Below are 53,702 nucleotides of genomic sequence, written 5' to 3'. Positions count from 1 at the left end.
CCCATGACGGCCGCGCGGCGCGCGGCACTGGTGCGTCGCGTCCGGCTGCTGGTCGCCGCGACGATCGGCTACAACGTCGTCGAGGCGATCGTGGCGGTCACCGCCGGGACGGTCGCGTCATCGACCGCACTGATCGGGTTCGGCCTCGACTCGGTGATCGAGGTGTCGTCGGCCGCCGCGGTCGCCTGGCAGTTCTCCGCCGCCGACCACGAGCGACGCGAGAGGGTCACCCTCCGGATCATCGCGGTCTCGTTCTTCCTGCTGGCCGCGTACGTGGGGGTCGAGTCGGCGGTCTCGCTCGTCGGCGGCGAACGCGCCGAACACTCCACGATCGGGATCGTCCTGGCCGCGGTGTCGCTCGCGGTCATGCCCAGCCTGTCGTACGCACAACGCCGCGCCGGTCGTGCGCTCGGTTCGGCGACCGCCGTGGCCGATTCGAAACAGACCCTGCTGTGCACCTATCTGTCGGCTGTGCTGCTGATCGGTCTGGTGGCCAACTCGGTGCTCGGCTGGTGGTGGGCCGATCCGGCGGCCGCCCTGGTCATCGCGGGGATCGCGATCCGCGAGGGCGTTCAGACCTGGCGCGGCGACACCTGCTGCCCGCACTAAACGGCTTTCGTGTGGACGCGGCCGTGGGCGTCGGCGCAGTGCTGGGCGTCCGGTTGCCGGCCGACGGTCAGCAGATCGCCCCTGGCGTGGTCGACCTGCAACGTGGTGTGGCTGATCTGGTGCTGGTGCAACAGGTTCTCCAGCTGGCCGCGTACGGCGTGACAGTCGCGGCCGGGATCGACGAGAACGTGCGCCGACAAGGCCGGCTGGCCGGAGGTGATCGCCCAGACGTGCAGGTCGTGGACCTCGACGACGCCGGGTACGCCGACCAGCTGGTCGCCGATGGCCTCCGGCTGCAGACCGGCCGGCGCGGCCTCCAGGAGGACCCGCCCGGAGTCGCGCAACAGCCCCAGTCCGGCCTTGAGCATCAGCGCCACGACGACGAGAGTCGCGATGCCGTCGGCGCGGTCGAAACCGGTGAACACCATGATCAGGCCGGCGATCGCGGTCGCGACGAAGGCGTACAAGTCGTTGAGGATGTGCTGGAAGGCGCCCTCGACGTTGAGGCTGGTGCGGTTGGCCTTGCTGATCGCCCACGCGGCGGCGATGTTGACCGCGACGCCGGTGAGGGCGGTGACCACGACGAGCCAGCCGTGGACCTCTGGCGGGTCGAGAAGCCGGCGGACCGACTCGTAGCCCAGCCACCCGGCCAGCAGGACCAGCGACAAACCGTTGGCCTGCGCTGAGAGGATCTCGGCGCGTTTGAGCCCGTAGGTGTAGTGGCCGCGGGCCGGGCGGGCGGCGAGCCGGATCGCGATCAACGCGAGCACGATCGACGCGGCGTCGGTGAGCATGTGTGCGGCGTCGGAGATCAGCGCGAGGGACTGCGCGATGACGCCGATGACGACCTCGACCGCCATGAAGCCGCCGATCAGCGCCAAGGCCACCGACAGCCAGCGGCGATCGGCGTCGGCGGACAGGTCGTGGCTGTGGCTGTGGCCGTGTTCATCGTGGGTCGACACGATGCGGAATGGTACATGCGAACGTGAATTCAGCCAATGTTGAATATGAATGTCGTGTTCCGCGTGCCGGTTGCCCCAGATCACGCCGCGCGGGGTGAACGATCCGGTGCTCCAGGTACGCCCGGTAAGCTGCCCCCGCCCGCGACCTGATCTCGATTGCGAAAGGTGCCCGGAATGCGCGATCGCCTCGCCGGCCGGTTCCGCCGGTCACTGCTACGGATGCTGTTCGTGGTGGTGGCCACCGCTGGACTGGTGTGGCCGGCGTCGGCAGCAGAGGCGCACGAGGTGGCCGGGGCCGGCGCCACCAACTTCCGGACGACCCTGTCGGCGCTGACGCCCGGGGTCGCCGGAGTGAGCCTCTCGGTGGTGGAGAACGGATCGCGGCTCCAAGCGGTCAACACCACCGGCCAGGACCTGATCGTGCAGGGCTACACCGGTGAGCCGTACGCGAAGATCGGCCCCGGCGGCGTTTTCCTCAACGACAACTCGCCGGCGACCTACCTCAACACCGACCGGTACGCCACCACGGTGGTGCCCGCCGGAGTGGACGGCAAGGGCGCACCCCGCTGGCGCAAGGTCTCCAGCGAGCACGTGTACCGATGGCACGACCATCGCATCCACTGGATGCTCAAGACGTTGCCCGCACCGGTCGCGGCCGACCCAGCCGCCGAACACCGGGTCAGCGAGTGGAAAGTCGTGCTCGACTACGGCGGGCAGACACTAGCCGCGACCGGGACCCTGGACTGGATTCCGGGACCATCCCCGACACCGTGGCTGCTGCTGGCGCTCGCGATCGCGGCAGTGGTCGCGATCGGCGGAGTGCTGCCACGCGCCGGATACCGGCTGCTCGCCACCGGAACCGGGCTCATGCTGGCCGCCGACCTGCTGCACTCGGCCGGTGTCGCCGCCGTCGAGACCGGCAGCCTCGCCCAACGGCTCGGTGCTCTGCTCGGCGCGGACGCCACCGCCCTGGTCGTGTGGCCGTTCGGGATCCTCGCCGCCTGGCGGCTGGCCTACCGGTCCCGGTTCGCCGCCGTGATCGCCGCCTGCGTCGGCGCGCTCCTCGGCTTCTCGATGGCCCTGGACGACGCACCGGTGTGGTGGCGCTCGTCGGCTCCGACCGGACTCAGCCTCACCCTCGACCGGGCGACCGTCGCGTTCGTCATCGGCACCGCGGTCGGTCTCGTCATCGCGGTGGCCCTGTTGAGCTTGCGGTCCGCTCGCCAGCGGATCGCGGCAGCGGCGGCGGCCGCCGGTTCCACCAGCCCTGCGGGCGGCGACGGTTCCCCTGCGGCTGGCGCCCCTGACTCGGACTCCGCGAGCGGTGATGGGACCGCTGTGCCGGGCGGTCGTGACTCGAAGGCTGCGGGCGGCTTCGTTTCCGTCGCGGGGAGCGGTGTCGATCCGAGCCCGGCGGATGACGACGGCGTTCCGGAGCCGGTTGCCGTGGGCACGACGAACCGTGACGACAACGCGGAGCTGGTCGGCGCCGGGGCGTCGAGCGGCGGGTCCGGCGTACCGCGCCGGAGCGTCGCCGGGTATCTGGCGGTGGGCGGGGTCGGCGTCGTCGCGGGTACGGGGATCGGCATCAGTCTGCGTCCCGGCGAGACCCCGGTAGCGGCCTCGGCCGGTAACGCAGGTCCCGCACTGACCGACGTCGGCGCGGCCCGGGTGGCGTACCACGGCTCCCGCCAGTCCGGCATCGCCGTGCCCGCCCAACCGCAGGCCCACAGCTGGGTCGCCGCGTTCGACCTGCTGGACGGCGTCGACGCCAAGGCGTTGCAAAGTCTGCTGCGGCAGTGGTCGACGGCGGCCGCGCGGATGGCTGAGGGTCAAGGCGTCGGCCAGCCCGACGACCATGTCGTCACCGGATCCGGGCCGTGCGCGCTGACCGTCACATTCGGCTTCGGGCCGAGCCTCTTCGGCAAGGCAGGCATTCCAGAGGCGGCACGCCCGGCGGCGCTGAGCCCGTTGCCCGCGTTCACCGGCGAACGCCTCGATCCGGCCGCCAGCGACGGCGACCTCGGTGTGGTCGTCGCCGCTGACGATCCGCTGGTCGCCTTCCACGCCGGGCGAGTGTTGCGGCGTATCGCCGGACCGGTCGCCCGGCTCCGGTGGCAGCAGACCGGGTTCGCGGCCACCCCAGGCGCGACCGCACCGGGCAGCACCGGCCGCAATCTCATGGGCCAAGTCGACGGCACGAACAACCCGAAGCCGTCCGACCCCGACTTCGCCACGAAGGTCTTCGTCTCCGGCGACGACCAGCCCGCCTGGCTCCGCGAAGGCTCCTACCTGGTGGTACGCCGCATCCGGATGCTGCTCGACGACTGGGATCGGCAGACCCTCGAAGCCCAGCAGAAAGTCATCGGCCGTCGCAAGGACACCGGCGCTCCGCTGTCCGGCGGGCAGGAGACCACCCCGGCCAACTACGGCACCACCGACGCCGGCGGTTCGCCGGCGATCCCGGTCAACGCCCACATCCGCCTCGCGGCGCCGGCCTTCAACAACGGTGCGGCGATGCTGCGCCGAGGCTGGTCCTACACGTCCGGCGACGAAGCCGGGTTGCTGTTCCTGGCGTACCAGGCCGATCCTCGGCGCGGCTTCATCCCGGTCCAGCAGCGGCTGGCCGGCAACGACGCGTTGTCGAAGTTCATCCGGCACGAAGCCAGCGCCTTGTTCGCCGTCCCCGGTGGCGTACGCGACGGCGGCTACATCGGGCAGGCGCTGTTCGGCGGGGACCTGTCATGACCCGGCGGCCCATGAGCGTCTTCGTCGCAGCGCTCGCTTTGGCGAGCATGACCGGGTGTGCGGTGTGGGGGACCGAAGGCGGTCCCGGCGGGGCCGGAGCCGCGATGCCGACCGCCACCGCGACGGTCGCACCCTCGCCCGCGGTCGCCACCAAGGGATCGGACGGCGTACAGCGGGTCGAGGTCGCCATCGGTGACGACCTGCGGCTGCATCCCGACGTCGTCCGGGCCACCACCGGCACGATCGAGATCACCTTCCGCAACACCGGCGTCACCCCGCACGACATCAGCGTCGACACCGTCCCCGAGGTCGACGGCGGCAACGTGAACGGCGGGCAGACCCGGACGATCACCCTCACGGTCACGCAACCCGGCACCTATCCGATGCCGTGCGCGTACCACGTGACATCGGGCATGCAAGGCACCCTCGAGGTCAGCGCCGCGAACTGATCCTTGTGCCGGCACCCTATCGTGACTACCGTTCAGGTGGTCTCGTCCGCGCCACGTCGGATCGTCCATGGTGGAGGTATACCGGGTGCAGTACCGGCCGCAGCGTCTTGACGACCGTGACGCCTACCGTGGCCGCCGGCGAGCGCCCGCGCCGTCGCGCCGACGCTACGTGGCGGTCTCGCTGACCGCGCTGGCCGGTGCTGCGATCGCCGCCACCGCCGCGGGCGCGATTCTCCCCGATCACACGCCCGATCACCTGGGCGCCGAGGGACCGGCCTGGCCTACTCACGCCGAAAGCGAGCGTACGCGGGCCGCCGATCAGACGGGCCGCCAGAACCGTTCCAGCGGGACGCAGACTGTCGCCGAGTCCGCCTCCTGGGTGCTGCCGATGCGCGACTACGAACTGGGCGACGCCGGTGGCAACGGGGCGGATCTCGTCATCGCCGAAGGCACCCCCTTTTCCGCGGTCCACTCAGGCACCGTCCTGGTCGCCGAATGGCGGGGTGGCTACGGCAAAATGGTCATGATCGATCATGGTGACGGCGTCGTCATCCTCTACGGCCACGCCTCGGAACTCCTGGTGAAGCCGGGCGACAAGGTCGCCGCCGGTCAGACCATCGGCTTGGTCGGCAACACCGGCCGTTCCGCCGGACCACACCTGCACCTGGAGGTCCACGTCGACGGCCAGGCGGTCACGACGGTGGACTGGTTCAAGGACCGGGGCGTCGACCTTCAGCTGCAGATCCAGCTCTGATCAGCCGACGGGCGGGCGGGAACGGTCCGTCAACCTGGCCCGCGCGGTGGCGTACGCGGTGTCGTCGATCTCCCCGTGGGCGTACCGGCGGTCAAGGATCTCCAGCGGAGTCTCCCGGTGTGGCCCGTTCTGCGGGAGCGACCGAACGACAGCCCAGACGCCGAGGGCGATCAATGCGGTCCACAGCAGCGGCATCAGCATCATCCACCAGCCGCCGAATCCGTATCCGTACATCATGGCGGGCCTCCCAGCCTGCGATCTACTTCCAGAATCGGTCGGCCGCCCTCGCTCGCCTAGGGCCGAAAGACCCGCTCATCAGGCCTTCGTATGAACTCTGCCGCACGGTTCGTCAAGGGGCACTTAGTTTCCTCTTGGGCGACGGAGTGATGCGCGTCAAGCGCACTTGAACGTGTTCAACTTTTGGTTCTAGGCTCGGCTCGTGACCGTTCTGGTGAACGTCGTCGTGGCTTTCGGCGTACTCGCTGTGTTGCCTTTGGGCCTGGGTTTGATCGAGGCGCCGGGCCTCGCGGTGGTGCGCCGCTTCTGGCTGGTGGGCGCAGCGCCGGGCGCAGTGGCGGTCTGGCTGCCGCGCGGCGGCATGGCCGTGGGTCCGGCGGTCGCGTACCTCGCGGTGACCGGCTTGCTCGCGCTGACCGCGGTACGCCGTTTCGCTCGTGATCGGCGGCTTGCTCCGGTGGACGTGGCCGCGCTGACTGCGCTCGTGACGCCACTGGCCGGGGCGATCGCGCTGGTCGCCGAGCGGGGTGGCGTCGAGCTTTTCGGGTTCGGCTTGGCGATCCTGGCGCTCACCGTGCCGCACCTGCATTTCGCCGGGTTCGCCGCGGCGCTCGTCGCCGGGCTGACCAGCCGGGCCGCTGGGATGATGTGGCTGTCGACTGGGGCGGCGCTGGCGGTCCCCGTCGGCACGCTGCTCGTGCTGGCCGGATACTTCGTGAGCGACGGCGCTGAACTGGCGGGCGCGATCGTACTCACCGGCGGGCTGTGGGCGACGGGCTGGCTGTTGTGGCGATCAGGGGTGGCCCGGGTCGCGGCGGTCACCTTGGCGGTGACGATGGTGCTCGCGCTGAACTGGGCGGCGGGGGAGGCCTTCGGCCTGCCTCACCTGTCGATCCAGTGGATGGCGGCCACTCACGGGTTGGCCAACGGCGTCGGCTTCGCGCTCTGCGCGGTGCTCGCCTACCGGATGCGAAAGGTCCGTCCACTGTGATGCTCACCTATGACGAGGTCGGTGGTTCGCTCCAGACGGTGCTCCCGCCGGGCTATAACCACCTTCGCGTACGCGTGCCGGTCGGGTCGCCGGAGGTGTTCGCGGCGGCGGCGTCCGCAGTGCTCAGTTGGCGGATGCACCGCCGGGCCGGGCTGTTCGTCGACGCCGAACCGGCTCGGCCGGGATTGCGGGTCACCGGGCGGTTGGGGCATCCGAGGTTCGGGATGCCAGTGGTCTGCGAGGTCGTCGCGGTCGTCGACGAGCCCGGTCGCGCCGGATTCGCGTACGGGACGGTGACGGGGCATCCCGAATGCGGCGAGGAGGCGTTCCTCGTGGTCGTCGAGGACGAGCGGACGTGGTTCGAGGTCACGGCGTTCAGCCGCCCGGCGGCCTGGTACGCCCGGGCGGTGAGCCCGGTCGTCCCGTTGCTTCAGCGGGCGTACGCCCACCGGCTGGGCCGGGTCTTGCGTCACCTCGTGTAGGGGGTCGGCGTGATGGCGCGTAGGGAAAGCCCCGATTCCTCGGCGGGACCGGAAATCTAGCGTCGAAGGCGTGACCCGCCTTTTCGCGCTCGAACGCTACGACACCTCCGGTGGCCTGGCCTTGCCCGTGCTGCCGGAGCTGCCGGACGGCGCGGAGGTCAGGTTGGTCGCGGCGGTGCATCTGCCGGCCGACGACGTCCTGCTCGCCCTGGTGGAGGGGCCGGACGCGGACACCGTGGCCGGTGCGGCCAACGCGGCCGGGTGGCGGGTGGATCGGTTGTGTCCAGCCGTCTGGGCGAAGGACCCGACGGCTCGTCTGCAGCCCGGGCTGGAGTCCGGGCTCTCTCCGGAGGGAATCTGATGAGGATCGGACGTGTCCTGACACCCGTGCTGCTCGCGGCGGTGCTGGCGTTGTCGGCCTGCGGGGCCGGTTCGGCCGGTGACGGCACTGGTGAAGGCACCGAACTCGGCGACCTGACCAGCGCCAACACCGAGACGCCCGGTTGCCCGTTCACCGCGAAGCAGGTCAGCGAGATCATCGGCCAGCCGATGACCGATCAGGGCACCTGCTCGTTCGGCGACGGCAAGGGTGTCGCCGGGCTGACCGTCACGACCGCTTCGGAACTGGCGGGCGGCATGACTTTCGACTATCAGCGGGACCAGGCCGGTAAGACCTACGCGAAGGTCGTCGACCTCGATCACGGCGACCGTGGCTATCTGGCCGTCAAGGACATCCAGGCCGAGGCGGTCGTGGTCAGTTCGAAGGGCAGCTACACGCTCATCATGAGCAGCTTCTCCTTCGACGAGGCCAAGTACGACAGCGTCCTGCGCAAGCTGCTCGACGTGGTGTTCGGCTGATGCGACGGCTGGCCCTTCTTCCGCTGCTGCTGGGCTTCGCCCTCGCCGGGTGTGGCAGCGACGACGCCCCCGATCCGGCGCCGATCGTGTCGACCGTCGGCTCGGCGCCCAGCCCGGAGGTCACCCAAGAGACGGCAGCGCTGCCCGACCCGTGCAAGCTGCTGCCGAAGGCCGACGCTGAGAAGCTGGCGCGTACGCCGCTGGACGCTGCGGTGGCCAGCGAAGGGTCGTGCACCTACACGGGTCCGGTGACCGGGCCGACCGCCCAGGTCGAGATCTACGTCGGTGACGGCGCGAAGAAGATGCTCGACATCGATCGGGATCTACAGCACGCGTTCACTCCGGTGGCCGGAGCCGGCGACGAGGCGTACCTGGAGGACGGGGCGGTGTTCTTCCGCAAGGGAGAGCTCTGGGTCGCGATCCGGTTGGTGCTGCTGAACGATCCGGCGGCCAATCGCGTACCACTGGAGACCGCAGCGCGGACCGTGGCCGGACGGCTCTGAGATGCGCCGGATGCTTGCCGCGTGGATGGCGGTCGTCGCGGTCGTCGTCGCCGCCTGTGGCTCCACCTCGGATGAACCGCCGCCCGACGACGCGCGGCTGCGGTTCGGGCAGGCGGTCGCCGATCACCCGGCGGCGCGTTTGCAGCCGGACGTGGTGGTCGTCGGCGGGGGCGGCGACGCCATCCGGTCGGTGACCGCCGACGGGCTCACCTGGCGGATCGACGCGGATGCGCGCCACGCGCGGGACCTCGCGCCCGGCAAGGTCATGTTCGTGACCGACCGGGCGGTGGGCCGGGTGCTCGACCTCGCCGAGGAGGGCGGCGACCTGCTCGTCACCGTCGGTCCGGTGGACCTCACCGAGGTCATCCGGGATGGGACGTTCGAGCAGGACGGCATCTCCCTCGGCGATCCGCTGATCTACCTGGCCGGGCAACCGCTGTGGGCGCAGGACACCGGACGACCGCCGGGCCGAGCGGGCAAGAGTGTGCCGCTGCGGCGCAGGGACGATCGGCCGGCCCAGCCCGCTCCCGTACGCGGCGGCACGGCGACGACGCAGGCGCTGGGGTACACGGTGTACACCAGTTGCTGCACCGACGGCGTCGGAGCGCACTTCACCTACGACGACGGCGGCGTACGCCTGGCGGGGACGGTGACGCTGACGTTCCGCAAGCCGGATGCGAGCTTCCACCTGGCCATCGGGGCCGGCAAGGTGACCCGGGCCGAGCTTCAGGTCAGTGGCGGTTTCGGGATCAAGGTCGCCTTCGAGGGCGGCATTCAGGACGGCCACAACCACCGCAAACAGTTCCCGATCGACGCCGACTTGTCCTTCCCGATCGGGCAGATCGCCGGAATCCCGTTGTCGTTCACGGTCAGCCAGACCCTGACCGTCGAGACGGCGTTCGGCGCGAAATTGGGCACCGTCAAGGGATCGGGCGAGTTCGCGCTCGCGGGGTCGATCGGCTTCGGCTACCGGGACGGCTCGTTCGGCCCGAAAGTGACCGACCAGTTCCAGCGCAAGTCGAGCCTGCTCAACTCGTTGTCCGGGGTGCCGGTCGGCGTCATGGGGCTGGTCATCCGGCACGGCGTACGGTTCACCGTCGGCATCAGCGCCCTGGTGTTCAAGGCCGGCGTCTACGCCGAACTGACGACGTCCTACGGCACCACGCTCGGGTCGGCGCTCGGGGCGGCGTACGCGCAATGCCGAGGGGTCGCGATCGGCGTCCAGGCCGCTTTCGGCATCGGGTACTCGATCCTGGAACCGGTCGTGAAGGTGATCAACAAGTTCTTGAGCCTGCTGACGCCGATCACTCGCAAGCCGATTCCGCCGATCAAGGCCGACAGCGGATTGCGCTGGCCGCACACCGTCTACACGAACGAGGAGGTCATCCCGGACGTCCAGGTCTGCGGCCATCCGCCGAAGTGAGCCGCCCGCCCCTGCGATCGGTGGCGCGGCCGTGCCATGATCCGTCGCATGGAACCGGTCGGCCGGGACGGCGTACTGGCGCAAGCCTGGCGCATCGTGACCGAGGGCGGCGCGGTGCAGCTGCACGGACCGGCCGGCATCGGCAAGACGGCCGTCTGGCGGGCGCTCGTGGACCGCGCACGCGAGGAGGGTTGGCTCGTCCTCGGGTGCGCGCCGACGGAGAACGAGGCCGGGCTGCCGTTCGCGGCGCTCGCGGATCTGCTCACGCCGCTCGCCGAGCACATCCCCGGATTGCCGCTGCCCCAACGGATCGCGGCCGAGGCGGTGCTGCTGTCGGCGGCCCCCGCCGAGCCCGTCGACGAACGCGCGATCGGCGCCGCGACTCGCTCGCTGCTCGCCGCCGTCGACGGGTCGGCGCTGCTCGCGATCGACGATGCTCCGTGGCTCGACCCGCCCAGCGAACGCGCCGTGCGCTATGCCCTGCGCCGCCTGGCCCCCGGTCCCAGCGTGCTGATCAGCTCGCGGGCCGAGGTCACCGCCCTCGGGCTGGACGAACGGCCGTCGCCGGTCACCCTGCTCGGGCTCGATCCGCTCGGCGTCGGCCCCCTGCATCACATCTTGTACGCACACCTCCGGCGATCGTTCGGCCGTCCGTTGCTGGCGCGGATCGCCCGGGACGCGGCCGGTAATCCGCTCCTGGCGATCGAGCTGGCCCGCGCGGTGCTGCGGCTGCCGCAGCTGCCCCGGCCCGGCGACGATCTGCCGGTCGCGGCGTCGATGCACGATCTCGTGGCGGCGACCTTGCGGGATCTGCCTGCTGAGACTCGGGAAGCCGTACGCCTGGCGGCGCTGCTCGCCGCGCCGACGTTGCGCGACTTGGCGGCGGCGGGCGTACCGGCGACGGCGCTGGATGCCGCCGAAGAGGTGGGACTGCTCACGGTGGACACTCGGGGCGTTCACTTCGCCCATCCCGTGTACGCGTCGGCTGTCCGGGCTGCGACGCCTGAGGGCGTACGCCTGCGAACGCACCGGCAGCTCGCCGCGACCGTGGCCGATCCCGATGAGCGGGCCCGTCAGCTGGCCCGCTCGGCGGTCGAGCCGGACGCGACGGTGGCCGCCGATCTGGAGCAGGCGGCCGCCCGGCAGCGTACGCGGGGCGCCCCGGCGACCGCCGCCCACCTCTACGATCGGGCGGCCGACTTGACTCCGCAAGCCGATGTCGAGGACGCGGGACGGCGCGTCCTGGCGGCGATTCGGTGCCGGTTCGACAGCGGGGATTACGCGGCGGCCGCCACTGCCGCGGAGGCTGCGGTCGCCCGGTTGACGGGCGATCAGCTGGCGGAGGCCCGGTTGCTGCGGGCGTCGGTCGCGTGGGCCGCCGACGACCTGGCCGTAGCGGTGACCTTCGGTGAGCAGGCGCTGGCCACGGCCTCGCCGGGCACCCGCCTCGCCGGGCGTATCCATGCGCACATCTGTCTGTTCCAGGACTCGCCCGCGCCCGCCCGCGAGCACGCCGAAACCGCGCTCGCCTTGCTCGACGGCAGCGCCGACGATCGTCCGCTGCTCGCCGGCACGCTGCTGAACCTGTTCTTCCACGAGGTACGCGCCGGTCTGCCCGCCCGGACGGAACTGGTGGACCGCGCCCTCGACCTCGAAGACGGCCGGCCGACCTGGCTCGGCGGCACCGTTCCGGCGATCTGGTGGAAGGCGATCGATGACCACGGGCGGGCCCGGACGCGGTTGCGGGACATGCTGCGGTACGCGACCGCGGCGGGCGACGAGGCGTGGCAGCACGAGATCCTCACCCATCTCGGCGAGACCGAGCTGCTCGCCGGTCGGTTCACCGACGCGGAGGTGAGCATCACCGCCGCCCTCGACCTCGGCCGCCAACTGGGCACCGGTCTCATCGGCGAGACGTGGCTGGCCGCCACAGTGGACGCGTACCGGGGCCGGCTGGATCGGGCCGGTGCGGTGGCCGAGGCCGGCCTGCGGCACGACGACGCCTGGGCTCGCCGGATTCATCTGCAGCTCGCGGGGTTCGTCGCCCTGTCCGCCGGGCGTATGCGGGACGCTGCGGACGCGTACGCGGAGCTGGCGGATCTCCTGGACGCGACCGGCGTCGTCGAGCCGATCGCGCTGCGGTTCGAGCCGGACTGGCTCGAGGCGTGCATCGGGGCGGGCGATCTCGAAGCCGCGCGGGCGATCTTGGCTCGCCTGGAGCGACGGCACGCCCGCCAGGTTCGTCCTTGGACGACGCTCGGACTCGCTCGCAGCCGTGTTCTGCTGGCGAGCGCCATCGGGGAAGCGACCGATACGGCGTTGGCCGAGCTGATCGCCGTACGCGACGCGACCCCACCCGACGTCGTCCCGCTCGACCGGGCGCGGTGCCTGCTCGTGGCCGGTGTCGTGCATCGTCGCGCCCGCCGCAAACGGGAAGCCCGGAGCGCTTTGCAGACGGCCGTCGCGGAGTTCACAACGCTCGGCGCGGCGGCTTTCGCGGCGAAGGCCGAGGCCGACTTGGCGCGTACGGGTGGCCGGACGGAGGCGGTGGACGAGCTGACCCCCACCGAACTACGCGTGGCTCGCCTGGCGGCGCTGGGCCAGACGAATCAGCAGATCGCCGACGAGTTGTTCATCAGCCCGAAGACCGTCGAGGCGAACCTCGCCCGGGCGTACCGGAAGCTGGGCATCCGCCGCCGGGCGGAACTGGCCCGGGTGCTTCCGGCGGCCTGACAAAACTTAAGCGAACGCTTGACTATTGGTGCGTTCGGCGCGAATACTTAAGCACGTGCTTGACTATGCGCCGGACTTGGACCGGGTCTTCCACGCGCTGGCCGATCCCGGCCGGCGCACCATGGTGGAGCGGCTCAGCCGCGGCCCGGCCTCGGTGAGCGAACTCGGTCAGCCGATGGAGATGTCCCTGGCCGCCGTCCTGCAGCACGTGCGAGTGCTGGAGGCGTGCGGTCTGGTGACCTCCAGCAAGGTCGGCCGCACCCGGACCTGCAGCATCAACTCGGCCGCCCTGCGGTCGGCGGAGAGCTGGCTCGCCGACCGGCGCACCATGGTCGAACGCAACCTGGACCGGCTCGGCGAATTCCTCGCGGCGACCGACACCCAGGAGCAGCCATGACCGACCGGTCCGTCCTCCACGACACGTTCACGCTCGAACGCATCTACCCGGCGGCGCGGTCCCGTGTGTTCGCCGCCTTCGCCTCGAAGGAGGCCAAGGACGCCTGGGGCGCCACCAGTGAAGTGGAGCCGGGGGAGAGCGCGACGAGCATCGAGGAGTTCGACTTCCGGCCCGGTGGCCGGGAACGGTTCACCGTCCGGCGGCGCGGGACGAGCTACCGGAACGAGGCGCTGTACTACGACATCGTGCCGGACCGTCGCATCATCTACGCCTACGAGATGTACGCCGACGGCACCCGGATCTCGGTGTCCGTCGCCACGATCGAGCTCACCGACAGCGGCGCGGGTACCGCGCTGAGCTGGAGCGAACAAGGCGTCTACCTGGACGGCATCGACGGAACGCGGGCGCCGGTGCTCCGCGTGGGCGGCACCACCGAACTACTCGACAGCCTGACCCGGTACCTGCAGGTGACTCATCCATCCACGACACGGGAGTTCTGATCATGCGTAAGACGAAAGCGTTGGTGTTCAACTACTCGCTCAACGGACTGCTCGCCGACCCGGACACCGACTTCTGGGACTTCGTCTTCGGCCAGCTCGACGAGGCGGGCGGCCCCGACGCCGACGACGGCACCCTCGCCCTGCTCCGCAACGCGTCCGCGCACGTCATGGGGCGCGTCGCGTACGAGGGCATGGCCAAGAACCTGCCGACGAACACCGAGCACCCGTGGTCGGCCATCCTGAACGCGGGCAACAAGGTGGTCTTCTCGCGCACGATGACGGCGGCCGCCTGGGAGAACACGACCATCGTGTCGGGCGACACCGCCGAGGAGATGGACCGGCTGCGGCAGGGCGACGGCCACATCCTGCTCTGGGGCGGGGTCGGTCTCTGGCGCTCGCTCATGCAGCTCGACCTCATCGACGAGTTCTACGTGAGCATGTACCCCTACGTCACGAGCCAGGGCACGCTGATGTTCGACGACGTACCGAAGGGATACCGGCTCGACCTGATCGACAGTCTGGCCAAGAGCAACGGGATCCTCGAGCTGCACTACGGGCGGCACCGCTAGCGCGCCCGGCGCGATACTGTTCGGCATGATCACCCATGGGCCGTCCGCGGTCGGTCTCGGAGCCCTCGTCCCGATGACCCGACCCGGCTGGGTCGAGGCCGGGCGGCACCTGCTCGCGGGGTTGGAGCTGGCCGTCCGCGAGGTGAACGCCGCCGGTGGGATCGGCGGACGACCGCTCGACCTGGTAGTACGCGACACTGCTGCTGATCCGCAGCGGGCCGCGGCAGCCGTCGACGAGCTTGCCGATCTGGGCGTTGCCGCCGTGGTGGGGGAGTATCACAGCGTCGTCGCCCGTTCGGCCGCCGCTCGCGCCGACGCCCTCGGGCTGCCGTTCCTCTGCACCTCCGCAGTGCTCGACGGGCTCACCGAACAGCCGACCGATCGGGTCGCGCGCATCGCCCCGGCGCAGTCTCGCGGCTGGCAGCTGTACGCCGACTTCCTCCTCGCCGAGGGCCACCGTCGCATCGCCGTCGCCGCCCAGGCGAGCGTCTACTGGGCGTCGGGCATCCGCATTCTGCGGGAGTCGCTGCAGCCACGTGGCGGCACCGTCGTCACCCTCGACGCCACCACGCTGGACCCGGCAGCACTGTGTGACGAACTGGCGGAAAGCCGTGCCACCGCAGTGCTGCTCCTGGTCGGTACTCCGGAGCCCGCGGTGCCGATCGTCCAAGCCGTACGCCGGGACGAACGGCTGTCGCAGGTCATGATCGGCGCACCGGCCGGGCAACCGGAGTTCGCCGAATGGGCGGCGCTGCTGGGTGACGACGGCACCGGGATCCCGTTCCTGCGGTATCTGCCCGCTGAGCTGGGCCCGCTCGGCGTACGCGTCGAGGCGGCGCTGCGCGAGCGGCTCGGTGAAGCGCCGTCCTTCGTCGCCTTCGAGGGCTACGACGCCATCGTGGTCCTCGCCGACGTGCTGCGTACGCACGGGGCCGACCGCGCACGGATCGCTGAGGGCTGGTCCACCGTCGCCGTCGACGGGACTCGTGGGCGTATCCAGTTCTCCCGGGTTCCCGGGATCACCGTATGGCAATGGGCGTGGCCGCCGATCCAGGTCGTCGACCGCGATCCCGCCGGCGGTTTCCGCGTACGCCGCAGCGCCCGGTGAGCAGCGGACGCCAAATCGCGTGGCCGCCGCAGTGATCACGAGCTAAACTCGTGGCGTGTCATACCAGTTCTACCTGTGAGATTCCCAGCTGACGAGGCGTTGAGCACGGCTCCGCCTCGAAGCAGCTGACGCTTCCTCCTCTTCTTCACCATCGGCTGCGACGGCCTTCGCCGTCCGCGGCGGCTGTGTGCCGTCTGCGGGACGCGTGCCGGGGCGCGCCGGGAATCTCGAGGTGACCATGCTTACCGCCCTTGAACAACAACTATCGCTGCATTCCGTGACGGTCCGGTTCGGCGAGCACGTGGTGCTCGGCGACGTCACCCTGTCGGTGCGTCCCGGCGAGTCCGTGGGTGTCATCGGCGACAACGGCAGTGGGAAGTCCACGCTGCTGCGGCTGATGGCCGGTGTGCTCACACCCGACGACGGCACGGTCACCGTGTCCTCGCCGGGCGGCGTCGGCTACCTCACGCAGACGCTGGGACTGCCCGGTAGCACGACTGTCGCCGATGCCATCGACTACGGCCTACGCGACCTTCGTGTCATCGAGCGACGTTTACGCGCGCTCGAGCAAGATTGGGACGCCGCTGAAGCTGAGGCGTACGCCGAGCTGACGGAGCTGTTCGAGATCCGGGGCGGCTACGACGCCGAGTCCCGGGTCGAGATTGCGCTGCACGGGCTCGGCCGCCCAGGGCTGGCCCGTGATCGGCGGCTGGACACCCTGCCGGGTGGGGACGTGGCCCGGCTCGGTCTGGCTGCGGTGCTGGCGAGCCGGCCACACCTGCTGCTGCTCGACGAGCCGACGAACGACCTCGACGACGAGGCGCTCACCTGGCTGGAAGAGCACCTGCGGGCGTACCGGGGGACGTTGGTCGCGGTCACCCACGATCGGGTCTTCCTGGAACAGCTCACCGACACCGTGCTGGAGGTGGACGGCGACGCGAAATCGGTACGCCGGCACGGCAACGGCTACGACGGGTACCTCACCGCCAAGGCGGCCGATCGGGCGAACCAGATCCTGCGGCACGAGCAGTGGAAGGCCGAACTGGCCCGGCATACGTCGTTGCTGTCCACGCACACGGAACGGTTGACCGCTGTTCCGCGGAAGATGGACAAGCCGGGTTACGGCGGCGGCCCGTTCCGGGCCCGGTCGCGTACGCACGGCACGATGGGCCGCATCCGCAACGCGAAGGAGGAACTGCGCCGGTTGACCGCCGATCCGGTGCCGGCGCCGCCGGAACCGTTGCGGCTCACCGCTCGCCTCACCACCGGCGAGGACGGCGTCGAGAACAGCGGCGACCCCGTCGTGCGGTGTGCGGACGTCGTCGTCCGAGGCCGGCTGTCCCTTCCAGACCTCACGCTTGTGCCGGGAGATCGGCTGCTCGTCACCGGACCCAACGGCGCGGGCAAGAGCACCCTCCTCAAGGTGGTGGCCGGTGATCTCGCTCCGGACAGCGGCTCGGTCTGGAGCACGGGCCGGATCGGCTATCTGCGGCAACAGGACGCCGTCGCCGGTGGCACGGTGCTGACCGCGTTCGCCGACGGACTGCCAGGGCCAGCGGAGGAACACGCGGCTCTGCTGCTCAGCCTCGGCCTGTTCCGGCCCGACGAGCTGCGCCGACCGACGCGTACGCTGTCGATCGGCCAGCGCCGCCGGATCGAGCTGGCCAGGTTGATGCGGCACCCGTCCGACGTGATCCTGCTCGACGAGCCCACCAACCATCTGGCTCCCGATCTGGTGGAGCAGCTGGAGTCCGCGCTCGCCGAGTACTCCGGCGCGGTCATCATGGTGACGCACGATCGCCGCATCCGCCGCACCTTCACCGGACGCCGGTTGGTGCTGGATCACGGCGCCGTCGTGCCGGCCGCCGCCGACTGATGATCATCGCGTCAGCCATGCGGTTTCAGCGGACATTTCGGCGCGGGAAGCAGCATGGCTGACGCGATGATCACGCCTTCGCGTCAGGAGGGGAGTCGCGCGGAAGGGTGGGTGGTGAGGGCGGCGGCGAGGAGAGCCTCAGCCTCGGCAGGTGCGGGGAGGCCGTCGGTGTCGCCGGGCCGGGCGACGATCGCGGCGGCGAACTGCCCGGCCAGCCAGGCCGCACCGGCAGGGGTCGCGCCGCGTACTCGGCCGGCCAGGTAGGCGCCGGCGAAGGCGTCACCCGCGCCGACCGGATCGACCACGGTGGTCGCGGCGCTGGGCAGGTGCGTGGCAACGTCGCCCTCGGCGTACCAGCAGCCGTCCGGTCCGGCCTTGAGGACGGTCTCGGCCACGCCGGCCGCCCGCGCCGCACGGAAGACCGCCTCCGGCTCCGCCGTGCCGAACAAGGGCTCGGCCTCGTCGGTGCCGATCAACAGCACGGAGACGTGCGGAAACAGGCTGCGCGCCTCGGCGATCTGCGCGTCCAGGTCACCGAGCGCTGGGCGAAGGTTCGGATCATAAGCGACTTGTACGCCGAAAGCCGGGGCCTGCGTCAGCAGAGTGCGTACGGCATCCCGGGCCGAGTCGCTCAACGCCGACGTGATGCCGGAGACGGCCACCAGACGCGGCCGGCTCGCCAGCACGCGGCGAGCGTCCTCATCGGACAGAGCGGAGGCGGCCGAGCCGCGCCGGTAGTAGTGCACACGGCGTACGCCGTCGGGCCGCACGTCTTTGACGAACAGCCCGGTCGGCCGCTGGTAGTCGGTGGTCACCAGGTCGGTCGCGATCCCGAACGACGCCGCGTGGTCGACGATTTTCTCCCCCAGCGGGTCGGCCCCGACCCGGCTGCAGTACGCCGTCCGCAGCCCGGCGCGGGCGGCGGCAGCGCACAGGTTGAGTTCGGCCCCGGCGACGTGGACCGTCGTGCGCTCGGCCGATCGCAGGGCGCCCTCCGGCTGGAAGAGCACCATGGCCTCGCCGAAGCCGATCAGGTCGAAGCCCCCCGGGTCGTTTTCGTTCACAGCCACCGTGCCTTGAGGTCGTCGCGCAGGAACGCCGCCGGGGACGCGATCGACAGCCCGCCGTCGACCGGCAGTACCGCCCCGGTCACGAAACCGGCGGCGGCCAGGAAGTGTACGGCGTCGGCGACCTCGGCGGGCCGCCCGGTCCGGCCGAGCGGATAACCCGCCGCCTTCGCCGGGTCGGAGCCGTCGTCGATCAGCCCCGGCGCGACCGCGTTCACGCGTACGCCGCGGGGGCCGAAGTCCAGGGCGAGCTGCCGCACCAGGCCTTCGAGACCGGCCTTCGCGGCCGCGTACGCCGGAAGCCCGGGTGCGGCGAGAGTGGCGTTGACCGAGCTGACCGCGACGATGGCACCGCCGGGAGACAGGATGGGCAGCGCCGCCCGGCATACCGCGAACGCGGTGCCCAGGATGGCGTCGAAGGCGGACTGCCATTGGGCGTCGGTCGTCGTGGTGATCGGCGCGACCGGCATCACCGCGGCGGCCAGGACGACGACGTCCAGCGAGCCCGCCCGGTCGACGACCGTCTGGACCGCCGCCGTGGCACCGGCTTCGGTCGAGCAGTCGGCCACCAGGTCGGCCGGTTCGGCGAGGGCGACGCCGACGACGGTGTCCCCGGCGAACCGGGCCTGGATCGCCTGCCCGATCGGCGAACTCGACCCGACGAGCAGGACGCCCCGACCCTGGACACCCGACGCCGTCATGCGATCAGTCCCAGGTCGCGGAGGATGTCGTCGAGCCACGCCAGGGTCGCGGCGTCGGCGTCGACGGCCGGTGGACGGACTGCCGACGACGTGATCAGCTCTCGGCGTACCAGCACATGCTTGTGGATGGACCACGCGATGCCCGGCTGCAGCCCGAAGCGGATGAGCGGCAGCAGCCGGGCGAAGGACCCGCGAGCCGCCGCCGTCTGGCCGGCCTGCCACTGGCGCAGCACCGGCGCGAGCAGGTCGGGGAACTCGCAGGCGGGCATCGTGCCCTCGGCCCCGCGGGCGTATTCCTCCAGGACGAACAGCGCGTTCTGCCCGCCGAGGACCACGAAGTCGGGGGCGGTCGCCTCGCGGATCGCGCCCACCTTCGGCGTGGTCGGCTGTGGCTCGATCTTGACCGAGTCGACGCCGTCGAGCTTGGACAGTTCGGCGATCAGCGGCACGGGCATCGTGACACCGGTGGAGCCGGGGGCGTCCTGGATCATGACGGGCAGACCGCCTTCGGCGGCTACACGGCCGTAGAAGTCGACCAGCTGCGCCGGGCCGGGCTTGACCATGAACGGCGGCACGACCATCACGACGCTGGCGCCGTTGTCGGCGGCCGCCCGGACCTGGTCGATCGCCTCCTGGGTGCCGGTGGCGGCGACTCCGGCGACGACCGGCAGGTCGGGACCGGCGGCGGCAGTGACGGTACGCAGGATCTCCTTGCGGTCGGCGGCGGTGAGGGAGAACCCCTCGCTGGCGAAGCCGAACACGGCGACCCCGTCCACGCCGGCGGTGATCTGGAACTCGACCAGCCTGTTCAGCGACGCGGCGTCGAGGTCGCCGGTGGCGGTGAACGGCGTGGCCAGCACCGGGATCAAGCCGCGGACGTCGGACGAGCGGGTCATGCTTCCTCCTGAAGGGTGGCGGGGTCGACCTCGACGCCGAGGCCGGGGGTCTGGGGCAGGGCGAAGCTCACCGGGCCGCCGAGCAGCGGGCCGGTGAGGACGCGGTTGGCGACCGTCATGGTGGTGGGCTGGAACTCGAACGCGGGCATCGCCTCGATCGCGGCGCTGACGTGCAGGCCGGCGGCGACGGCGACACCGAGGCCGACGGAGTGGTGCGGCGCGACGGGAATGTGGTGTGCCGCCGCGATCTCGGCGATCGCCATGGCCTCGGTGATCCCGGTACGCCCGACGTCTGGCTGACACAGGTCGACGGCGCGGGCTTCGAGCCAGGCGCGGAACTCGAACCGATGCCGCATCGCCTCGCCGACGGCGACCGGGGTGCGCAGTGCGGCGGCGAGTTCCCGGTGGGCGGTGAGGTCCTCGGGGACCAGGGGCGCTTCGAGGAACCACGCGCCTCGCCCGTCCAGTCCCTGGCCGAGCCGCAGCGCGTCGGCCAGGTCGTACGCCCAGTGCGCGTCGACGGCCACTTTGAGGTCCGGGTGGGTGTTCTGGACCGCGTCGACCGTGGCGAGGTCTTCGTCGACGCCGTGGCCGAGGTGCAGTTTGATCGCGCGTACGCCCTTCGACACCCACTCGCGGGCCAGTTCGGCCCGTTCGCCGTCGGTGGGGCGGGGCAGCCCGGAGACGTAGGTGGGGATCTCGTCCCGGTACGCCCCGCCGAGCAGCGCGTGCACCGGTACGCCGTATGCCTTGCCCGCGATGTCCCAGAGGGCGATGTCGACGGCGGCCAACGCGTCGGCCTGGTGGCCGCCGAGGTGACCGCGTTCGCGCATGAGCCCGGTCAGTGTGGTCCACAACGGGCGTACGCGTCGCGGGTCGCGTCCGATCAGGACAGGAGCCACGAGGCGGTCCACGACCGCTTGCGCGATCTCGGGTGCGACCGGGGCCAGCGCCTCACCCCAGCCGATGGTGCCGTCGTCGCAGATCACTTGCACGATCAGGGTTTCGAAGCGGTCGGAGTAGAGGCTGCGCCAGGGCGGCCGGACGTAGTAGTCGTCCTTGTTCGCGGACGCTGGGCGCGCCCCGAGATACGCCTCCGGTGGGCGGAGCTTGACGACATAGGACTCTAGGGCCACTACTTTCACAAGCTTCTCCCGTTCACTGGTTGACCGCTTGCAACATGCGGGATATCTTGCCGTATCACGCAAGCGAAATCCAGAGAGGGTGGAACCCGATGGCTTCGGAAACCGGCACCCAGAGCGTCGAACGAGCGCTCGGCGTGCTGCGCGTCTTCACCGCCGGCCGCCCGGAGCTGCGGGTATCCGACGTCGCCAGTGCGGTGGGGCTGTCGCTGTCGACCGCGAGCCGGCTGCTGCAGACCCTGGAGGCGGCCGGATTCGTCGACCGTGACCCGGTCAGCGGCCTCTACCGGCTGGGGCTGGACATGGTGTCGTTCGGTGGCGCGGTCCTCAACAGCCACCCCGTGCACCGCGAGGCCCGGCAGGTCGCCCAGAACCTCGCCGCCGAGCTGGGCCTGGGCGCCAACGTCGCGGTACGCCGCGGCGACGAGCTGTTCTACCTGCTCAACTTCGAAGGCCGGCTCGCGCCGCGCCCGTTCGTGCTGGCCGGGCAGCGTAATCCGCTCCACGCCACCGGGCTGGGCAAGGCACTGCTATCCGGGCTGAGTTCGACCGAGCGGCGGGTGCTGCTGGAGGACCTCCCGGCGTACACGCCGCGTACGATCGTCACGCACGACAAGCTCGACGACGCGATCGCCGCCGCCGTCGCCCGGGGGTACGCCACCGAGGTCGAGGAACTCGCGCTCGGGCGGGCCTGCGTAGCCGCGCCGATCCGCGACGGATCCGGCGCGGTGGTGGCCGGGCTGTCGGTGTCCGGGCCGCTGTCGGCGATCGACCTGCCGAACCGGGAAGCCACACTGGCCAGCGCTGTCATCGAGGCAGCCGACTCGATCAGCATCGGGCTCGGCTACCACGGGCCGGCCCGGGTACCGCTGCAATCGGTGGTAGTGGAATGACCGCGTCTTCCGCTACTTCTTCCGCGCGTCATCCGGGAAAGCGTCCCCTCCCGGCGGGCGGGGACCGCGATATCCCGGATAAGGCGAACGGCCCGCGCCCAGTCCCCCCGAAGCACGGGCGGCATCTGTCGGACCGGACCTTCGGGTTCCTGCTGACGCTGCCCGCGGTCGTGCTGTTCGCCGCGATCGTGCTCTACCCGCTGATCGGGTCGCTGACGACGAGCCTGTTCCAGCAGAGTCTCGTCATCCCCGGGCGCAGCTTCGTCGGCCTGGACAACTTCCGGCACGTGCTGGACGACCAGTTCTGGCCGGTGCTGCGCAACACTCTGGTCTTCACCGTCTTCAGCACCGCCTGCCCGTTCATCCTCGGCTTCGCCCTGGCGCTGGCGTTGAACACCCGTCTGCCCGGCCGCGCGGTCCTCCGGGGCGCGTTCCTGTTCCCGTGGGTGATCCCGGGGGTCGTCGTCTCATTCGCCTGGCTGTGGATCTTCAACGCCAACTACGGGCTGCTCAACGGCGTACTGGTGCAGCTGGGGCTGATCGACGCGCCGGTCAGCTGGCTCGGCGATCCGACGACCGCGATGGCGGCCGTCATCGTGGCCAAGACCTGGGCCAGCTTCCCCTGGATCATGGTGATGCTGCTCGCCGGGCTGCAGACCGTCCCGGCCACCCTGCACGAGGCGGCCGCCATGGACGGCGCGGGCACGCTGCGCCGCTTCTGGCACATCACCCTGCCGCACCTGCGCGGCATCATCGGCATCGTCGTGCTGCTCGAAGTCATCTGGAACTTCCAGCACTTCGACATGATCTACGTGCTCACCGGCGGCGGCCCGGCCGGCGCCACGACCACCTTCGCCGTGGCCGTCTACGAGACCGCGTTCAAGGGCTTCGACCTCGGCCGAGCCGGTGCGCTCGGCGCGTTGTGGCTGCTCCTGCTGCTCGTCTTGGTCGTCGGCTACGTACGCCTCGCCGAGCGGGAGGAGAAGCGATGACGACTCTCACGGTGACAGCGCCCCGGAAACCTCGCAGACCCCGGCCGTGGCTGGCGATGGCGGCCGTCCTGGTCATCGGGCTGTTCGCCTTCGGGCCGGTGTACTGGCTGATCGTCACCGCGCTGACGCCCAGCGGCGACGCCTTCCGGTTCCCGCCCCGGTTGTGGCCGCGTACGGTCACCTTCGAGCACTTCGCCAACCTGGCCGACAACCCGGTGCTCGGCCGGTACCTGGTCAACTCCCTGATCGTGTCGTCGCTGACCGCCGTGCTGACGGTGCTCGTGTCGGCGTACACGGCGTACTCGTTCAGCAAGTTCCGCTACCGGGGCCGCCGATCACTGATGTCGCTGATCCTGGCCTCGCAGATGTTCCCGCAAGCGCTCCTGCTCATCACGCTCTACCTGCTGTTCAGCGCGTTCGGAATGCTCAACTCCTACCTGGCGCTGGTCCTGTCGTTCACCACGTTCACGCTGCCGCTGTGCGTCTGGATGCTCAAGGGGTTCTTCGACACGATCCCCGACGAGCTGCTGGAGGCGGCCAAGGTGGACGGGGCGGGCCAGGGCAGCGTCATTCACCGCATCCTGTTGCCGGTCAGCCTGCCCGGCCTCGTCGCCACCGGCCTGTTCGCGTTCATCCGCGGCTGGAACGACTTCATCTTCGCCCTCACCCTCGCCGGTCCGGACAAGCAGACTCTGCCGCCCGGCCTGGTCAACACGTATCTCGGGGAATTCCAGGCCGCCTGGCCCGACCTGATGGCCGCCTCGCTGGTGGTCTCGCTCCCGGTCGTCGGCGGATTCGTCATTCTGCAGCGCTACCTCGTCGCCGGGCTCGTCAGCGGCGCGGTCAAGGGCTGACCCTCCTCACCCTCCAGGAGTACGCGATGTCCCACACGTATTCTCGCCGCAGCGTCGGCAAGCTTTTCGGGCTCGCCGCGGGAGCCGCCGTCCTCGGCGCCTGCGCCCCCGGCACCAGCGGTCCGTCCACGTCGTCCGGCGATCCGTTCGCCGACAACGGCGTCAAGGACTTCAGCTTCACCGCGTGGTCGCTGAACGAGGCATCCACCAAGGACGTTCTGACGACCATGGTCAACGCGTACGCCGGCAGCGCCGGGGCGAAGGTGACCACCGCGTCGTATCCCTACAACGACTACCTCAACCAGCTGCTGCTCCAGGTACGCGGCGGCACGCTCACCGGCGTGATCCAGACCGACGTCGCCTGGCTGGCCACCCTCGCCGCCACCGGCAAGCTCGTCGACCTGGGACCGATCGCGGGCAAGGGCGGCTACACCGACGCGGCACTCGGCATCGCGAAGGCGAACGGCAAGCAGTACGGCCTGCCGTGGACCACCGCCGGCATCGGCCTGATCGGCAACAAGGAGCTGCTCGACCGGGCCGGGATCACCCAGGCGCCCACGACGATCGCCGACTTCGAGAACGCCCTGCGCGCTCTCAAGGGCCTCGGCGGCGGCGTGGTCCCGTGGGCCGCGATGACCAAGGTGGACCAGCTCAAGGACTTCATCCCGTGGATGTGGGTCTTCGGCTCCCCGGTCGTGGACAACGGCAAGATCACCGTCGGCGACGACGCCAGCGTCGAGGCGCTGACCTGGTACAAGAAGCTGTACGACGAGAAGCTCATCGCGCCGGACGTCAACCGGTTCGACGCGCGGGCGCTGTTCGCCCAGGGCAAGGTCGGCTACTACGAGGACGCGGTCGCCGGTCGTGGCGCGGTCACCAAGGCGTCGACCGACAAGACGCTCGGCGACAAGCTGCTGCCGATTTCCCGGCCGGTCAAGGCGTCCGGCGATCAGTCACGACACCTCGCCTGGGGGCATGCGCTGGCCGTCCTGCAGGGCGACAGCTCGGCCGCCGCGGCCAAGTTCGTCACGGCGATCACCAGCGACCCGACCTACACGACGCAGTGGTTCAAGGGCGCGGGCGTCCCGCCCACCACCACCGCCGGGCTGGCCAGCTCGGAGGTGAAGGCCGATGCCTTCATCTCGGCGTTCACCAGCGCCATCGGCGCGCACTCCACGCCGGACCCGTTCTGGATCTATCCCAAGTTCGCGCAGATCGAGACCGCGCTCGCCAACGCGGTCCAGTCCGCGCTCATCGGCAAGGCCAGCCCGAAGGACGCGCTGGCCACCGCGAAATCGCAAATGGAGGCACTTACCGCATGACAGTCAGCCTCGGCCGGGTGATCGCCATCATCCGCCTGCCGTCCGCCGAGGGCGCGGTCCGCGTCGGCCGAATCCTGGCCGACGCGGGACTGCCCGCCGTCGAGATCACGCTCACCACACCCGGCGCGCTGTCCGCGATCGGCGAGCTGCGCGCCGCGGTAGCAGGTGCGTGTCTTGTTGGAGCAGGCAGTGTACGCACACCGGAGCAGGCGATTTCGGCTCGTGAGGCCGGGGCGGAGTTCCTGGTCACGCCCACGGTCCGGCCTGCTGTCCTGGCGGCGGCCGAGGTGCCGGTGGTGTGCGGGGCGCTGACGCCGACCGAGATCGAGACGGCCGCCGATTGCGGAGCGGCGTTGGTGAAGGTCTTCCCGGCCAGCGCCTTCGGGCCGGGCTACCTGCGCGAGCTGTTGGCTCCGATGCCGGAGTTGCAGCTCGCGCCGACCGGTGGCGTGACGCCGGAGTCGGTCGCCGACTACGCGGCGGCCGGGGCGGTGGCGGTCGGGGTGGGCAGTGCGCTGGTCGACGCCCGCCTCGTCGCCGCCGAGGACTGGACCACCCTTCGCTCCCGAGCCGACCGCTTCATGTCCGCCGCCGCCTCCGCCTGGCCCACCCCCTAACCCCACCCGCCTTCCCCCGTTGATCATGAACTCAACTGCCTGTTCGACGGCGTGTCGCACCCCCAAACTCCATGATCAACGCTGCCCGTCGTGCGGTCCGGACCAAACATTGTGAGGAAACGTGCGCTTGATGCGTGTCGGCCCGGTGGGCCGGGAGCGTCCCGCCGTCGCCGATGCCGACGGCGTGGTCTACGACCTGTCGTCGCTGACGACGGACATCGGCGGGAGCTTTCTCGACGGCGGTGGCGTGGCCGCGGTCGCGCGGGGGCTCGCCGAGGGAACGCTGCCGCAGTGGGACGTCACCGGACAACGGGTCGGCGCGCCGGTCGCCCAGCCGGGCAAGCTGATCTGCGTCGGCCCCAACTATCGCAAGCCGCCCCCGTTCGAGCCGCCCGCCGAACCGGCGCTGTTCCTGAAGGCCCCCGACACCGTCGTCGGCGCGTACGACCAGGTTTTGATTCCCCGCGGCGGCACCGCCGTGGACTGGGAGATCGAGCTGGCGGTGGTCATCGGCGCGACCGCCCGCTACCTGGACACACCGGCGGACGCCAAGGCCGTCATCGCCGGGTACGCGATCTCCCACGACGTGTCCGAACGCGCCTTCCAGCACGACCGCGGCGGCACCCTCGACAAGGGCAAATGCTGCGAGACGTTCAATCCGCTCGGCCCTTGGCTCGTCACCCCGGACGATCTCGGCGACCCCGCTGACCTGCGGCTGCGGCTGTGGGTCGACGGCGAGACGCGCCAGGACGCGTCCACCGGCGACATGATCTTCGATCCCGCGCACCTGGTCTGGTACGCCAGCCAGTTCATGGTCCTGCGTCCCGGCGACATCCTCAACACGGGCACTCCGCCCGGCTGCGCGATCGGCCTGCCCGGCCGTCCTTACCTGCGGGCGGGTCAGATCGTGGAGCTGGAGGTCACCGGGCTGGGCCGGCAGCGCCAGGTCATCGGCACGGCATAGCACTCCTTCCATCCACAAAGGAGAGACATGCGCAGATCCCTCGTCCTGCTGACGGCGGCGGCCCTGCTGCTCCCGGCGACGCCCGCCGCCGCCTCCGCCACCCTCACCGCAGTCCCGTACGCGATCGACTCGTCGAACCAGGCCGGCTGGTGGTCTCCGCTGGAGACCTATTACAGCGGCAACGAGTACGCGTACCTGGCCTTCAACGAACCCGGTTCGACGGCCGGCACGCACAAGGTCGCCATCGCCCGGCGCGACGACGCGGGGAACTGGACCCGGCTGCCCGCGCTCAACGGCACTACGCAGCCCGAGTTCACCGACGACATCGGCCACAACCAGCCCTCGATGGCACGCGACGGCAGTGGGCGGTTCCACGTCTTCGCGTCCATGCACAACAACACCTGGCGCTACTTCCGCTCCGACACGACCGGCGGCGCGCCGCAGTGGCACGCCGCCGACCTGCCCGACCAGGGCATCGGCGTCACCTATCCGGTGGTGACGACGGCGCCCAACGGCGATCTGTACCTCATCGCGCGGCTGGACGGCACGACCGCGCGCTCGGGCCGGCTCTACCGCTGGGACAACGCCGCCGCGACCTGGAGCCGGGTCGCGATCTTCGCCCAGTCGGACAACCGCGCCGTCTACCCCGACGACCTGCAGTTCGACTCGGCCGGTGACCTGCACATCCTGTGGGAGTGGGGGATCTACCCGGCCACCACCTATCGCCACCAGCTCAGTTACCTGGTCTACTCGCCGTCCACCGGAACGTTCCGCGACCACACCGGTGCAACGGTCACGACTCCGGTCACCACCGCCACCGCCGACATCCTCCAGCCGCTGATCACGGGGGAGGCGTACGGGAACGACACCGGACCGGCCGTGCAGAGCGCCAAACTGACTCTCGACGGCACGAGCCCCAAGGTGGTCTACCGGTTCCGGCAGAGCACGAACTTCGAGGTCCGGTATGCCTACCTCTCCGGCGGTTCGTGGGCGCGCGAAGTCGTCTACAACGCCGGGCAGACCACCGCCGCACTCGACATCACCTGGCATCCCACCGACGGCAAACGCGTCTACTACGTCACCAGCAGCGGCACCGATCGGGCCTTCATGGCCACCAAACCCGGCACGGCATGGACCGCGACGTCGATCGCGCCCGGCGTACCGGTCGAGCGGCTCGCGGTCGAACGCGACGGGGCCGGCGTCGACATCCTCTATCTGGTCGACCTCACGAACCTGCGCCTCTATTACGGGAGGAACTGATGCGTGCTCCTCGTGCTCTCTGGCTGGCGATCCCGGCGGCGCTGCTGGGGGCATCCCTGTCCGCCGGTCCGGCGCACGCCGACCCGATCGGCGGCACCGGCTGGACCCTCGCCTTCAGCGACGACTTCTCCGGCACGGCGGTCGACACCGCGAAATGGAACTACCGCACGGATGTGAAGGCGTACAGCGCCCAGCGGCCCGAGAACGTGTCCGTGGCCGACGGGCTGATGAACATCAACCTCAAACAAGAGACCTACGGCGGCAAGAGCTTCACCGGCGGTGGCTTGATCAGCAAGCAGAGCTTCCGCTACGGGTACTACGAGACGCGCGCGAAGATCAACGACGGGGCCGGCTGGCACAGCTCCTTCTGGCTGATGTCGGGGGACGGAAGCACCACGCTCTCACCGACCGCCCGAACCGAGATCGACGGATTCGAGATCGACTCGACCTCGTCGCCGACCGCGCTGACCACCAACCATTCAGGCGTGCACACCTGGAAGGGCAACGGGGTGGCCGCGTCCTACAACCCCGGCTCCACCTACAACACCGGTCTCGACCTGCGTCAATGGCACGTCTACGGCATCGACTGGGCGGAGACCTCAGTCAAGTTCTCCATCGACGGCGTGCTCAAGTACACCGCGCCGTACGCGCCGAGCCAGTGGACCCACGACTACACCAACATCTGGCTCACCAGCATCGGCTACGGCACGTCGCCGAATCCCGCGTACCTGCCGTCGGCGGTGCAGTTCGACTACATCCGCTACTGGCAGAAGGACTACTACATCGACAATGACGGGCCGGCCGCGTACGGCTACTCCGAGACCGGCACGTGGCTCGACTCTACGTTGACCGGCTGGACCTACGCCTCTCCCACCCGGTATGCGACCTGCGGCTCGGCGGGCAACACCGCGACCTGGCGGCCGAACCTGCGCTCCGCCGGCACCTATCAGGTGTACGTCTACAAGGTCGTCTACGCCAACAGCGACGCCAACGCGCGGTACGACGTCGCGGGAACCACCACCTACGTCAACGGCACCTCCGGCAGCTCGGGCTGGGTGTCCCTAGGCACCTTCTCGCTGCCGGCGGGCACCTCGACGGCCGTGAAACTCACCTCCAGCGGCACCGGCTGCGCCCGCGCCGACGCGGTGAAGTTCGTCCAGGTCTGACATGCTGCTGGCCGGGTGCTACACACCACCCCGAGGGGAGGGCGCGGGCGTCGTCCGCGTCCTCCCCGACCGTCGCGTACGCCTCCTCGCCGGGCTGCCGTCGCCGTCGTTCCTGGCGCAGCACCCGAGGCTGCCGATCGTCTACGCCACCGACCCCGACTCCTGCCACCTCGCGGTAGTCGGCGACCACCTCGTCACCGCGCAGTATTCGGCGGGAACCGTCCGAGTGCATCCGCTTGCCGCCGACGGCACGCCAGGACCCCCGTGGCACGTGCTCGACGGATTCGTCCATCCCCACATGATCTGCGCGTACGCGGGAGAGGTGCTGATCAGCGACCTCGGCCGCGACGTCATCCGGCGTACGCGCCTGGAAGACGGCAAACTGACGCCGCTGGGGGAGTACGCAGTCCCCGGCGGCCCCCGCCACTTCCGGCGGCTGGGCGACACCTGGTTCATCACCTGCGAACGCGACGGCGCGGTGGCCGCCTTCGACACGGACTGGCGCCCGATCGCCCGGCACGCCGGCCTGACCCAACCGTCCGAAGTGGCGGGATACGGCAGCCGGTACGTGTATGTGGCCGATCGGGGTCCCGACGTCGTCGCCGTTCTCACCCTGGACCTGCGGCTGGTGGCGGAGTTCCCCAGCGGCGGCGCCTGGCCACGGCACCTGGCCGTCGACGGAAGCCTGCTGTACGTCGCGCATCAGCACTCCGGGGACGTCACGACCTTCCGCCTCGACCCGGAAACCGGGCTGCCCCGGCGACTGCGGTCGGCCTCGGTGCCCGGCGCGTCGTGTGTGTTGCCGCTTTCTCGCGTACGCCGGACGACACAGCTTCGAATCGTCGCGCCCGACTCGACCGCCTATTGAGCCGCGGCGTCATCAGGGTGCCTTGGGAAGGTGGCGTCCCTGCTCAAAGCCTATGCCGAAGATCACGGCCTGTTTCGATACCTCTCTAGGTTGACAGATCTCGAATCAGGGTGCAGGCTGAATCCCGAGCGGCTGATTCGACAGTCATCGAGACAAGGAGCGTGTCATGTTCGCCAAGTTGCGGCAGCGCCGTGAGCAGTTGCGTGGTGTGGAGTTCTGCGAGTCGTGCGCCCAGGTCTGCACGGCCGAGTGCCGGGTGCAGGCTCGTGTTGAGCGGGTTCAGGTTCAGGCGCTCTACGTCACCGGCCTGTTGCGCTGACCATCCGATCGCTCGACCAGGAATCGAATCGAAGGAGAAACGAGATGAGCACGAGCGCGACCCAGACTGGTGGCTTCCTGGGTGACCCGGCGGAGGCGCTGAACCCGCCCGCGGCGACGGGTGGCTGTTGCGGCGGCCCGGCACCTGCGCCCACGTCCGAGCTGGCCCAGGCGAGCACGTGTTGCGGCACGGTGGCCGAGGCGAAGGCCGATGGGGGCTGCTGCGGTACCGCGGCGAAGGAGCAAGCGGTTGCCTCCGGCGTGGGGTGCTGCGGGTGACCTCGTCGGTCCTCGGGTCGGCGCCGACCGGCGTCGGCCCGGACGTCTCGCGTATGCGGCAGATGGTGGCCACGCTGGCGGGCGATGTCTTCGCGGGGCGCCGGGTCGGCAGCCCGGGAGGCCGTGCCGCAGCCGTGTGGCTTGCCGGGCACCTGCGCGCGGCTGGTGTCACCGTCGCGCTCGATGAGTTCGCGGTGTCCGGCACGGTTCGCGAGGTGTACGCCACCCCGCAGCTGGTCTTCACCGGCGAGCGGGCGCGGTCGCTGACCTTTCGGCGCGACTTCTGTGAGCACCTGGCTTCGGCGGATGCGCCGCAGCCGCGAAGCGGCAGGCTCGGTGCGGCCGGTGACTTCGATCCGGCCGGCGCGTGGATCCTCGAAGACGCGTGGTCGGGGGAGCGGGCTGCGGCAGCCGCAAGGGCCGGAGCTGCCGGGATGCTGATTCCGCGGGGGACAGATGCGGCGGGCTGGATGCCCAAGATGATCGCCGGACCGGCCACGGTGGACATACCAGTCCTCGCCGTGCGGTCGGACATCCACCAGCAGATGCGTACCGCCGTTGGTCGGGCGACGGTCACCGCGAGCGTGCCGATGCGCATGGTGGACGTGACCGGCTCGAACGTGATCGGCACGTTCCGCCGACCAGCGCCGGGGCAGGCGAATGTCGTGCTGACGGCCCACTACGACGGTGTCGGCGACGACCCCGGGGCGCGGTTCCCGGCCGCGTGTGACAACGCCTCTGGCGTGGCCGCGGTTGTCGAAGCCGCCCGCGTCCTCGACCAGCTACTGCCTGCCGGGGTCGGGCTGGCGGTGGCTTTGCTGGACGGCGAGGAAGCGGGAGCGCACGGCTCGGCGCATCACGCGCGATCCGTCGAGGCCGGCACGTACGTCATCAACCTCGACGGCGCCGCACAACTCGACGGCGCCGCCCACGTCGAAGCTGGTGGCCCAGCCCGACCGCTGCTTGCGGCTCTTGACGCCGCAGGTCGGCAGGTCGGTGTGCCGCTCAAGGCTGCTCCGATGCCGTCGGACAATCGCCGGTACGCCGCCGCCGGGCTCGCATCGGTCGGCATCGGCATGGGCATGCCGGGCTACCAAACTCCTGCGGAAACGCCGGACCGGGTCGAGCCGCAAACCCTCGACCGGGCCGCTCGGCTGGTCATCGCCACCGTCACCCATCTGATCGCATCGCGCGACGGCGCGCAGGCAGCTGCCGGGGCGTGAGCGGCTTGCTGCTGTGGCCGTCTCGCGGCTACCATCATCGTTAATCGGCGATAAACGATGATGTTGGAGGCTGGTGTGGAACTCCTCGACCGGGCGACAGCGGCGGAGTACGCGTCGTGGTTCCGGGCATTGGCCGACCCGTCACGGGTGCAACTGGTGGAGTTGCTCGCCAGGCATGGTGCGCCGATGAGTGTCGGGCAGATCGTGGCCGCGATGGGTCTTGCCCAGTCGACGGTCTCCCAGCACTTGAAGATCCTGACGGAAGTGCGGTTCGTCCTGGTGGAGGCGGTGGGCAACGCCCGGCATTACCGGATCAACAGCAACTGCGTGTCGTGCTTCCCCAGCGCTGCCGACGTCGTCATGGGGAAGCCGGCGCCCGCCACGATGGGGGAGTGCTCATGACGGCGAAGGACCTGCTCGTCCGGGCGATGACGCCGGCCGACGCGGAGGCCGTGCTCGCCATCTACCAGGCTGGGCTCGACGGTGGGCTGGCCAGCTTCGAAACCGTCGCCCCGACCTGGGAGGCGTTCGACGCCGGGAAGCTGCCGGACCATCGCCTCGTCGCGGAGGTCGACGGGCAAGTGGTCGGCTGGGTTGCTGTATCTGCGGTGTCTGCTCGACCTGTCTATGCGGGCGTCGTCGAGCACTCCGTCTATGTCGACCCGGCCGCGCACGGACAAGGCGTCGGCTCAGCACTCCTCGCAGCGTTATGCGCGTCGACCGACGCTGCCGGGATCTGGACGATCCAGTCCGGCATCTTCCCGCACAACACCGCCAGCGTCCGCCTCCACGCGAAGGCGGGCTTCCGGGTCGTCGGCACCAGGGAAAAGGTCGGTCGCCACCCGCTCGACGGCTGGCGTGACGTGCTGATGATCGAGCGCCGCAGCCTGGTCATCGGAGCCGAGTGACCGGCAACCTCTGAGCTGATTTGACAAACGCCTAACTAGGCGTCAGTCTAAACAGAGTTGGTTTGAGAAACCTCGAAACAGACTCGGCCAGGTGCCGGGGAGGAGAACGTCATGAGCACCAGCACCGAGCGGCTTCCCGTCGCGGTGATCGGCTCCGGGCCGGTCGGCCTGGCGGCCGCCGCCCAGCTGGCGACCCGCGGCCTGGACTTCGTCGTCCTCGAAGCCGGAACGCAGGTTGCCGCGTCGATCCGCGAGTGGGCGCATGTGCGGCTGTTCTCGCCGTGGCGATTCGACACCGACCCGGCCGCGCGAGCGCTGCTGGAAGCTACTGGCTGGAATGCGCCGGACCCGGAGCAGCTGCCCACTGGTGGTGAGCTGATCGACGGTTATCTCGCGCCGCTGGCTGCCCACCCGGCCATCGCGCCGAAGTTGCGCCTCGGTGTTGCGGTGACCGCGATCGCCCGGCAGGGCTTCGACAAGGTGCGTACCGTCGGGCGCGACTCCGCCCCGTTCCTGATCCGCCTGTCGGACGGCAGCGAGCTGCTGGCGAGCGCTGTGATTGACGCGTCGGGTACGTGGCGTACCGCGAATCCGCTGGGTGGCAACGGCATCCCGGCCCACGGTGAGACCGACGCCCTCGCGGCGGGCCGCGTCCACAACGGTATGCCCGACGTGCTCGGCCGCCTGCGCGACCAGTTCGCCGGTAAGGGCGTCGCGGTGGTCGGCGCGGGCCACTCGGCAACGGGCACCCTGCTCGCCCTGGCGCAGCTCGCCGACGCCGAGCCCGACACGGTTCTGCACTGGGTGTTGCGGGCACCGAACCCGTCGCGGGCGTACGGCGGTGGCGACGCCGACGCGCTGCCGGCCCGGGGTGCGATCGGTACCCGGATCAAGGCTCTGGTCGACGCGGGCAAGGTGCAGGTGCACACCGGTTTCCTCGTGCAGGAGGTCAGCGAGCAGGGCTTGGTCTCAGCGGACGGCCGCAAGCTCGACGCGGCTGTGATCGTGAATTCGACCGGCGCGCGACCTGACTACGCCCCGGCGTCGGAGCTGCGTCTGGATCTGGACCCGATCCTGGGCTCCACCCGTGCGCTGGCGCCGCTGATCGACCCGAACCAGCACTCCTGCGGCACCGTGCCCCCGCACGGCGTCGACGAGCTGGCCCACCCCGAACCTGGGTTCTATGTGGTCGGCGCGAAGGCTTACGGCCGGGCGCCGACGTTCCTGCTCGCGACCGGCTACGAGCAGGCCCGTTCGGTCGTCGCGGCTTTGGCCGGCGACTGGGCCGCCGCCCGGGACGTGCACCTGGAGCTGCCCGAGACCGGCGTGTGCAGCTCGAGCAACGCCCTCGACGCGGATGACGCGGCGAGCTGCTGCGGCAGCGCGCCCGCCGAGACCACGATCGAGGTGAAGCGGGGACTGGCCACCGGGGTCAGCGGTGGGTTGCTGTCGCTGCCCCTGGTCGAGGTCGGCGCGAAGGCCTCCGGCGGATCCTGCTGCGGCTGATGACCTCCAGGTCTACTCCGGCCATCACCCGCCCGGGTGGTGGCCGGACCCGTCTGACGACGCTGGTCGCGATCCTGGCCGTCACCCAGACCGTCGGCTACGGGATCTTGTATTACACGTTCTCGGTCCTGATCTCCCCGATCGCCCACGACCTGCATACCAGCACCGCCCGGGTGACCGCCGCGATCACGATCTCGGTCCTGGCCGGGTCTGCCGCCGCGATCCCCGTCGGCCGGTGGCTGGACCGCCACGGAGGCCGGGCGCTCATGGCCACCGGGTCGCTGCTCGGTGTGGCCGCCGTCGTTGCCTGGTCACAGGTACACAGCCTCGTCCAGCTGTATTTCGTGTTCGTGTTCATCGGCGCGGCCAGCGCGATGAGCCTCTACGAAGCGGCGTTCGCGGTGCTGATCGCCACCAGCGGCCCCGAACGCCGCGCGAGCGCGATGCTGCAGGTGACGATCGTGGCCGGGTTCGCCAGCAGCATCTTCCTACCCCTGACCGGCTGGCTGGCCACCGAATGGGGCTGGCGCACCACCCTGCTGACACTGGCAGGGCTTCTGGCGGCCACCGCGATCCCCGGTCACCTGATCGCCGTTCCCAGCCGCAGAGTCCACCGCGAGCACACAAGCAGCCAGCCCGGCACGCGGCCCGCCGACGCGTTGCGCGATCGCGGATTCTGGCTGCTCGGCGGGGCATTCGTCCTGCACGCGGCCGCTGTGTCGTCGGTAGGGGTGCTGCTGGTGACCAGCCTGCAGCACCTCGGCCACACCGCCAAGACCGCCGCCACCGTCGCCGGGCTGCTCGGCGTGCTGTCGGTGACCGGCCGCCTGACCACCACGGCCGTTGCCCGACGGCACGGCATGGCTTCGGTCACCGCGATCCTGTTCGGCGTCCAAGCTGTCGGAGTCGCGGCACTGCCTTACCTCGGCCGGAACCTGGCCGCCGCCGGAGCCTGTGTGACCGCGTTCGGGCTCGGCTTCGGCGTGGCGACGATCGCCCGCCCGGCGATCGTCGCCGCTCGGTACGGCACCGCCCGCTACGCCACCATCTCCTCCGCCCTTGTCCTGCCCATAACACTCGCCAAGGCCGCAGCACCCTTGACCGCCGCGCTGCTGTCGGTCCGCTGGGCGATGACCGCCGCCGCGGCAGGTTGCCTGGGCGCCGCCGTCTTGCTGTCGTGGTCGGCCCGGCCCGGGGAGGCGCGGACCGCAAGACGTCGGTCCAGTCCAGGAGTCGACCCGCAGGTCGGAAGTGCCACTCTCCGATGATATATAGCGACGCTATATATAGCGACGCTACATTAGGTGGGAGGGGGTGGTGCTGATGCTGACCACCGATGTGTTCGGGTTGACCGTTCCGGACGCTGGGCCGGTGTTCCTCGCGGCGCTGGCCGTGCACGTGTTGGCGGGCATGACCTGTGTGGTCGCCGGGTTCGTCGCCGCGACCGCCCGCAAGCGCCCGGGTCGTCATCCCCTCGCGGGCCGCGTCTACCTGTGGGGATTGGGCGCGGTTTTCGCGACCGCGTCGGTGATGGCAGCGATCCGCTGGCAGCAGGACCGGCACTTGTTCGCGATCGCCGTGGTGGCGTTCGGGCTGGGCCTGTTCGGCTGGTGGATGCGCCGCCGTCGCAGCCAAGGCTGGTATCGGTGGCACGCGATCGGCATGGGCGGCTCCTACATCGCGCTGCTCACCGGTTTCTATGTGGACAATGGGCCGCAGTTGCCGGCGTGGCGACTGTTGCCCCACTGGATGTTCTGGGTCCTGCCGTCTGCGATCGGTGTCCCGCTGATCTGGTGGGCGCTGCGCCGGTATCGGCGTGGCCTCAGCGGGCGGACCCGGACACCCGCGCCAGCCGCAGACCCAGGGTCGCGGTCAGAGCGAGCCGTACCGCGCTGACGCACGCCGCGACGAGGACCAGCCCACCCTGGCCGACCGCAGTCGCGTGGGTCAGCAACAGCAGATCGGCACAGCAACAGGCGACGGTGGCCACCAGGCCCGCCGGGGCACCAGCCCGACCGAGGAGTGCGGCAAAGCGCCGGTCGCCGGCCGCGTACGCCAGCAGCGCGCACGGCACCGCCACCCCGAGCGCAACGATCAACAGCGGCACGGCGGACACTAGCGCGCTCACGCTCGCCGGTATCCCGCCCGGCGCGGCGTAGGCGGTCACCCACGCGGCTCCGACAAGCGGACCCGTGATTACCAGGCCGGCCCCGATCCGACGAGCGCGCATCGCCGCGACCTGGCGCAGCAACCCTGCGGCGAGTTGCCGCGGGTCGCCGAACTCGGCCACCGCCGCCTGCGCGGCCTCATCGACCGGACCGCCGCCAGCAGTGCGCGTCTCGATCGCGCAGGCGAGGCCGTCGGCGATCTCATCGAGCAAACCCGCTCGGGCCGTGTGGCCCAACGGCAGCAGCCTTTCTAACGCGGCCAGATACGCGCGGGCCGGTTCCGGAAGCGGTGCCCCTAGCTGGCGGGGTTCCATGACTGCCGTCCGCCCATGACCGCGGCGACCGCACCGGCGAACGTCTCCCATGTAACGCGCTGCTCAGCCAAAGCCGTGCGGCCTGAGGTGGTCAGCTCATAGGTACGGCGCCTACGGCCATCTCCGTCAGACCACGTGCTGGCGATCAGACCGAGGCCTTCCAAACGGTGCAACGCCGGATAGACGGTGCCGGTCGGCAGGTCGAAAGCACCTTGGCTGGCCGTGCGCAACCGCTCGATCACCACATAACCGTGCGCCGGTCCGGCTTCGAGGACGGCGAGCAGCAGCCCGTCGAGATGGCCTTTCAGCGCTTCCGCCCTCATACGTAGCAATGCTACGCCTGCCTGTGGCCGCCGCCACCACCTCTGGCACCTACGTTCGACATCTGTCAAACTAGAGGCATGTCGAAACAGCTGCTTCCGCTCATCGAGATCGACGCCGACGGCACCTGCTGCGCACCCCTGGCCGCACAGGCAGTCGACGCCAACGCGGCTGCCGAACTGGCGCCGGCGTTCAAAGCCCTCGGCGACCCGGTCCGGCTGCAGCTGATGTCGATGATCGCCTCCGCCGACGGCGGCGAGGCCTGCGTCTGCGACCTCACCCCGGCGTTCGACCTGTCCGGGCCGACCATCTCCCACCACTTGAAGACCCTGCGTGAAGCCGGCCTGGTCTCCTCCGAGCGTCGCGGCACCTGGGTCTACTACCGCGCTGACCGCGCCAAGCTCGGTGCGCTGTCCGCGCTACTCGATGTCGCGACCCCCATCGCCTGACGCCACACGGGATGCGGCGCAACAGCTGCCTGCGGATAATCGCCTCCATCGGTGCTACGGCAGGCCGGAGGCCGTCTGCCGACTCCGAAGCTGCGTCGTGCCACTCGCGCGCTGCAACGTGGACGACGGCCGGGGGTCAGGTTGACACCAGAATATTGCCTCAGTAGATTTTGAGGCAATGAACGTTGATCTTTCTTCGATCGAGGCGCGGGCGAGAATCCACGCCGCTCTCGGCGACCCAGCGCGGCTGGCGATCGCCGACATTCTTGCCGTCGGCGACGCTTCCCCAGGTGAGATCGGCGCGCACCTGGGCATGCCCACCAATCTGGTGGCCCACCACCTGGGCGTGCTCGCCAACGCGGGCGTGATCGACCGCCGCCGTTCGGAGCACGACCGGCGTCGCAGCTATGTCCGGCTACAGCCCGTCGCGATCACCACATTGCATCGACCGCGCCGCCTGGCGGCTCCTGCGCGGATTGTGTTCGTCTGCACCCGCAACTCCGCCCGCTCCCAGCTAGCCGCCGCACTGTGGGGCGAATACAGCCCGATCGCGGCCGCCTCGGCGGGCACCGAACCCGCCACGAAGGTGAACCCGCGCGCCGTGCGCACCGCCAAACGGCACGGGTTGAAGCTCGACCCGCACGGCACACATCATCTGGACGAGGTCACCGGCAAGGGCGATCTGCTGATCGCGGTCTGCGATCACGTTCACGAAACCCTGCCCGCCGAGCAGACGCGGCTGCACTGGTCGATCCCTGACCCGGTGCCGGTGGACACGGACGAGGCGTTCGAAGCCGTTTTCGGCGACTTGGCCGACCGCATCGAACGGCTCGCACCCGCGATCGAGGAGCAGCGCGCGTGAACATCGGCCGACCCTTCGAGTTCCGCCGGCTGATCGCCGAATACCTCGGCACCCTGCTGCTTGTGACCGCCGTCGTCGGCTCCGGCATCATGGCCGTCAACCTGTCCCCAGGCGACGTCGGCCTGCAGCTGCTGCAAAACTCGATCGCCACCATGCTTGCCCTCGCGGTGCTCATCCTCATCCTCGGGCCGGTGTCCGGAGCTCACTTCAACCCGGTCGTCACCCTCGCCGACTGGTGGCTGCATCGCCGAGACGCCAACCATCTCAGCCTGCCCGAAGCAGTCGCATACGTTGGTGCACAAGTCTCGGGCGCGATCAGCGGTGCCATTCTCGCGAATCTGATGTTCGGCCTCCGCGCCGTGTCCTGGTCGACCACCACCCGAACCACACCCCACCTGTGGATCGGCGAAACCGTGGCCACCAGCGGGCTGATCTTGCTCATCTTCGTCCTCGTGCGCACCCACCGCACGCAGTACGCACCGGCCGCGGTCGGCGCCTACATCGGCGCCGCCTACTGGTTCACCTCGAGCACCTCCTTCGCCAACCCCGCAGTCACCATCGGCCGCGTCTTCACCGACACCTTCGCCGGAATCAGCCCCGCCTCGATCCTCGGCTTCATCGCTTTCCAAGTCGTCGGCGCGGTGATCGGGCTGCTGCTGGTCGGCGTGCTGTATCCACAGCGGCAGACTGTCAGCGGCGACACCGCGGCCATCGAACCTGCCACCGAGCGCGCAGCCGCAAGCTGACCCCCCGTGAGGAGATCACCCGCATGAGCACCACTACCAAGCCGAGCGTGCTATTCGTCTGCGTCCACAACGCGGGACGCTCTCAAATGGCCGCCGGTTTCCTCCGCTCTCTTGCCGGCGACGCCGTCGAGGTGCGCTCCGCCGGGTCCGCGCCCGCCGACCAGATCAACCCGGTGGCCATTGATGCCATGGCCGAGATGGGCATCGACATCACCGACCAGAAGCCGAAGATACTGACGCCCGAGGATTCACAGGCCTCCTCGGTGGTGATCACCATGGGCTGTGGTGACGTCTGCCCTTACTTCCCTGGTCAGCGACACATGGATTGGGAAGTGGACGACCCGGCCGGTCGAGGCATCGCCGCGGTCCGCGTCATTCGAGACGACATTCGCAGCCGGGTGGAGAAGCTCATCACCGAGATCTTCCCCCAGCACTGACTCCCGGGCAGGGCCGTCGTCGAGAGTCCTCATCCTCGCGATCGCCTACCGAGCGACGATGGAACGAACGTGAGGACGTCCATCACACTCCCTCCCGGAAGGCCGAAGCCGCTTTCGGTAAGGCATGGGCAGGGTTCGGCGGATGGAGACCTAATCGCCCTCCACCACTGCCTATCGGCGGATGATGCCTTGGTCCGCCGCCGTCGCGACGGCCGCCGTACGCGAGTCGACGCCGAGCTTGGTGTAGACGCGCGCCAGGTGCGACTTAACCGTGCCTTCGGTGAGGTGCAGGCGACCGGCGATGGCCTGGTTGGACAGTCCGTCCGCGACGAGGGTGAGGACTTCGATCTCGCGCCGGGTGAGCGTCACGGCGGGGGAGCGCAGCCGGCTCAGGAGCCGGTCGGCGACGGCCGGGGCCCAGGTCGTACGCCCGGCGGCGGCGGTCCGGACGGCGGCGGCCAGGTCTTCGGGTGCGGCGTCTTTGAGCAGGTAGCCGCTCGCGCCGGCTTCGATGGCGGGCAGCGTGTCGGCGTCGGTGTCGTAGGTGGTGACGATGACGACGCGGGGCGCGTCGGGCTGGGCGGTGATGGCGGCGGTCGCCTCCGCGCCGCTCATGCCCTTGCCGAATTGGAGGTCCATGAGGACGACGTCGACGTCACCCCGGCTGGCGCGGGCGACGGCGGCTTCGGCGGTCGCGGCCTCGGCGACGATCACCAGGTCTGGTTCGGTCTCGAGGACGGCCCGCAGCCCGGCCCGGACGACGGGATGGTCGTCGGCCAGCAGCAGCCGGATGTGGGGACTGGTCACGCCCGTTTCCCCTCAGGATTGTGCGGAGCGGGCCGACTCTCCGGCGGGCCCGGTGACCTCGTTCGACCAGCGACGTCGTTGATCGCCCTGTTCGGCGGGGCCAGCGGCGGGATAGGGGACTGGTCCAGCGGCAGGTCGGCGGTCAGGACGGTGCCGCGTCCCGGCGTGGACCTGACGGTGAGCGTGCCACCGAGCGCGTCGACCCGGGACCGCATCGTGGCCAGCCCGAAGCCGCTGGTGCGCAGGTCCGGATCGAAGCCACGCCCGTCGTCGGTCACGTCCAGGGCGACGTGGTCGCCGCGGTGTCGCAGGGCGACGTCGACCGTGGTGGCGTCGGCATGGCGGACCGCGTTCGCGACGGCGGACTGCGCGATCCGGAGCAGGGCGACCTCATGTCCGGTCGGCAGCGGAGCCGGGTCGCCCACGAGGTGGAACCGAGCAATGATCTTGTGCTGGTTGCCGGTGGTGGCGCACAGCCGTTCCAGCGCGGCGGCGAGGGTTGCGTCGTCCAACGCGGGCGGCGTCAGGGCCCGCACGAAGCGGCGCGCTTCGCCGAGGTTGTCGGCGGCGGCCTGGCGCGCCTGTCCGAGGTAGCGGGCGGCGTTGTCGGGCGTGTCAGGGAGGGCGCGTTCGGCGGCGCGTAGCAGCAATTGGATGCTCGACAGGCCTTGGGCGAGAGTGTCGTGGATCTCCCGGGCGAGGCGTTCGCGCTCGGCCAGGACTCCCGCAGTGTGTTGGGCGGCGGCCAGGTCGGCCCGGGTCGCCGTCAGCTCTTCGATCAGCCGTCGTCGCTGTTCGCTCTCGCGGTAGAGGGCCTGGTAGCCCCAGGCCACCGCGACGGCCACCGCCGCGCCGAGCACCGGTCCGATCACCATCGCGGCGCTGAATGAACCCTGGTGGACGGCGTACCCGCCGACCGCGGCGGCGGCGGTGACGGCGACCGCCGCCAGTCCCATCCGGCGGGGCAGCAGGTGCAGTTCGAGGAAGTACAGGGGGAACGCCAGCCATACCGCGTCGGCGGTGAACACGAGCAGGAGCAGGCACATTCCGCCGAACGCGGCCAGCCAGCCGACGGCGGCCGACCGGGATCGGCGTACGCGCACCAGCAGCGGGCCGGCGGCGTATGCGAGGGCGCAGGCGACCGCGACGGCGACCGTGGCACCGGCGTGGGGACTGTCGGCGACCGCTCGACCGGCCGCCACGACGAGCAGGCCGAACACCAGCAGATGCAGACACCACGCCAGGATTCCGGTGGTGGGCGTCAGCGGACGGGTTTCGGCGTTCATAGCCTCACCAGCGTAGACAGCGTTGACCGGTGACGGCCTGCATCGAAAGTTAGAACCCGCCTGCGTCCTTTCCGCCCGCCGAATCCAGTCGTACGCCAGACGCCGCCGCGAGCGGTGCCAGGCACCGTGGAGATCGACCGCATCGGCCGACGGAAAGGGCGGGTCATCCCGTGTTTGTGGCCTGGAGAGACCTGAGGTTCGCCAAGGGGCGTTTCGTCCTGATCGGGCTCGTCATCGTGCTGATCACTCTGCTGGTGGGCCTGCTGTCCGGGTTGACCGCCGGACTCGGCCGGCAGAACATCTCCGCGATCACGGGACTGCCCGCTGACCGGATCGCCTTCGCCACGCCCGCCGCCGGGCAGGACGTGTCGTTCACGAATTCGACCGTCACCGAGGCGCAGTGGCGGACGTGGGCTGAGGCGCCCGGCGTACGCAGCGCGCAGCCGCTGGGCATCTCGACCACCAAGGCCGAGGCCGGCGACCACAGCGTCGCAGTGTCGGTGTTCGGAGTGACGCCCGGATCTCCGCTCGCCCCCGACGGCCACAAGATCGACGACCAGACGGCCGTGCTGTCCGAGTCGGCCGCCGCCGATCTCGGCGTCACCACGGGCGACATGGTCAGCCTCGCCGGGCAGACCGTCCGGGTCGGCGCGGTCAGCGGGGACGCCTCGTTCAGCCACACCCCGGTGCTTTGGGCCAGCCTGAACACGTGGCAGCGGATCGCACCTCCGACCGGCTCGTCCGGTACGCCGGTCGCCACCGTGATCGCGCTGACCACCGGTGACGACGCCGATCTTCCGGCGATCGACAAGGCGGCGGGCACGACGACCATGACCAGAGACGCCTCGCTGTCGGCGATCGGCTCTTACACCTCCGAGAACGGATCGCTGCAGCTGATGCGCGGCTTCCTGTTCGTGATCTCCGCGCTGGTCGTCGGCGCGTTCTTCACCGTCTGGACGATCCAGCGCAGCGGAGACGTCGCGATCCTCAAGGCGCTGGGCGCGCCGACGAGAAGACTGCTGACCGACGCGCTCGGACAAGCCGTCGTGCTGCTCGGCATCGGCACCCTGATCGGCACCGGCCTCGCCGCCGGGTTCGGCGTACTGCTGACGGGGACCGCGATTCCGTTCGAACTCACTGCCAGCACGGTTCTCCTTCCGGCCGCCGTCATGATCGCGCTCGGCGCGGTCGGGGCCGCGCTGCCGCTGCGCCGCATCGCTTCCGTCGACCCGCTGATCGCCCTGGGGAGTGCCCGATGAGCCTGCGACTGACCGACGTCACCCTGACGTATCCCGACGGCGACGGCCGGTTGACCGCCCTCGACCGGGTCAGCCTCCACGTGCCCCAAGGCAGCCTCACCGCCGTCGTCGGACCTTCGGGCTCCGGCAAGTCCAGCCTGCTGGCGGTGGCCGCCACGTTGATCACGCCGGACGCGGGCACGGTCGTCGTGGACGGCACTCCCACGACCGGGCTGAGCCGGGTCCAGCTCACCGAGCTGCGCCGCCACAAGATCGGCATCGTGTTCCAGCAGCCGAACCTGCTGCCCTCGCTCACCGCGCTGGAACAGCTGCAGGTCATGGCGTACATCGACGGGCGCTCGCCGTCGGCGACCCGGGCGCGGGCCGCCGAGCTGCTCGACGCGGTGGGCCTGACCGCCGAGGCCGGCCGTCGTCCGCACCAGCTGTCCGGCGGGCAACGGCAGCGAATCAACATCGCCCGCGCGCTGATGAACGACCCGACCGTGCTGCTGGTCGACGAGCCCACCAGCGCGCTGGATCATGAGCGGGGCGCCGCGGTGATCGACCTGATCGCCCGGCTCACCCGGCTCCGGGCTACTGCGACCGTCCTGGTCACGCACGACGACGCACATCGGGCCGCCGCCGATCAGATCGCCGAGGTGCGCGACGGGCGGCTGCACGTTCCCGCTGCCACGACGTAGCGCGGCTCGGTTAGGGTGCTGCGCATGATCATCGAGGCGTACGACATCCTGGTCGACGAGGACGTCGCCGAGGAGGCCGGGGACCGCCCGCGACGGCCGGCCGGCTGGGCGGGCCCGGACGGTCCGTCCATCGATGTCGAGGCCTGGCCCCGGTCGCCGCGAACCGGGCAGCCGATGCTGCACTGCTTCACGCTGTGGCTGCCGGAGGCGTACCGGCGGCGGGGGAGCGACCTTGTGGCGGTGGCGGTCTTCCAGTGGGAGGACGAGTACTACTACAAGGAACCGGAGCGCAGCGCCGACCGGGTGCAGTCCGAGCATCCGTTCTGGGCGGACCTGGCCCGTGCCCGTGTTCATCCGCGGGCTCGCGTCTTCGACGACGAGGTGGCCTCGCTGCTCGCCGTCGTCTGGCTGACCGAGGCTGAGTTCACCGGTCCCCGCGTCACGCGCCCGGTCGCGGCGCCGGTCCTCGCCGCCGGCGAACAGGACACCACGCGGTGGCGGTCGAGACACGGCGTCTTCGGTCCCTTGTGGCTGGTCACCCGCGACGATCCGAACGCCGGCGTGGCGCCGGTGGATCTGCCCACCGCCGCCGACGCGTACGCCGACGTCCCGGACAAGTACGACGTCTTCCACACCGAGCATCTGGGCGGCACGTGCATGAACCCCGACGGCGTACGCGAAGGGCTGTCACCGTGGTACATCGAGGTGTCCCGGTTGGGTGGCATCAGCCACGGCGGCGACCTGGATTTCGCCCTCGATCTGGACGAGTAGGCGGACTTCGGCGAGGTGGCCGGAAGGAGTGGCCGGTCCCGGCGCTCCGACGCCGTGGCTGCGCGGGGACCGGCCACGGTGTCATGCGAGCGACACCGTTGAGAAGTCCGGCCGTCCGTTGACGGGCATCTCGAAGCCCTTCACCGCGGAGCGGACCACATAGTTGTTCTTCAGGTCGACCGGGAAGATCCCGACCGCGTCGTCCCACAGGATTTTGTCGGCCTGCGCGTACAGGGTCTTGCGTTCGTTCTGGTCGAGCGACGCCCGCGCCTGGGCCAGGATGGCGTCCAGATCCTTGTTGCAGTAGCCCATGCGCTTGGCGGCACAGGTGTACAGCCGGTTGAGGGTGAAGTCGGCGTCACCGGTGCCGGTGGTGTTGGTCTGCAGGTTCAGGTCCCACTTCAGCGCGCCGAAGTCTTTGAGCCAGGTGGCCCGTTCCTTCTCCAGCGGCTCCACCTTGATGCCGGCCTTGGCCCACTGCGAGATGAACGCCTGGGCCATCGCCCGGATGTTGGGCCCGCCTTCCAGCGGCCATTGCATCGACACGCTGATGCCGCCGGGATAGCCGGCCTCGGTGAGCAGTTGCTTGGCCTTGTCCGGGTCGTACGCGTACGGGGTGAGCTGGGTCGAGCCGAACACGGATTGGGTGACCGGCGACTGCGCCACCGTGCCCAGGTCACCGAACAGGCCCGCCACGACGCTCTTGATGTCGAGTGAGTAGAGCAGCGCCTGGCGTACCTTCAGATTGTCGAAGGGCTTGTTGTTCTGGTTGAACCAGATGAAGTAGTAGTTGAAGCTGGGACCGGTGCCGTAGCTCGTGCTGTCCGTGCCCTGGACCTCCGCGACCTGGTCTGGCGGGATGGCCGTGAGGACGTCGACCTCGTTGTTGTCGAGCGCCGTGATGCGCGCGGCGATCTCGGGCATGTCCAAGATCTCCAGCCGGGCCACCTTGGCCTTGTCGCCCCAGTAGCCGTCGTTGCGCGACAGGACCACCTTCTCGTCGGGGCTGAACGAGTCGACCTTGAACGGTCCGGTGCCCACAGGCTTCTGCCAGTACGCGTCCGTGCCGACCTTGTCGCCCTGGCCGATGAAGACCAGTGACAGGGTGCTGGGCAGGGTGCCCAGGGGGGCCGAGGTGTGGAATGTGACGGTGTGGTCGTCGGTCGCGTCGACGGCGGTGATGGACGCGAGTAGTGGGTTGAGCGAGCCCTTGAGACCGATGAGGCGTTCGACGGACAGCTTGACGTCCTTGGCGGTGAACGGCGTGCCGTCGCTGAACTGGACTCCGTCGCGCAGGTGGAAGACCCACGTGCTGGTGTCCGGGGTCTCCCACTTGGTGGCCAGCTTGGGCGCGGGCTGGCCGTCCTTCATCACGGTGAGGGTTTCCAGCGCCTGCTGGACGGTGGTCTGCACGGCCTCCTCGGCCGGGTACTGCTGGACGTCCAGCGACACCGGGAACAGCTGCGGGGCGAATCGCAGCACCTGGTTGTCGCCGCCGGAGTCGTCGGCGGAGCTGCACGCCGCGAGGGCTACCACGAGCGCGGCGGCGGCGAGGCAGCTGACGGCTCTGGCCCGGGCTTTGGCTCTGGCGAGCATGGGCGTTGTCCTCTCTAGGAGTGGGTCGCGGGGAGGGTGAAGGTCGCGACGACGGGCTTGTGGTCGGATGGCGCGTTGCCGCCGGAGAAGAACTCGACGACTTCGCTCGTACGCGTGGCGAGCGGTCCCCGGGCGAAGATCCAGTCGATCGCCTTGGCCGGCGACCCGAGCGGCGACAACCGCGTGCCCCGGGTCGTCGTGAACGGCATGGGCTCGACGGGATGGGTGACGGGCGAGGTGCGGCCGAGGGCGGTGAACGAGTCGAGGAAACCCGCGTTGCCCAGCGCCCACAGCGGTGCGCCGATGTCGTTGATGTCGACGGTGAACAGGCATGGGCCGTCCCCGGCCAGCTCGTCCAGCGCGGTCGCGACGCGTTCGGCCTGCGGGGCACGCCGGTTGACCCCGTCGGCGCGTTCGTCGGCATGACCCGGCCAGGTGAGGTGGGCGGTGGCGAAGACCAGCGGCGGCGCGGCGTCGGCCGCCGGCTGCAGGCGTACCCAGAACAGACGGGCGTCCGGCGACAGGATGCCGACGTCATGCGTGCCGTAGTCGAGCAGGCTGAACAGGTCGCGGCGCCACCACAGGTTGCTCTGCGTGCCCCAGCCGGGGAACTCATCGTGCACCCGGGCGTGGTTGGGCATCGCGTCGTCGAGCAGGTCGCGCGACCGCGGCTGCAACTCCTGGGTGGCTAGCAGATCCGGTGGCCGGGTGCGGAACAGGTTGGTGAGAGCCGGTTCCCGTTCGGTGAGGTGATGGGCGCCCCACAGGTTGTAGGTCATGGTCACGAAGGTGAAAGACCCGGTGAGCATGGTCGTCCTCTCTGCGTCGTGGCTGGTCAGTCGGCGCGGGTGCTGCGCGCTTCGCGGGTGGTCGGCGAGTTGTACTCGACCAGGCGGGCGCGGCCGGCGGCGTACGCGATCACCGTCAGCGAGGTGTTCACCGGCGGGGCCAGGTCGTGGTGGCCGGGAAGGGGCAGGCTCAGAGCGGCCGCGGCGGCGACCCGGATCGCGCCGCCGTGGGTGAACAGCACGACCGTCGCGCCGTCGCCCGCCCGGTTGGCGGCCTCGGTCAGCGCGGCCCACACCCGCTCGCGTACCTCGGCGAACGTCTCGCCGCCGCCTCGGCGTACGTCGACGCCGTCGGCGGCCGCCGCGACGTCGGCAGGATGCGCCGCGGCGATCTCGGAGAAGGTCCGGCCGGTCCAGCTGCCGACGTTCACCTCGCGCAGCCGGGGGTCCACGACCACGTTCTTCGTGTACGCGTACGCGGTGTCCCGGGCACGGGGCAGGTCGCTGGTGACCACCAGGTCGGCCTCGCCGAACCGGCGGCGCAGCTCGGCGGCGGCGACGGCCGCCTGGTCGATTCCAGCCGGGGTGAGGCCGGAGTCGGCTTGGCCCTGGTAGCGCTCCTCGACGTTCCAGGCCGATTCGCCGTGGCGGACGAGGACGAGGCGTACGCCGCTCATGCGGCCACCGCCGGTTCGGCGGCGGCCGGTTCGGGAAAGTGGCAGGCGGCCGGATGATCGCCGATCCGGTCGACCAACGCCGGTTCCTCGACGGCGCAGCGTTGCTGCGCTTTCCAGCACCGGGTCCGGAACCGGCAGCCGGACGGTGGGTCGACCGGGGACGGGATGTCGCCGGTGAGCAGGATCTGTTGCGGCCGGGCCGCTGCCCAGGGCCGGGCGACCGGGACTGCCGACAGCAAGGCCTGCGTGTACGGGTGCACGGGGGCGGAGAAGATCTGTTCGGCGGCGCCGATCTCGACGACCTTCCCCAGGTACATCACCGCCACCTGGTCGCTGATGTGGCGTACCACCGACAGGTCGTGCGCGATGAACAGGTAGCTCAGGCCGAGGTCGGTCTGCAGGTCGACGAGCAGGTTGAGCACCTGCGCCTGCACCGAGACATCCAATGCGGACACTGCTTCGTCGCAGACCACCAGGCGCGGGCGCAACGCCAGTGCGCGGGCGATGCCGACGCGCTGGCGCTGGCCGCCGGAGAACTGGTGCGGATACCGGTCGGCGTGATCGGGGTTCAATCCGACTCGTTCCAGCAGGTCGCGTACCTCGGTGCGCCAGCGGTCGCGCGGGACGACGCCGGGGTTGATGCGCCACGCCTCGCTGATGATCTCCTCGACCGTCAGGCGGGGGTTCAGCGACGCGTACGGGTCCTGGAAGATCATCTGGATCTGGCGGCGGATCTCGCGCAGTTCGGCGGCGGGCAGGGCGACCAGGTTCCGGCCGTCGAAGCGGACTTCGCCGGAGGCCGGTCGTTCCAGGCCGATCACGGTCCGGGCGAGCGTAGTCTTGCCGGATCCGGACTCGCCGACCAGGCCGAGGGTCTGCCCGGCGGGCAAGTCGAACGACACCCCTGACACGGCTTGGACGCTGCCGATTCTGCGGCGCAGCAAAGCGGAGCGGATCGGGAAGCTCGTGTGCAGGTCACGCACCTCCAGCAGCGGGGACGTCATCGCCGATCACCTCCTTCGCGTGGTGGCAGGCGGAAAGATGCGTGGCGGCCCGGCTGGGGGCCGTGGTCAGCTCGGGCGGGTCGGTGCGGCAGACGTCGGTCGCGTACGCGCACCGGGGGTGGAAGGCGCACCCGGTAGGCAGCCGGGTCAGGTCCGGCGGCGCGCCGGGGATCGGCACCAGCCGTTCCCGGGGGCCGGTCAGCTCCGGGATCGACGCCATCAAGCCCTGGGTATAGGGGTGGGCCACGGTCTCGTAGACCTCCCGCAGGTCACCGGTCTCGACGACGCGACCGGCGTACATCAGCATGACCCGGTCGGCGACGCCGGCGACCACCCCGAGGTCGTGGCTGATGAGGATCATCGCCATGCGGTGTTCAGCCTTCAGATCGGCCAGCAACGCCATGATCTGCGCCTGGACCGTGACGTCGAGGGCGGTTGTGGGCTCGTCGGCGATGAGGATCCGCGGCTGCAACGCCAGCGCCATGGCGATCATGACGCGTTGGCGCATGCCGCCGGAGAACTGGTGGGGATAGTCGTCCACCCGGGTGGCCGCGGCGGGGATCCCGACGCGCTCCATGAGCTGAATCGCTTTGCGGCGGGCGTCCGGCCGGGACGCGCCTTCGCGGCGGCGGAACAGTTCGCCGATCTGCGCGCCGACCCGGAACACCGGGTTGAGCGAACTCAGCGGATCCTGGAAGACCATCGCCAGATCGGTCCCGTTGAGCTTGCGATTCTCCGACGGCGTACGCGTCAGCAGATCGGCGCCGTCGTATCGGATACTGCCGCCGGTGATCCGGCCGGCCGGACGGGGCACGAGTCCCATCAACGCCTGCGCGGTCACGCTCTTGCCGCTGCCGGTCTCGCCGAGTACGGCCAGCGTCTCGCCCTCGGCGAGGTCGAAGCCGACGCGGTCCACGGCGGTGATCACGCCCGCCTGCGTACGGAACTGGACGGTCAGGTCCCGTACCTGGAGAAGTGGTTGCATCACAGGCTCCTCAGGCGGGGGTCGAAGCGGTCGCGCAACGCGTCGCCGAGGACGCCGAAGCTGATGACGAGCAGGGCCAGGCCGATGCCGGGGATGGTGGAGATCCACCAGGCGTGCGACAGGTAGTCGCGGCCGTGCGCGATGGTCACGCCCCAGCTCGGGGTGCTGGCGGGGCTGCCGAGTCCGAGGAACGACAGCGACGCCTCGGCGAGGATGACGTGCCCGAGTTCGACGGTCGCGACGACGAGGATGGGCGCGGCCGCCGACGGCAGGATGCTGCGGGTGATCAGGTGCCAGGTACGCGCGCCCAAGGTGCGGGTGGCGTCGACGAAGTCGCGGCGCTGGATGGCCAGCACCTGGCTGCGGGTGACCCGGGCGAAGGTGACCCAGTTCGAGATCGCCAGGACGATGACGACATTGACCACGCTGGGGCCGAGGATCGCGGCGATGAACACTGCGAGGAGGATGGACGGGAAGGTGAGCTGCACGTCGGCCAGGCGCATCAGGACGGCGTCGAGCCAGCCGCCGAAATACCCGGCCGCGACCCCGGCCGCGATGCCGATCAGTCCGGCGAGGACCAGCGTCGCCAGGCCGACCGTGATCGACACCCGGGCGCCCTGCAGCATCTGGGCGAAGATGTCCTGGCCGACCTGATCGGTCCCGAAGATGGCGACGCTGCCGTCGGGCAGCCGGGTTCCGGGTGGTTCGAGCCGTACGCCGAGGTCGGTGGCGACCGGGTCATAGCGCAGCAGGATCGGGCCGACGACGGCGGCGACCACATACAACGCGATGACGATCAGGGCGCCGACGATTCGCGGCCGGCCGAGTTTCGTCCGGGCCTTGGGCGCAGCGGCGGTTCCAGGGGGCACAGATCCCGGCTGCTGCGGCACGATGGCGCGGTCCGTGGTGGTCTCCATGGTCACCGTCCCAGTCGGATGCGCGGGTCGAGGTAGCCGTACAGGACGTCGACGATGAGGTTGATCGCGACGAAGCCGCCGGCGATCAGCAGGATCGCGGCCTGCACGACGTTGTAGTCACGGGCGGAAATCGAGTCGATCAGCAGCCGTCCCACGCCGGGCCAGGCGAACACGGTCTCGACGATCACCGCGCCGCCGAGCAGCTTGCCGAACTCCAGACCGGCGACGGTCACGATGGGGATAAGCGCGTTGCGGATGGCGTGCGGGAAGATGACGACGCGTTCGGACAGGCCCTTGGCTCGCGCGGTCTGGATGTAGTTCTCGTGGACGACGTCGAGCAGGCCACTGCGGGTCAGCCGGATGAGGATCGCGACGAACGGCAGAGCGAGGGTGATGCCGGGCAGAATCATTCGGTCGAGTCCGCCCTGGCCGCCGCTGGCGAGCCAGTGCAACTGCCGGGCGAAGACGAGGATGAAGACGATGCCGATCCAGAACGACGGCATCGACTGCGACAGCAGCGCGAACACCGACACGATCCGGTCGGCCGGCCGGTTGACCCGCAGGGCGGCGACGACGCCCAGGGAGATGCCGAGGACCAGGCCGATCACCATCGCGACGGCGGCCAGTTGCAGCGTGGCCGGGAAGCGGTCGAGCACCAGTCCCATCGCGTCGCGGTGGTATCGGTAGGAGTCGCCGAAGTCGAGGGTGGCCACGTCGGCGAGGTATTTGCCGTACTGCACGACGAGCGGGCGGTCGAGGCCCATCTGGTCGCGCAGTTGGGCCAGTTCGTCCTGAGTGGCGTCGGAGCCCAGGATGAGCTGCGCGGGGTCGCCGGGCACCAGACGCAGCACCAGGAAGACCACGGTGACCGCGCCCCACAGGACGAACACGGCGAACAGCAGGCGACGGACGAGGTACGCCGTCATGAGGGGACCGATCCTGGTCGGCCGGAGGGAGTCGGCATCGGCAGGCACTCCAGATTGGGCCACGGCTCGGGGGTGCGTGGCATCGGGGAAGTCCAGGGACCGCGGGGTTTCCGCGAGGCAGATCCGGGAGGTGGTGCGCCGGCCGTCGGGCCGACCGGATAGCGCGGCACGCTCGCAGCATGTCGCCGACATTACGTTAACGTTAATGTGACTGCCGCCCGATGCTAGGGCGGCCTCAACATGGCCGTCAAGAGCGAATTTCAGCGCCTTGACACTCGAACAACATTAACGTTAACGTTCCGGCCACGACGCCGCCCCATCCCTCTCACCAGGAGCGTGGCATGACCACATCGGAGCGGCCGGACACGGCCGCCGCCCTTCGCGACGCGATCGTCTCGGCCGACCCCCGGCTGTCGAAGTTCTCTCCGCTTCGCCGCATCCTCGCCCACGACGACTTCAACTCCGGTACGCACGGCTGGACCGAGCTGCTGGGCAACTACAACGGAGTCGGCGACCTGTCCACGGTCGACGACCACATGCGCGACTTCCGTCCGCCACAGCTGTCCAACTGCACCTTCTTCGACACCGGCACCCACGGCGCCATGAGCGGGTCGTACGCGTTGAAGCTGGCGACCCGCCCCTACACCGGGCACACCGCCACGGCCATCCGCCGCCTGACGATGAGCGGCCGGGGACTGCTGCAGATCGAGGCGTACCTGACCTTCAAGTCCGAGGCCACTCTCGGCGGCGACGCCGACGACCGGTTCGGCGACGTGACGTGGGACGGCAACCTGCACCCGTCAGAGGCCCAGTTCGGCTGCTTCACGGTCGCCACCGATCTGTGCGGGGACGGCGGGCTGCGCTATCACACCGTGGCGCGTTACCTGAACACGACGCTGGACAACAACCTCGCCCGGCAGTGGGTCTACCCGATCGTCCCCGAGCCCACCCCGCGCGAACATCTCGAAGGAAAGATCAAACTGGCTTACGGGGCGGACTTCACCGCGCCCAATCCGGAGGACTGGAAGCCGTTCGGCGAACCGCAGGAGCTCTGCTACAACGAGGTGCCGACCAAGGTCAACTGGCACTACCTGCGCTGGCTGATCGACACCTCCGAACGGCGCAGCGTCGAACTGCAGCTCAACGACCGCGTCATGGACATGTCCAACCTGCCCGTGCCGCCCTATCGGGAGCGCTACGACTCCCTGGAGAACCTGCTCAACTTCTACTTCTCGGTGCGGACCCACTCCACCGTCCGCAACTTCCTCTTCCTGGATTCCGTACTCATCTCCACGGAGTGGTGACGCCATGCGGCAGGCATTGACAGCGGTCCTCGAACGGGACACCACCTTCACCGGCGACTTCGCCACCGAGCCTTACGAGGCGGCCTGGGCCGGCGAGGCGCGCTGGTTCGTCAATACCCTTGCGGTGTCCGGCGCGACGACCGTCGCGCTGGTCACGCAGATCTCGCCGGACGGGCTGACCTGGTGCGACCTCGACGGCGAGGAACACGTGATCACCGGGCCCGGTCTGGTAACCTGGCCGGTCAGCCATTTCGGTCAATGGCTGCGGGTGCGGGGGACGATGACGGGCGACGACCCGTCGGCCACCCTGCGCATCTATCTCACGGCGAAGAGCTGAGCGACCGGGACCCGGCGTACGAGCACAGAAAGGCACGCGGATGGCTGAGCCCCGCCGGCACACCCTGCGGGACATCGCCGCGACGTTGAACCTCTCGGTCAACACCGTCTCGCGCGCACTCTCCGGCAAAGACGGCATCAGCGAGAGCACCAGGGCGCTGATCCGCGCCGAGGCGGAACGGGTCGGCTACGTCCCCAACGCCCTGGCGCGCTCGCTCGTTCTGGGCTCGGCCACCACCATCGGGCTGGTCATCACCAACCCGTCCAACCCCTTCTACGCCCAGCTGATCTCGACCGTCGAGGTGCGTGCCCGTGAACACGGCTACTCGTTGCTGCTGGTGGTGACCGACGAGTCGGCCGACAACGAGATGCGAGCCGCCGAATCGCTGCTGCGATCATCGGTCAGCGGGGCCATCGTCGTGCCCGTCCAGGTCGGCGCCGATCCGTGGCGGCGGCTCGGCGCGGCCGGCGTACCCACCGTCCTGCTCAACCGGGACCTGCCCGAACTCGGCTACCGCTTCGTCGGGACCGACAACGAGCTGGGCGGCTACCGGGCCGCCGCGCACGCGGTACTGCGCGGCGCCCGGTCGATCGTCGTGCTCGAGGAAGACCTGCCGATCACCACGATCGCGCACCGCATCGCCGGATTCCGCCGTGCGATGACCGAAGCCGGCCTGCCGGTGCCCCGCGGCAGCGTCATCTCCGTACCCACCCGCCGTTACGAGCAGGCCGCCCTGCCCTGGCAGCCCGAACAGGCCTACCAGGTCGCCCGGCGACTGCTGCGCCGGGCCAAACTGCCCGACGCCGTGGTCGTCGGCAACGACTACTTCGCCCTCGGGCTCTACCGGGCGCTGGAGGAACAGGGTCTCAAGGTGCCCGACGACATGATGGTGA

General features: G+C 70.1%; 60 protein-coding genes (1 of these 60 only partly in view). 43 read left to right on the top strand and 17 right to left on the bottom strand.

The genetic code is table 11. The annotated features are described in order from the left end of the window. The first annotated feature begins 3 nt into the window (after nucleotides 1-3). Nucleotides 4-609, top strand: a complete 606-nt coding sequence (locus tag AB0H43_RS04400; RefSeq protein ID WP_359996336.1) for a cation transporter — start codon at nucleotides 4-6, stop codon at nucleotides 607-609. Here AB0H43_RS04400 and AB0H43_RS04395 read toward each other — a convergent pair. Continuing rightward, on the bottom strand, nucleotides 606-1,571 hold the full coding sequence (locus tag AB0H43_RS04395; protein ID WP_359996333.1) for a cation diffusion facilitator family transporter: 966 nt from the start codon (nucleotides 1,569-1,571) through the stop codon (nucleotides 606-608). The two genes, AB0H43_RS04400 and AB0H43_RS04395, sit on opposite strands and share 4 nt — an antisense overlap. Nucleotides 1,572-1,745: 174 nt before the next feature. On the opposite strand from AB0H43_RS04395, the gene AB0H43_RS04390 reads away from it, so the two are divergent. From AB0H43_RS04390 to AB0H43_RS04380, 3 genes are all read left to right on the top strand, one after another. Continuing rightward, entirely contained in the window at nucleotides 1,746-4,319 is a 2,574-nt protein-coding gene (locus tag AB0H43_RS04390; RefSeq protein WP_359996331.1) for a Dyp-type peroxidase, read from the top strand. Then, the gene (locus AB0H43_RS04385; RefSeq protein WP_359996328.1) at nucleotides 4,316-4,768 is read left to right on the top strand and encodes a cupredoxin domain-containing protein; all 453 of its coding nucleotides are present in this window, start codon (nucleotides 4,316-4,318) and stop codon (nucleotides 4,766-4,768) included. The genes AB0H43_RS04390 and AB0H43_RS04385 overlap by 4 nt, the downstream gene beginning before the upstream one ends. 67 nt (nucleotides 4,769-4,835) lie before the next feature. After that, nucleotides 4,836-5,522, top strand: coding sequence for a M23 family metallopeptidase (locus AB0H43_RS04380; protein ID WP_359996325.1), 687 nt, complete (start codon nucleotides 4,836-4,838; stop codon nucleotides 5,520-5,522). Here AB0H43_RS04380 and AB0H43_RS04375 read toward each other — a convergent pair whose 3' ends face one another. Next, nucleotides 5,523-5,759 (bottom strand): SHOCT domain-containing protein, encoded by a 237-nt coding sequence (locus tag AB0H43_RS04375; RefSeq protein ID WP_359996322.1) that lies wholly within the window; start codon nucleotides 5,757-5,759, stop codon nucleotides 5,523-5,525. Nucleotides 5,760-5,961: 202 nt separating this feature from the next. Here AB0H43_RS04375 and AB0H43_RS04370 point away from each other — a divergent pair, with 202 nt between their 5' ends. The 12 genes from AB0H43_RS04370 (at nucleotide 5,962) to abc-f (ending at nucleotide 17,199) form a co-directional block, all read left to right on the top strand. After that, entirely contained in the window at nucleotides 5,962-6,750 is a 789-nt protein-coding gene (locus AB0H43_RS04370; protein ID WP_359996319.1) for a YndJ family protein, read from the top strand. Further along, nucleotides 6,750-7,232, top strand: a complete 483-nt coding sequence (locus AB0H43_RS04365; RefSeq protein ID WP_359997398.1) for a DUF1990 domain-containing protein — start codon at nucleotides 6,750-6,752, stop codon at nucleotides 7,230-7,232. Before AB0H43_RS04370 ends, AB0H43_RS04365 begins: the two co-directional genes overlap by 1 nt. 70 nt (nucleotides 7,233-7,302) lie before the next feature. After that, a complete protein-coding gene (locus AB0H43_RS04360; RefSeq protein ID WP_359996316.1) occupies nucleotides 7,303-7,593 on the top strand; it encodes a hypothetical protein in 291 nt (96 codons plus the stop codon). Continuing rightward, a complete protein-coding gene (locus AB0H43_RS04355; protein ID WP_359996314.1) occupies nucleotides 7,593-8,090 on the top strand; it encodes a hypothetical protein in 498 nt (165 codons plus the stop codon). The genes AB0H43_RS04360 and AB0H43_RS04355 overlap by 1 nt, the downstream gene beginning before the upstream one ends. After that, the gene (locus tag AB0H43_RS04350; protein WP_359996311.1) at nucleotides 8,090-8,593 is read left to right on the top strand and encodes a hypothetical protein; all 504 of its coding nucleotides are present in this window, start codon (nucleotides 8,090-8,092) and stop codon (nucleotides 8,591-8,593) included. The genes AB0H43_RS04355 and AB0H43_RS04350 overlap by 1 nt, the downstream gene beginning before the upstream one ends. Before the next feature lie 10 nt (nucleotides 8,594-8,603). Next, on the top strand, nucleotides 8,604-10,016 hold the full coding sequence (locus AB0H43_RS04345; RefSeq protein WP_359996308.1) for a hypothetical protein: 1,413 nt from the start codon (nucleotides 8,604-8,606) through the stop codon (nucleotides 10,014-10,016). Nucleotides 10,017-10,064: 48 nt separating this feature from the next. Further along, nucleotides 10,065-12,749 carry a LuxR C-terminal-related transcriptional regulator gene (locus tag AB0H43_RS04340; RefSeq protein ID WP_359996305.1) on the top strand — a complete coding sequence of 895 codons (2,685 nt, stop codon included), beginning with the start codon at nucleotides 10,065-10,067 and terminating at the stop codon, nucleotides 12,747-12,749. A 55-nt stretch (nucleotides 12,750-12,804) separates the two neighbouring features. Beyond that, on the top strand, nucleotides 12,805-13,146 hold the full coding sequence (locus tag AB0H43_RS04335; protein ID WP_359996302.1) for a metalloregulator ArsR/SmtB family transcription factor: 342 nt from the start codon (nucleotides 12,805-12,807) through the stop codon (nucleotides 13,144-13,146). Then, entirely contained in the window at nucleotides 13,143-13,646 is a 504-nt protein-coding gene (locus tag AB0H43_RS04330) for an SRPBCC domain-containing protein (protein ID WP_359996300.1), read from the top strand. Before AB0H43_RS04335 ends, AB0H43_RS04330 begins: the two co-directional genes overlap by 4 nt. A gap of 2 nt (nucleotides 13,647-13,648) precedes the next feature. Continuing rightward, nucleotides 13,649-14,215 carry a dihydrofolate reductase family protein gene (locus AB0H43_RS04325; protein WP_359996297.1) on the top strand — a complete coding sequence of 189 codons (567 nt, stop codon included), beginning with the start codon at nucleotides 13,649-13,651 and terminating at the stop codon, nucleotides 14,213-14,215. Nucleotides 14,216-14,240: 25 nt separating this feature from the next. Next, entirely contained in the window at nucleotides 14,241-15,323 is a 1,083-nt protein-coding gene (locus tag AB0H43_RS04320) for an ABC transporter substrate-binding protein (RefSeq protein ID WP_359996295.1), read from the top strand. Between the two features lie 238 nt (nucleotides 15,324-15,561). Next, nucleotides 15,562-17,199 carry a ribosomal protection-like ABC-F family protein gene (abc-f, locus tag AB0H43_RS04315; RefSeq protein WP_359997395.1) on the top strand — a complete coding sequence of 546 codons (1,638 nt, stop codon included), beginning with the start codon at nucleotides 15,562-15,564 and terminating at the stop codon, nucleotides 17,197-17,199. An 83-nt stretch (nucleotides 17,200-17,282) separates the two neighbouring features. Here abc-f and AB0H43_RS04310 read toward each other — a convergent pair whose 3' ends face one another. Genes AB0H43_RS04310 through AB0H43_RS04295 form a run of 4 tightly spaced genes read right to left on the bottom strand, consistent with a single transcriptional unit; the run spans nucleotide 17,283 to nucleotide 21,008 of the window. Beyond that, entirely contained in the window at nucleotides 17,283-18,263 is a 981-nt protein-coding gene (locus AB0H43_RS04310; RefSeq protein ID WP_359996293.1) for a sugar kinase, read from the bottom strand. Continuing rightward, a complete protein-coding gene (locus tag AB0H43_RS04305; RefSeq protein ID WP_359996291.1) occupies nucleotides 18,260-18,967 on the bottom strand; it encodes an SDR family oxidoreductase in 708 nt (235 codons plus the stop codon). Before AB0H43_RS04305 ends, AB0H43_RS04310 begins: the two co-directional genes overlap by 4 nt. Next, on the bottom strand, nucleotides 18,964-19,863 hold the full coding sequence (locus AB0H43_RS04300) for a dihydrodipicolinate synthase family protein (protein WP_359996288.1): 900 nt from the start codon (nucleotides 19,861-19,863) through the stop codon (nucleotides 18,964-18,966). Before AB0H43_RS04300 ends, AB0H43_RS04305 begins: the two co-directional genes overlap by 4 nt. Continuing rightward, on the bottom strand, nucleotides 19,860-21,008 hold the full coding sequence (locus AB0H43_RS04295) for a mandelate racemase/muconate lactonizing enzyme family protein (RefSeq protein WP_359996287.1): 1,149 nt from the start codon (nucleotides 21,006-21,008) through the stop codon (nucleotides 19,860-19,862). The genes AB0H43_RS04300 and AB0H43_RS04295 overlap by 4 nt, the downstream gene beginning before the upstream one ends. Before the next feature lie 89 nt (nucleotides 21,009-21,097). Between AB0H43_RS04295 and AB0H43_RS04290 the strand changes: the two genes are divergently transcribed. The 17 genes from AB0H43_RS04290 to AB0H43_RS04210 all read left to right on the top strand — a co-directional run bounded on the left by AB0H43_RS04290 (nucleotide 21,098) and on the right by AB0H43_RS04210 (nucleotide 36,071). After that, entirely contained in the window at nucleotides 21,098-21,898 is an 801-nt protein-coding gene (locus AB0H43_RS04290) for an IclR family transcriptional regulator (protein WP_359996284.1), read from the top strand. Beyond that, the gene (locus tag AB0H43_RS04285; RefSeq protein ID WP_359996281.1) at nucleotides 21,895-22,890 is read left to right on the top strand and encodes a sugar ABC transporter permease; all 996 of its coding nucleotides are present in this window, start codon (nucleotides 21,895-21,897) and stop codon (nucleotides 22,888-22,890) included. Before AB0H43_RS04290 ends, AB0H43_RS04285 begins: the two co-directional genes overlap by 4 nt. Then, the gene (locus AB0H43_RS04280; protein WP_359996278.1) at nucleotides 22,887-23,744 is read left to right on the top strand and encodes a carbohydrate ABC transporter permease; all 858 of its coding nucleotides are present in this window, start codon (nucleotides 22,887-22,889) and stop codon (nucleotides 23,742-23,744) included. The genes AB0H43_RS04285 and AB0H43_RS04280 overlap by 4 nt, the downstream gene beginning before the upstream one ends. 26 nt (nucleotides 23,745-23,770) lie before the next feature. Beyond that, nucleotides 23,771-25,066, top strand: a complete 1,296-nt coding sequence (locus tag AB0H43_RS04275) for an extracellular solute-binding protein (RefSeq protein ID WP_359996275.1) — start codon at nucleotides 23,771-23,773, stop codon at nucleotides 25,064-25,066. Beyond that, nucleotides 25,063-25,683, top strand: a complete 621-nt coding sequence (locus AB0H43_RS04270; RefSeq protein WP_359996273.1) for a bifunctional 4-hydroxy-2-oxoglutarate aldolase/2-dehydro-3-deoxy-phosphogluconate aldolase — start codon at nucleotides 25,063-25,065, stop codon at nucleotides 25,681-25,683. The genes AB0H43_RS04275 and AB0H43_RS04270 overlap by 4 nt, the downstream gene beginning before the upstream one ends. Before the next feature lie 130 nt (nucleotides 25,684-25,813). Next, nucleotides 25,814-26,647, top strand: coding sequence for a fumarylacetoacetate hydrolase family protein (locus tag AB0H43_RS04265; protein ID WP_359996270.1), 834 nt, complete (start codon nucleotides 25,814-25,816; stop codon nucleotides 26,645-26,647). A gap of 27 nt (nucleotides 26,648-26,674) precedes the next feature. Beyond that, the gene (locus tag AB0H43_RS04260; RefSeq protein WP_359996267.1) at nucleotides 26,675-27,907 is read left to right on the top strand and encodes a BNR-4 repeat-containing protein; all 1,233 of its coding nucleotides are present in this window, start codon (nucleotides 26,675-26,677) and stop codon (nucleotides 27,905-27,907) included. Further along, entirely contained in the window at nucleotides 27,907-29,073 is a 1,167-nt protein-coding gene (locus tag AB0H43_RS04255; protein ID WP_359996265.1) for a glycoside hydrolase family 16 protein, read from the top strand. Before AB0H43_RS04260 ends, AB0H43_RS04255 begins: the two co-directional genes overlap by 1 nt. 1 nt (nucleotide 29,074) lies before the next feature. Continuing rightward, nucleotides 29,075-29,941: a beta-propeller fold lactonase family protein gene (locus tag AB0H43_RS04250; RefSeq protein WP_359996262.1), complete on the top strand. Its 867-nt coding sequence runs from the start codon at nucleotides 29,075-29,077 to the stop codon at nucleotides 29,939-29,941. A gap of 166 nt (nucleotides 29,942-30,107) precedes the next feature. After that, the gene (locus AB0H43_RS04245) at nucleotides 30,108-30,260 is read left to right on the top strand and encodes a hypothetical protein (RefSeq protein WP_359996260.1); all 153 of its coding nucleotides are present in this window, start codon (nucleotides 30,108-30,110) and stop codon (nucleotides 30,258-30,260) included. Nucleotides 30,261-30,304: 44 nt separating this feature from the next. Beyond that, nucleotides 30,305-30,538 carry a hypothetical protein gene (locus AB0H43_RS04240; protein WP_359996257.1) on the top strand — a complete coding sequence of 78 codons (234 nt, stop codon included), beginning with the start codon at nucleotides 30,305-30,307 and terminating at the stop codon, nucleotides 30,536-30,538. 53 nt (nucleotides 30,539-30,591) lie between these two features. Further along, on the top strand, nucleotides 30,592-31,761 hold the full coding sequence (locus AB0H43_RS04235; protein ID WP_359996254.1) for a M28 family peptidase: 1,170 nt from the start codon (nucleotides 30,592-30,594) through the stop codon (nucleotides 31,759-31,761). 57 nt (nucleotides 31,762-31,818) lie between these two features. Next, nucleotides 31,819-32,163 (top strand): metalloregulator ArsR/SmtB family transcription factor, encoded by a 345-nt coding sequence (locus tag AB0H43_RS04230; protein WP_359996252.1) that lies wholly within the window; start codon nucleotides 31,819-31,821, stop codon nucleotides 32,161-32,163. Further along, entirely contained in the window at nucleotides 32,160-32,669 is a 510-nt protein-coding gene (locus AB0H43_RS04225; RefSeq protein ID WP_359996249.1) for an N-acetyltransferase family protein, read from the top strand. The genes AB0H43_RS04230 and AB0H43_RS04225 overlap by 4 nt, the downstream gene beginning before the upstream one ends. A 111-nt stretch (nucleotides 32,670-32,780) precedes the next feature. Next, complete coding sequence (locus AB0H43_RS04220; protein ID WP_359996246.1) at nucleotides 32,781-34,175, top strand: FAD-dependent oxidoreductase; 1,395 nt, start codon at nucleotides 32,781-32,783, stop codon at nucleotides 34,173-34,175. Further along, nucleotides 34,175-35,443 carry an MFS transporter gene (locus AB0H43_RS04215; protein ID WP_359996244.1) on the top strand — a complete coding sequence of 423 codons (1,269 nt, stop codon included), beginning with the start codon at nucleotides 34,175-34,177 and terminating at the stop codon, nucleotides 35,441-35,443. The genes AB0H43_RS04220 and AB0H43_RS04215 overlap by 1 nt, the downstream gene beginning before the upstream one ends. 55 nt (nucleotides 35,444-35,498) lie before the next feature. Continuing rightward, nucleotides 35,499-36,071, top strand: a complete 573-nt coding sequence (locus AB0H43_RS04210; RefSeq protein ID WP_359996243.1) for a hypothetical protein — start codon at nucleotides 35,499-35,501, stop codon at nucleotides 36,069-36,071. Here AB0H43_RS04210 and AB0H43_RS04205 read toward each other — a convergent pair. Beyond that, nucleotides 35,998-36,579, bottom strand: coding sequence for a permease prefix domain 1-containing protein (locus tag AB0H43_RS04205; RefSeq protein ID WP_359996240.1), 582 nt, complete (start codon nucleotides 36,577-36,579; stop codon nucleotides 35,998-36,000). The genes AB0H43_RS04210 and AB0H43_RS04205 overlap by 74 nt on opposite strands. A gap of 59 nt (nucleotides 36,580-36,638) precedes the next feature. Beyond that, nucleotides 36,639-36,980, bottom strand: a complete 342-nt coding sequence (locus AB0H43_RS04200) for a helix-turn-helix transcriptional regulator (RefSeq protein ID WP_359996238.1) — start codon at nucleotides 36,978-36,980, stop codon at nucleotides 36,639-36,641. 78 nt (nucleotides 36,981-37,058) lie between these two features. Here AB0H43_RS04200 and AB0H43_RS04195 point away from each other — a divergent pair, with 78 nt between their 5' ends. The 4 genes from AB0H43_RS04195 to AB0H43_RS04180 all read left to right on the top strand — a co-directional run bounded on the left by AB0H43_RS04195 (nucleotide 37,059) and on the right by AB0H43_RS04180 (nucleotide 39,472). Continuing rightward, a complete protein-coding gene (locus AB0H43_RS04195) occupies nucleotides 37,059-37,427 on the top strand; it encodes a metalloregulator ArsR/SmtB family transcription factor (RefSeq protein WP_359996236.1) in 369 nt (122 codons plus the stop codon). Nucleotides 37,428-37,605: 178 nt separating this feature from the next. Next, nucleotides 37,606-38,289 carry an ArsR family transcriptional regulator gene (locus AB0H43_RS04190; protein ID WP_359996233.1) on the top strand — a complete coding sequence of 228 codons (684 nt, stop codon included), beginning with the start codon at nucleotides 37,606-37,608 and terminating at the stop codon, nucleotides 38,287-38,289. Nucleotides 38,290-38,351: 62 nt separating this feature from the next. Next, on the top strand, nucleotides 38,352-39,035 hold the full coding sequence (locus tag AB0H43_RS04185) for an aquaporin (protein ID WP_359996230.1): 684 nt from the start codon (nucleotides 38,352-38,354) through the stop codon (nucleotides 39,033-39,035). Nucleotides 39,036-39,058: 23 nt separating this feature from the next. Further along, a complete protein-coding gene (locus tag AB0H43_RS04180) occupies nucleotides 39,059-39,472 on the top strand; it encodes an arsenate reductase ArsC (RefSeq protein WP_359996227.1) in 414 nt (137 codons plus the stop codon). A 171-nt stretch (nucleotides 39,473-39,643) separates the two neighbouring features. Here AB0H43_RS04180 and AB0H43_RS04175 read toward each other — a convergent pair whose 3' ends face one another. Next, the gene (locus tag AB0H43_RS04175; RefSeq protein ID WP_359996226.1) at nucleotides 39,644-40,279 is read right to left on the bottom strand and encodes a response regulator transcription factor; all 636 of its coding nucleotides are present in this window, start codon (nucleotides 40,277-40,279) and stop codon (nucleotides 39,644-39,646) included. Beyond that, complete coding sequence (locus AB0H43_RS04170) at nucleotides 40,276-41,565, bottom strand: sensor histidine kinase (RefSeq protein WP_359996223.1); 1,290 nt, start codon at nucleotides 41,563-41,565, stop codon at nucleotides 40,276-40,278. The genes AB0H43_RS04175 and AB0H43_RS04170 overlap by 4 nt, the downstream gene beginning before the upstream one ends. 176 nt (nucleotides 41,566-41,741) lie before the next feature. On the opposite strand from AB0H43_RS04170, the gene AB0H43_RS04165 reads away from it, so the two are divergent. Genes AB0H43_RS04165 through AB0H43_RS04155 form a run of 3 tightly spaced genes read left to right on the top strand, consistent with a single transcriptional unit; the run spans nucleotide 41,742 to nucleotide 44,275 of the window. Next, the gene (locus AB0H43_RS04165) at nucleotides 41,742-42,824 is read left to right on the top strand and encodes an ABC transporter permease (protein WP_359996220.1); all 1,083 of its coding nucleotides are present in this window, start codon (nucleotides 41,742-41,744) and stop codon (nucleotides 42,822-42,824) included. Then, on the top strand, nucleotides 42,821-43,504 hold the full coding sequence (locus AB0H43_RS04160; protein WP_359996217.1) for an ABC transporter ATP-binding protein: 684 nt from the start codon (nucleotides 42,821-42,823) through the stop codon (nucleotides 43,502-43,504). The genes AB0H43_RS04165 and AB0H43_RS04160 overlap by 4 nt, the downstream gene beginning before the upstream one ends. Before the next feature lie 24 nt (nucleotides 43,505-43,528). After that, a complete protein-coding gene (locus AB0H43_RS04155) occupies nucleotides 43,529-44,275 on the top strand; it encodes a hypothetical protein (RefSeq protein ID WP_359996215.1) in 747 nt (248 codons plus the stop codon). 81 nt (nucleotides 44,276-44,356) lie between these two features. On the opposite strand, the gene AB0H43_RS04150 is transcribed toward AB0H43_RS04155, so the two are convergent. From AB0H43_RS04150 to nikB, 7 genes are read right to left on the bottom strand one after another with little or no spacing between them, the layout of a single operon-like run. After that, a complete protein-coding gene (locus AB0H43_RS04150; protein WP_359996212.1) occupies nucleotides 44,357-45,871 on the bottom strand; it encodes an ABC transporter substrate-binding protein in 1,515 nt (504 codons plus the stop codon). 14 nt (nucleotides 45,872-45,885) lie between these two features. After that, on the bottom strand, nucleotides 45,886-46,680 hold the full coding sequence (locus AB0H43_RS04145) for an endonuclease/exonuclease/phosphatase family protein (protein WP_359996210.1): 795 nt from the start codon (nucleotides 46,678-46,680) through the stop codon (nucleotides 45,886-45,888). A 26-nt stretch (nucleotides 46,681-46,706) separates the two neighbouring features. After that, nucleotides 46,707-47,336: a histidine phosphatase family protein gene (locus AB0H43_RS04140; RefSeq protein ID WP_359996207.1), complete on the bottom strand. Its 630-nt coding sequence runs from the start codon at nucleotides 47,334-47,336 to the stop codon at nucleotides 46,707-46,709. Then, nucleotides 47,333-48,340 carry a dipeptide ABC transporter ATP-binding protein gene (locus AB0H43_RS04135; RefSeq protein WP_359996204.1) on the bottom strand — a complete coding sequence of 336 codons (1,008 nt, stop codon included), beginning with the start codon at nucleotides 48,338-48,340 and terminating at the stop codon, nucleotides 47,333-47,335. Before AB0H43_RS04135 ends, AB0H43_RS04140 begins: the two co-directional genes overlap by 4 nt. Next, the gene (locus AB0H43_RS04130; protein WP_359996201.1) at nucleotides 48,312-49,325 is read right to left on the bottom strand and encodes an ABC transporter ATP-binding protein; all 1,014 of its coding nucleotides are present in this window, start codon (nucleotides 49,323-49,325) and stop codon (nucleotides 48,312-48,314) included. The genes AB0H43_RS04135 and AB0H43_RS04130 overlap by 29 nt, the downstream gene beginning before the upstream one ends. Then, a complete protein-coding gene (locus tag AB0H43_RS04125) occupies nucleotides 49,325-50,242 on the bottom strand; it encodes an ABC transporter permease (protein ID WP_359996198.1) in 918 nt (305 codons plus the stop codon). The genes AB0H43_RS04130 and AB0H43_RS04125 overlap by 1 nt, the downstream gene beginning before the upstream one ends. 2 nt (nucleotides 50,243-50,244) lie before the next feature. Beyond that, a complete protein-coding gene (gene nikB, locus AB0H43_RS04120) occupies nucleotides 50,245-51,168 on the bottom strand; it encodes a nickel ABC transporter permease (RefSeq protein WP_359996195.1) in 924 nt (307 codons plus the stop codon). A 341-nt stretch (nucleotides 51,169-51,509) separates the two neighbouring features. Between nikB and AB0H43_RS04115 the strand changes: the two genes are divergently transcribed. The 3 genes in view from AB0H43_RS04115 to AB0H43_RS04105 are tightly spaced (at most 40 nt apart) and all read left to right on the top strand, a layout consistent with a single transcriptional unit that may run on beyond the window. Continuing rightward, the gene (locus AB0H43_RS04115; RefSeq protein WP_359996192.1) at nucleotides 51,510-52,472 is read left to right on the top strand and encodes a DUF6772 family protein; all 963 of its coding nucleotides are present in this window, start codon (nucleotides 51,510-51,512) and stop codon (nucleotides 52,470-52,472) included. A 4-nt stretch (nucleotides 52,473-52,476) separates the two neighbouring features. Further along, a complete protein-coding gene (locus AB0H43_RS04110) occupies nucleotides 52,477-52,809 on the top strand; it encodes a DUF6385 domain-containing protein (protein ID WP_359996190.1) in 333 nt (110 codons plus the stop codon). A 40-nt stretch (nucleotides 52,810-52,849) separates the two neighbouring features. Further along, on the top strand, nucleotides 52,850-53,702 hold the 5' portion of the coding sequence (locus AB0H43_RS04105) for a LacI family DNA-binding transcriptional regulator (RefSeq protein ID WP_359996187.1). Its footprint extends 221 nt past the window's final position; 853 of the gene's 1,074 nt are visible here — the first part of the coding sequence; its start codon is at nucleotides 52,850-52,852; the stop codon falls past the right edge of the window.

This window comes from Hamadaea sp. NPDC050747, assembly GCF_040654195.1.
Taxonomy (GTDB): Bacteria; Actinomycetota; Actinomycetes; order Mycobacteriales; family Micromonosporaceae; genus Hamadaea.
This window is presented reverse-complemented; position numbering and strand designations above follow the sequence as displayed.

What these genes read in the sequence shown, in the direction of transcription:
- AB0H43_RS04190 (WP_359996233.1), top strand. Translation starts at nt 37,606, where the DNA reads ATGAACGTTGATCTTTCTTCGATCGAGGCGCGGGCGAGAATCCACGCC.
- AB0H43_RS04215 (WP_359996244.1), top strand. Translation starts at nt 34,175, where the DNA reads ATGACCTCCAGGTCTACTCCGGCCATCACCCGCCCGGGTGGTGGCCGG.
- AB0H43_RS04150 (WP_359996212.1), bottom strand. Translation starts at nt 45,871, where the DNA reads ATGCTCGCCAGAGCCAAAGCCCGGGCCAGAGCCGTCAGCTGCCTCGCC.
- AB0H43_RS04200 (WP_359996238.1), bottom strand. Translation starts at nt 36,980, where the DNA reads ATGAGGGCGGAAGCGCTGAAAGGCCATCTCGACGGGCTGCTGCTCGCC.
- AB0H43_RS04380 (WP_359996325.1), top strand. Translation starts at nt 4,836, where the DNA reads ATGGTGGAGGTATACCGGGTGCAGTACCGGCCGCAGCGTCTTGACGAC.
- AB0H43_RS04145 (WP_359996210.1), bottom strand. Translation starts at nt 46,680, where the DNA reads ATGCTCACCGGGTCTTTCACCTTCGTGACCATGACCTACAACCTGTGG.
- AB0H43_RS04305 (WP_359996291.1), bottom strand. Translation starts at nt 18,967, where the DNA reads ATGACGGCGTCGGGTGTCCAGGGTCGGGGCGTCCTGCTCGTCGGGTCG.
- AB0H43_RS04355 (WP_359996314.1), top strand. Translation starts at nt 7,593, where the DNA reads ATGAGGATCGGACGTGTCCTGACACCCGTGCTGCTCGCGGCGGTGCTG.
- AB0H43_RS04155 (WP_359996215.1), top strand. Translation starts at nt 43,529, where the DNA reads ATGATCATCGAGGCGTACGACATCCTGGTCGACGAGGACGTCGCCGAG.
- AB0H43_RS04160 (WP_359996217.1), top strand. Translation starts at nt 42,821, where the DNA reads ATGAGCCTGCGACTGACCGACGTCACCCTGACGTATCCCGACGGCGAC.
- AB0H43_RS04275 (WP_359996275.1), top strand. Translation starts at nt 23,771, where the DNA reads ATGTCCCACACGTATTCTCGCCGCAGCGTCGGCAAGCTTTTCGGGCTC.
- AB0H43_RS04130 (WP_359996201.1), bottom strand. Translation starts at nt 49,325, where the DNA reads ATGCAACCACTTCTCCAGGTACGGGACCTGACCGTCCAGTTCCGTACG.
- AB0H43_RS04390 (WP_359996331.1), top strand. Translation starts at nt 1,746, where the DNA reads ATGCGCGATCGCCTCGCCGGCCGGTTCCGCCGGTCACTGCTACGGATG.
- AB0H43_RS04340 (WP_359996305.1), top strand. Translation starts at nt 10,065, where the DNA reads ATGGAACCGGTCGGCCGGGACGGCGTACTGGCGCAAGCCTGGCGCATC.
- AB0H43_RS04280 (WP_359996278.1), top strand. Translation starts at nt 22,887, where the DNA reads ATGACGACTCTCACGGTGACAGCGCCCCGGAAACCTCGCAGACCCCGG.
- nikB (WP_359996195.1), bottom strand. Translation starts at nt 51,168, where the DNA reads ATGACGGCGTACCTCGTCCGTCGCCTGCTGTTCGCCGTGTTCGTCCTG.
- AB0H43_RS04240 (WP_359996257.1), top strand. Translation starts at nt 30,305, where the DNA reads ATGAGCACGAGCGCGACCCAGACTGGTGGCTTCCTGGGTGACCCGGCG.
- AB0H43_RS04255 (WP_359996265.1), top strand. Translation starts at nt 27,907, where the DNA reads ATGCGTGCTCCTCGTGCTCTCTGGCTGGCGATCCCGGCGGCGCTGCTG.
- AB0H43_RS04345 (WP_359996308.1), top strand. Translation starts at nt 8,604, where the DNA reads ATGCTTGCCGCGTGGATGGCGGTCGTCGCGGTCGTCGTCGCCGCCTGT.
- AB0H43_RS04265 (WP_359996270.1), top strand. Translation starts at nt 25,814, where the DNA reads ATGCGTGTCGGCCCGGTGGGCCGGGAGCGTCCCGCCGTCGCCGATGCC.
- AB0H43_RS04110 (WP_359996190.1), top strand. Translation starts at nt 52,477, where the DNA reads ATGCGGCAGGCATTGACAGCGGTCCTCGAACGGGACACCACCTTCACC.
- AB0H43_RS04365 (WP_359997398.1), top strand. Translation starts at nt 6,750, where the DNA reads ATGCTCACCTATGACGAGGTCGGTGGTTCGCTCCAGACGGTGCTCCCG.
- AB0H43_RS04285 (WP_359996281.1), top strand. Translation starts at nt 21,895, where the DNA reads ATGACCGCGTCTTCCGCTACTTCTTCCGCGCGTCATCCGGGAAAGCGT.
- AB0H43_RS04170 (WP_359996223.1), bottom strand. Translation starts at nt 41,565, where the DNA reads ATGAACGCCGAAACCCGTCCGCTGACGCCCACCACCGGAATCCTGGCG.
- AB0H43_RS04375 (WP_359996322.1), bottom strand. Translation starts at nt 5,759, where the DNA reads ATGATGTACGGATACGGATTCGGCGGCTGGTGGATGATGCTGATGCCG.
- AB0H43_RS04385 (WP_359996328.1), top strand. Translation starts at nt 4,316, where the DNA reads ATGACCCGGCGGCCCATGAGCGTCTTCGTCGCAGCGCTCGCTTTGGCG.
- AB0H43_RS04350 (WP_359996311.1), top strand. Translation starts at nt 8,090, where the DNA reads ATGCGACGGCTGGCCCTTCTTCCGCTGCTGCTGGGCTTCGCCCTCGCC.
- AB0H43_RS04260 (WP_359996267.1), top strand. Translation starts at nt 26,675, where the DNA reads ATGCGCAGATCCCTCGTCCTGCTGACGGCGGCGGCCCTGCTGCTCCCG.
- AB0H43_RS04125 (WP_359996198.1), bottom strand. Translation starts at nt 50,242, where the DNA reads ATGGAGACCACCACGGACCGCGCCATCGTGCCGCAGCAGCCGGGATCT.
- AB0H43_RS04230 (WP_359996252.1), top strand. Translation starts at nt 31,819, where the DNA reads ATGATGTTGGAGGCTGGTGTGGAACTCCTCGACCGGGCGACAGCGGCG.
- AB0H43_RS04270 (WP_359996273.1), top strand. Translation starts at nt 25,063, where the DNA reads ATGACAGTCAGCCTCGGCCGGGTGATCGCCATCATCCGCCTGCCGTCC.
- AB0H43_RS04330 (WP_359996300.1), top strand. Translation starts at nt 13,143, where the DNA reads ATGACCGACCGGTCCGTCCTCCACGACACGTTCACGCTCGAACGCATC.
- AB0H43_RS04250 (WP_359996262.1), top strand. Translation starts at nt 29,075, where the DNA reads ATGCTGCTGGCCGGGTGCTACACACCACCCCGAGGGGAGGGCGCGGGC.
- AB0H43_RS04300 (WP_359996288.1), bottom strand. Translation starts at nt 19,863, where the DNA reads ATGACCCGCTCGTCCGACGTCCGCGGCTTGATCCCGGTGCTGGCCACG.
- AB0H43_RS04235 (WP_359996254.1), top strand. Translation starts at nt 30,592, where the DNA reads ATGCGGCAGATGGTGGCCACGCTGGCGGGCGATGTCTTCGCGGGGCGC.
- AB0H43_RS04195 (WP_359996236.1), top strand. Translation starts at nt 37,059, where the DNA reads ATGTCGAAACAGCTGCTTCCGCTCATCGAGATCGACGCCGACGGCACC.
- AB0H43_RS04220 (WP_359996246.1), top strand. Translation starts at nt 32,781, where the DNA reads ATGAGCACCAGCACCGAGCGGCTTCCCGTCGCGGTGATCGGCTCCGGG.
- AB0H43_RS04135 (WP_359996204.1), bottom strand. Translation starts at nt 48,340, where the DNA reads ATGACGTCCCCGCTGCTGGAGGTGCGTGACCTGCACACGAGCTTCCCG.
- AB0H43_RS04325 (WP_359996297.1), top strand. Translation starts at nt 13,649, where the DNA reads ATGCGTAAGACGAAAGCGTTGGTGTTCAACTACTCGCTCAACGGACTG.
- AB0H43_RS04115 (WP_359996192.1), top strand. Translation starts at nt 51,510, where the DNA reads ATGACCACATCGGAGCGGCCGGACACGGCCGCCGCCCTTCGCGACGCG.
- AB0H43_RS04225 (WP_359996249.1), top strand. Translation starts at nt 32,160, where the DNA reads ATGACGGCGAAGGACCTGCTCGTCCGGGCGATGACGCCGGCCGACGCG.
- AB0H43_RS04290 (WP_359996284.1), top strand. Translation starts at nt 21,098, where the DNA reads ATGGCTTCGGAAACCGGCACCCAGAGCGTCGAACGAGCGCTCGGCGTG.
- AB0H43_RS04140 (WP_359996207.1), bottom strand. Translation starts at nt 47,336, where the DNA reads ATGAGCGGCGTACGCCTCGTCCTCGTCCGCCACGGCGAATCGGCCTGG.
- AB0H43_RS04210 (WP_359996243.1), top strand. Translation starts at nt 35,499, where the DNA reads ATGCTGACCACCGATGTGTTCGGGTTGACCGTTCCGGACGCTGGGCCG.
- abc-f (WP_359997395.1), top strand. Translation starts at nt 15,562, where the DNA reads ATGCTTACCGCCCTTGAACAACAACTATCGCTGCATTCCGTGACGGTC.
- AB0H43_RS04320 (WP_359996295.1), top strand. Translation starts at nt 14,241, where the DNA reads ATGATCACCCATGGGCCGTCCGCGGTCGGTCTCGGAGCCCTCGTCCCG.
- AB0H43_RS04245 (WP_359996260.1), top strand. Translation starts at nt 30,108, where the DNA reads ATGTTCGCCAAGTTGCGGCAGCGCCGTGAGCAGTTGCGTGGTGTGGAG.
- AB0H43_RS04400 (WP_359996336.1), top strand. Translation starts at nt 4, where the DNA reads ATGACGGCCGCGCGGCGCGCGGCACTGGTGCGTCGCGTCCGGCTGCTG.
- AB0H43_RS04180 (WP_359996227.1), top strand. Translation starts at nt 39,059, where the DNA reads ATGAGCACCACTACCAAGCCGAGCGTGCTATTCGTCTGCGTCCACAAC.